Annotated in this window: 55 protein-coding genes and 2 pseudogenes (2 of these 57 only partly in view); 35 read left to right on the top strand and 22 right to left on the bottom strand. The window is 70.1% G+C overall.

Annotated features, from left to right (window positions below; translation table 11 throughout):
* The 3 genes in view from ACIQMV_RS30970 to ACIQMV_RS30960 are tightly spaced (at most 12 nt apart) and all read left to right on the top strand, a layout consistent with a single transcriptional unit that may run on beyond the window.
* Positions 1-93: the final stretch of an RNA polymerase subunit sigma-70 gene (locus ACIQMV_RS30970; RefSeq protein WP_402596536.1), read on the top strand. It extends 906 nt beyond the left edge of the window; 93 of the gene's 999 nt are visible here — the last part of the coding sequence; its start codon lies off the left edge, out of view; it ends in the stop codon at positions 91-93.
* Positions 94-98: 5 nt separating this feature from the next.
* The gene (locus tag ACIQMV_RS30965; RefSeq protein WP_402596535.1) at positions 99-377 is read left to right on the top strand and encodes a hypothetical protein; all 279 of its coding nucleotides are present in this window, start codon (positions 99-101) and stop codon (positions 375-377) included.
* Positions 378-389: 12 nt separating this feature from the next.
* A complete protein-coding gene (locus tag ACIQMV_RS30960) occupies positions 390-845 on the top strand; it encodes a DUF6069 family protein (protein ID WP_402596534.1) in 456 nt (151 codons plus the stop codon).
* 645 nt (positions 846-1,490) lie between these two features.
* Here ACIQMV_RS30960 and ACIQMV_RS30955 read toward each other — a convergent pair.
* Positions 1,491-1,835 (bottom strand): hypothetical protein, encoded by a 345-nt coding sequence (locus ACIQMV_RS30955; protein WP_402596533.1) that lies wholly within the window; start codon positions 1,833-1,835, stop codon positions 1,491-1,493.
* Between the two features lie 312 nt (positions 1,836-2,147).
* Here ACIQMV_RS30955 and ACIQMV_RS30950 point away from each other — a divergent pair, with 312 nt between their 5' ends.
* Together ACIQMV_RS30950 and ACIQMV_RS30945 are read left to right on the top strand one after the other, a co-directional pair.
* Positions 2,148-3,050 (top strand): lysozyme, encoded by a 903-nt coding sequence (locus tag ACIQMV_RS30950; RefSeq protein ID WP_402596532.1) that lies wholly within the window; start codon positions 2,148-2,150, stop codon positions 3,048-3,050.
* Positions 3,051-3,347: 297 nt separating this feature from the next.
* Positions 3,348-3,644 (top strand): annotated as a pseudogene (locus ACIQMV_RS30945) (hypothetical protein); the annotation flags it as partial.
* Between the two features lie 12 nt (positions 3,645-3,656).
* Here the strand turns inward: ACIQMV_RS30945 and ACIQMV_RS30940 are convergent.
* Entirely contained in the window at positions 3,657-6,080 is a 2,424-nt protein-coding gene (locus ACIQMV_RS30940) for a SpoIIE family protein phosphatase (protein ID WP_402596531.1), read from the bottom strand.
* Positions 6,081-6,583: 503 nt separating this feature from the next.
* Positions 6,584-6,940: a hypothetical protein gene (locus tag ACIQMV_RS30935; RefSeq protein WP_402596530.1), complete on the bottom strand. Its 357-nt coding sequence runs from the start codon at positions 6,938-6,940 to the stop codon at positions 6,584-6,586.
* 797 nt (positions 6,941-7,737) lie between these two features.
* Between ACIQMV_RS30935 and ACIQMV_RS30930 the strand changes: the two genes are divergently transcribed.
* The 3 genes from ACIQMV_RS30930 to ACIQMV_RS30920 all read left to right on the top strand — a co-directional run bounded on the left by ACIQMV_RS30930 (position 7,738) and on the right by ACIQMV_RS30920 (position 8,882).
* Complete coding sequence (locus tag ACIQMV_RS30930; protein ID WP_402596529.1) at positions 7,738-8,157, top strand: integrase core domain-containing protein; 420 nt, start codon at positions 7,738-7,740, stop codon at positions 8,155-8,157.
* Positions 8,158-8,188: 31 nt separating this feature from the next.
* On the top strand, positions 8,189-8,518 hold the full coding sequence (locus tag ACIQMV_RS30925; RefSeq protein ID WP_402596528.1) for a hypothetical protein: 330 nt from the start codon (positions 8,189-8,191) through the stop codon (positions 8,516-8,518).
* A 130-nt stretch (positions 8,519-8,648) separates the two neighbouring features.
* Positions 8,649-8,882 (top strand): transposase, encoded by a 234-nt coding sequence (locus tag ACIQMV_RS30920; protein ID WP_402596565.1) that lies wholly within the window; start codon positions 8,649-8,651, stop codon positions 8,880-8,882.
* On the opposite strand, the gene ACIQMV_RS30915 is transcribed toward ACIQMV_RS30920, so the two are convergent.
* Both ACIQMV_RS30915 and ACIQMV_RS30910 read right to left on the bottom strand, forming a co-directional pair.
* Entirely contained in the window at positions 8,850-9,257 is a 408-nt protein-coding gene (locus ACIQMV_RS30915; RefSeq protein ID WP_402596527.1) for a hypothetical protein, read from the bottom strand. The genes ACIQMV_RS30920 and ACIQMV_RS30915 overlap by 33 nt on opposite strands.
* A 28-nt stretch (positions 9,258-9,285) precedes the next feature.
* Entirely contained in the window at positions 9,286-9,750 is a 465-nt protein-coding gene (locus tag ACIQMV_RS30910; protein ID WP_402596526.1) for a hypothetical protein, read from the bottom strand.
* Here ACIQMV_RS30910 and ACIQMV_RS30905 point away from each other — a divergent pair.
* On the top strand, positions 9,749-9,874 hold the full coding sequence (locus ACIQMV_RS30905; protein ID WP_402596525.1) for a hypothetical protein: 126 nt from the start codon (positions 9,749-9,751) through the stop codon (positions 9,872-9,874). The genes ACIQMV_RS30910 and ACIQMV_RS30905 overlap by 2 nt on opposite strands.
* A gap of 117 nt (positions 9,875-9,991) precedes the next feature.
* Here ACIQMV_RS30905 and ACIQMV_RS30900 read toward each other — a convergent pair.
* A pseudogene (locus ACIQMV_RS30900) lies at positions 9,992-10,174 on the bottom strand (Pycsar system effector family protein); the annotation flags it as partial.
* 120 nt (positions 10,175-10,294) lie between these two features.
* On the opposite strand from ACIQMV_RS30900, the gene ACIQMV_RS30895 reads away from it, so the two are divergent.
* The gene (locus ACIQMV_RS30895; RefSeq protein ID WP_402596524.1) at positions 10,295-10,711 is read left to right on the top strand and encodes a VOC family protein; all 417 of its coding nucleotides are present in this window, start codon (positions 10,295-10,297) and stop codon (positions 10,709-10,711) included.
* On the opposite strand, the gene ACIQMV_RS30890 is transcribed toward ACIQMV_RS30895, so the two are convergent.
* From ACIQMV_RS30890 to ACIQMV_RS30860, 7 genes are all read right to left on the bottom strand, one after another.
* Positions 10,708-11,622: an IS982 family transposase gene (locus ACIQMV_RS30890; RefSeq protein ID WP_402596523.1), complete on the bottom strand. Its 915-nt coding sequence runs from the start codon at positions 11,620-11,622 to the stop codon at positions 10,708-10,710. The genes ACIQMV_RS30895 and ACIQMV_RS30890 overlap by 4 nt on opposite strands.
* Positions 11,623-12,536: 914 nt before the next feature.
* Positions 12,537-13,964, bottom strand: a complete 1,428-nt coding sequence (locus ACIQMV_RS30885; protein WP_402596522.1) for an amidase — start codon at positions 13,962-13,964, stop codon at positions 12,537-12,539.
* A 30-nt stretch (positions 13,965-13,994) separates the two neighbouring features.
* Entirely contained in the window at positions 13,995-14,822 is an 828-nt protein-coding gene (locus tag ACIQMV_RS30880; RefSeq protein WP_402596521.1) for an ABC transporter ATP-binding protein, read from the bottom strand.
* Complete coding sequence (locus ACIQMV_RS30875) at positions 14,819-15,799, bottom strand: ABC transporter ATP-binding protein (RefSeq protein ID WP_402596520.1); 981 nt, start codon at positions 15,797-15,799, stop codon at positions 14,819-14,821. Before ACIQMV_RS30875 ends, ACIQMV_RS30880 begins: the two co-directional genes overlap by 4 nt.
* Before the next feature lie 5 nt (positions 15,800-15,804).
* Positions 15,805-16,677 carry an ABC transporter permease gene (locus tag ACIQMV_RS30870; RefSeq protein ID WP_402596519.1) on the bottom strand — a complete coding sequence of 291 codons (873 nt, stop codon included), beginning with the start codon at positions 16,675-16,677 and terminating at the stop codon, positions 15,805-15,807.
* Entirely contained in the window at positions 16,674-17,627 is a 954-nt protein-coding gene (locus ACIQMV_RS30865) for an ABC transporter permease (RefSeq protein ID WP_402596518.1), read from the bottom strand. Before ACIQMV_RS30865 ends, ACIQMV_RS30870 begins: the two co-directional genes overlap by 4 nt.
* On the bottom strand, positions 17,627-19,267 hold the full coding sequence (locus ACIQMV_RS30860; protein WP_402596517.1) for an ABC transporter substrate-binding protein: 1,641 nt from the start codon (positions 19,265-19,267) through the stop codon (positions 17,627-17,629). Before ACIQMV_RS30860 ends, ACIQMV_RS30865 begins: the two co-directional genes overlap by 1 nt.
* Positions 19,268-19,425: 158 nt before the next feature.
* On the opposite strand from ACIQMV_RS30860, the gene ACIQMV_RS30855 reads away from it, so the two are divergent.
* Positions 19,426-20,547, top strand: a complete 1,122-nt coding sequence (locus tag ACIQMV_RS30855; RefSeq protein WP_402596516.1) for a LacI family DNA-binding transcriptional regulator — start codon at positions 19,426-19,428, stop codon at positions 20,545-20,547.
* Here the strand turns inward: ACIQMV_RS30855 and ACIQMV_RS30850 are convergent.
* Complete coding sequence (locus ACIQMV_RS30850; protein ID WP_402596515.1) at positions 20,511-22,148, bottom strand: amidohydrolase; 1,638 nt, start codon at positions 22,146-22,148, stop codon at positions 20,511-20,513. The two genes, ACIQMV_RS30855 and ACIQMV_RS30850, sit on opposite strands and share 37 nt — an antisense overlap.
* Positions 22,149-22,241: 93 nt before the next feature.
* On the bottom strand, positions 22,242-23,693 hold the full coding sequence (locus tag ACIQMV_RS30845) for an APC family permease (protein WP_402596564.1): 1,452 nt from the start codon (positions 23,691-23,693) through the stop codon (positions 22,242-22,244).
* 173 nt (positions 23,694-23,866) lie between these two features.
* Here ACIQMV_RS30845 and ACIQMV_RS30840 point away from each other — a divergent pair, with 173 nt between their 5' ends.
* Positions 23,867-24,583: a TetR/AcrR family transcriptional regulator gene (locus ACIQMV_RS30840; protein WP_401778696.1), complete on the top strand. Its 717-nt coding sequence runs from the start codon at positions 23,867-23,869 to the stop codon at positions 24,581-24,583.
* A 194-nt stretch (positions 24,584-24,777) separates the two neighbouring features.
* Positions 24,778-26,172 carry an NAD(P)/FAD-dependent oxidoreductase gene (locus tag ACIQMV_RS30835; RefSeq protein ID WP_402596514.1) on the top strand — a complete coding sequence of 465 codons (1,395 nt, stop codon included), beginning with the start codon at positions 24,778-24,780 and terminating at the stop codon, positions 26,170-26,172.
* A 51-nt stretch (positions 26,173-26,223) separates the two neighbouring features.
* Here the strand turns inward: ACIQMV_RS30835 and ACIQMV_RS30830 are convergent, their stop codons facing one another.
* On the bottom strand, positions 26,224-27,207 hold the full coding sequence (locus tag ACIQMV_RS30830) for a LuxR family transcriptional regulator (protein ID WP_402596513.1): 984 nt from the start codon (positions 27,205-27,207) through the stop codon (positions 26,224-26,226).
* Positions 27,208-27,352: 145 nt separating this feature from the next.
* Here ACIQMV_RS30830 and ACIQMV_RS30825 point away from each other — a divergent pair, with 145 nt between their 5' ends.
* Positions 27,353-28,765, top strand: coding sequence for an aminopeptidase P family protein (locus ACIQMV_RS30825; RefSeq protein WP_402596512.1), 1,413 nt, complete (start codon positions 27,353-27,355; stop codon positions 28,763-28,765).
* 158 nt (positions 28,766-28,923) lie between these two features.
* Here ACIQMV_RS30825 and ACIQMV_RS30820 read toward each other — a convergent pair whose 3' ends face one another.
* The 4 genes from ACIQMV_RS30820 to ACIQMV_RS30805 all read right to left on the bottom strand — a co-directional run bounded on the left by ACIQMV_RS30820 (position 28,924) and on the right by ACIQMV_RS30805 (position 32,300).
* Positions 28,924-29,802, bottom strand: coding sequence for an ABC transporter substrate-binding protein (locus ACIQMV_RS30820; RefSeq protein ID WP_402596511.1), 879 nt, complete (start codon positions 29,800-29,802; stop codon positions 28,924-28,926).
* Positions 29,803-29,957: 155 nt separating this feature from the next.
* On the bottom strand, positions 29,958-30,713 hold the full coding sequence (locus ACIQMV_RS30815) for an SDR family NAD(P)-dependent oxidoreductase (protein WP_402596510.1): 756 nt from the start codon (positions 30,711-30,713) through the stop codon (positions 29,958-29,960).
* On the bottom strand, positions 30,710-31,138 hold the full coding sequence (locus ACIQMV_RS30810; protein ID WP_402596509.1) for a Ku protein: 429 nt from the start codon (positions 31,136-31,138) through the stop codon (positions 30,710-30,712). Before ACIQMV_RS30810 ends, ACIQMV_RS30815 begins: the two co-directional genes overlap by 4 nt.
* Positions 31,139-31,526: 388 nt before the next feature.
* Positions 31,527-32,300, bottom strand: a complete 774-nt coding sequence (locus ACIQMV_RS30805; RefSeq protein ID WP_402596508.1) for a polysaccharide deacetylase family protein — start codon at positions 32,298-32,300, stop codon at positions 31,527-31,529.
* Positions 32,301-32,759: 459 nt separating this feature from the next.
* Between ACIQMV_RS30805 and ACIQMV_RS30800 the strand changes: the two genes are divergently transcribed.
* Positions 32,760-33,038, top strand: coding sequence for a hypothetical protein (locus tag ACIQMV_RS30800; RefSeq protein WP_402596507.1), 279 nt, complete (start codon positions 32,760-32,762; stop codon positions 33,036-33,038).
* Between the two features lie 81 nt (positions 33,039-33,119).
* Here the strand turns inward: ACIQMV_RS30800 and ACIQMV_RS30795 are convergent, their stop codons facing one another.
* Positions 33,120-33,725, bottom strand: coding sequence for a DUF4240 domain-containing protein (locus ACIQMV_RS30795; RefSeq protein ID WP_402596506.1), 606 nt, complete (start codon positions 33,723-33,725; stop codon positions 33,120-33,122).
* Between the two features lie 401 nt (positions 33,726-34,126).
* Between ACIQMV_RS30795 and ACIQMV_RS30790 the strand changes: the two genes are divergently transcribed.
* Positions 34,127-34,963 (top strand): alpha/beta fold hydrolase, encoded by an 837-nt coding sequence (locus ACIQMV_RS30790; protein WP_402596505.1) that lies wholly within the window; start codon positions 34,127-34,129, stop codon positions 34,961-34,963.
* A gap of 22 nt (positions 34,964-34,985) precedes the next feature.
* Positions 34,986-35,519: a TetR/AcrR family transcriptional regulator gene (locus ACIQMV_RS30785; RefSeq protein WP_402596563.1), complete on the top strand. Its 534-nt coding sequence runs from the start codon at positions 34,986-34,988 to the stop codon at positions 35,517-35,519.
* Positions 35,520-35,559: 40 nt separating this feature from the next.
* On the opposite strand, the gene ACIQMV_RS30780 is transcribed toward ACIQMV_RS30785, so the two are convergent.
* Entirely contained in the window at positions 35,560-35,859 is a 300-nt protein-coding gene (locus ACIQMV_RS30780; RefSeq protein ID WP_402596504.1) for a hypothetical protein, read from the bottom strand.
* Between the two features lie 778 nt (positions 35,860-36,637).
* On the opposite strand from ACIQMV_RS30780, the gene ACIQMV_RS30775 reads away from it, so the two are divergent.
* The 18 genes from ACIQMV_RS30775 to ACIQMV_RS30690 all read left to right on the top strand — a co-directional run.
* On the top strand, positions 36,638-37,093 hold the full coding sequence (locus tag ACIQMV_RS30775; protein WP_402596503.1) for a lipocalin-like domain-containing protein: 456 nt from the start codon (positions 36,638-36,640) through the stop codon (positions 37,091-37,093).
* A gap of 76 nt (positions 37,094-37,169) precedes the next feature.
* On the top strand, positions 37,170-37,937 hold the full coding sequence (locus ACIQMV_RS30770; protein ID WP_402596502.1) for an SDR family oxidoreductase: 768 nt from the start codon (positions 37,170-37,172) through the stop codon (positions 37,935-37,937).
* 641 nt (positions 37,938-38,578) lie between these two features.
* On the top strand, positions 38,579-39,142 hold the full coding sequence (locus tag ACIQMV_RS30765; protein WP_402596501.1) for an amino acid synthesis family protein: 564 nt from the start codon (positions 38,579-38,581) through the stop codon (positions 39,140-39,142).
* Between the two features lie 46 nt (positions 39,143-39,188).
* Complete coding sequence (locus tag ACIQMV_RS30760) at positions 39,189-40,547, top strand: aminotransferase class III-fold pyridoxal phosphate-dependent enzyme (RefSeq protein ID WP_402596500.1); 1,359 nt, start codon at positions 39,189-39,191, stop codon at positions 40,545-40,547.
* A gap of 50 nt (positions 40,548-40,597) precedes the next feature.
* Entirely contained in the window at positions 40,598-42,019 is a 1,422-nt protein-coding gene (gene hydA, locus ACIQMV_RS30755) for a dihydropyrimidinase (protein ID WP_402596499.1), read from the top strand.
* A gap of 117 nt (positions 42,020-42,136) precedes the next feature.
* Entirely contained in the window at positions 42,137-43,144 is a 1,008-nt protein-coding gene (locus tag ACIQMV_RS30750) for an LLM class flavin-dependent oxidoreductase (protein WP_402596498.1), read from the top strand.
* Positions 43,145-43,149: 5 nt separating this feature from the next.
* Positions 43,150-43,851, top strand: a complete 702-nt coding sequence (gene npdG / locus ACIQMV_RS30745) for an NADPH-dependent F420 reductase (RefSeq protein ID WP_401782278.1) — start codon at positions 43,150-43,152, stop codon at positions 43,849-43,851.
* The gene (locus ACIQMV_RS30740) at positions 43,848-44,681 is read left to right on the top strand and encodes a nitrilase-related carbon-nitrogen hydrolase (RefSeq protein ID WP_402596497.1); all 834 of its coding nucleotides are present in this window, start codon (positions 43,848-43,850) and stop codon (positions 44,679-44,681) included. The genes npdG and ACIQMV_RS30740 overlap by 4 nt, the downstream gene beginning before the upstream one ends.
* A complete protein-coding gene (cofC, locus tag ACIQMV_RS30735; protein ID WP_402596496.1) occupies positions 44,678-45,361 on the top strand; it encodes a 2-phospho-L-lactate guanylyltransferase in 684 nt (227 codons plus the stop codon). Before ACIQMV_RS30740 ends, cofC begins: the two co-directional genes overlap by 4 nt.
* Positions 45,362-45,390: 29 nt before the next feature.
* Entirely contained in the window at positions 45,391-47,985 is a 2,595-nt protein-coding gene (locus ACIQMV_RS30730; RefSeq protein WP_402596562.1) for a bifunctional FO biosynthesis protein CofGH, read from the top strand.
* A 361-nt stretch (positions 47,986-48,346) separates the two neighbouring features.
* A complete protein-coding gene (locus ACIQMV_RS30725) occupies positions 48,347-49,288 on the top strand; it encodes an ABC transporter permease (protein ID WP_402596495.1) in 942 nt (313 codons plus the stop codon).
* A 29-nt stretch (positions 49,289-49,317) separates the two neighbouring features.
* A complete protein-coding gene (locus ACIQMV_RS30720) occupies positions 49,318-50,112 on the top strand; it encodes an ABC transporter ATP-binding protein (protein ID WP_402596494.1) in 795 nt (264 codons plus the stop codon).
* Positions 50,109-50,927: an ABC transporter permease gene (locus tag ACIQMV_RS30715; protein WP_401782271.1), complete on the top strand. Its 819-nt coding sequence runs from the start codon at positions 50,109-50,111 to the stop codon at positions 50,925-50,927. The genes ACIQMV_RS30720 and ACIQMV_RS30715 overlap by 4 nt, the downstream gene beginning before the upstream one ends.
* A gap of 212 nt (positions 50,928-51,139) precedes the next feature.
* Complete coding sequence (locus tag ACIQMV_RS30710) at positions 51,140-52,204, top strand: ABC transporter substrate-binding protein (RefSeq protein WP_216372813.1); 1,065 nt, start codon at positions 51,140-51,142, stop codon at positions 52,202-52,204.
* Between the two features lie 114 nt (positions 52,205-52,318).
* Positions 52,319-53,110 (top strand): IclR family transcriptional regulator, encoded by a 792-nt coding sequence (locus ACIQMV_RS30705; RefSeq protein ID WP_141364038.1) that lies wholly within the window; start codon positions 52,319-52,321, stop codon positions 53,108-53,110.
* Positions 53,111-53,285: 175 nt separating this feature from the next.
* Complete coding sequence (locus tag ACIQMV_RS30700; protein WP_402596493.1) at positions 53,286-54,770, top strand: NAD-dependent succinate-semialdehyde dehydrogenase; 1,485 nt, start codon at positions 53,286-53,288, stop codon at positions 54,768-54,770.
* Positions 54,767-55,630, top strand: a complete 864-nt coding sequence (locus tag ACIQMV_RS30695) for a nitrilase family protein (protein ID WP_402596492.1) — start codon at positions 54,767-54,769, stop codon at positions 55,628-55,630. Before ACIQMV_RS30700 ends, ACIQMV_RS30695 begins: the two co-directional genes overlap by 4 nt.
* 149 nt (positions 55,631-55,779) lie before the next feature.
* Positions 55,780-56,091 carry the 5' portion of an NCS1 family nucleobase:cation symporter-1 gene (locus tag ACIQMV_RS30690; RefSeq protein WP_402596491.1) on the top strand. The gene runs 1,224 nt beyond the window's last position, so 312 of the gene's 1,536 nt are visible here — the first part of the coding sequence; its start codon is at positions 55,780-55,782; its stop codon lies beyond the right edge, outside the window.

Raw genomic sequence — 56,091 nt, 5'->3', positions numbered from 1 at the left:
GGCGGGGCGATCACCGAGATCACCATCTTCCACGACGACCAGTTCCCGCGGCTCGGGCTGCCGGAGCGTCTGCCGGCGGACGGCACGGAGTAGACCCGGTGCGGACGCTCGCGCCGCGCGGTGGCGCGTGTGTCGCGGTGGTCGCGGGGGAGCGGTGCGACGCGTTCGGCGTCGTCACCCGCGGGCGGGTGCAGCTGGACCTGCGCGACGGCGAGTCCGGGCCGGTCCTCGGACGCGACGCCGGGTTCCGGCTCCGCGGCACCGGCGTCCGCGCCCTGCGGAACCCCGGCCGTCGCACGGCGAGGGTGCGCATCGTCACCCCCGGGGCCAGGACCGTCACATGCCAGTCAACACCCCGTACGCCAGTTACCGAATGATGGAGGAACGGCATGAACAGCATGAATGACACCGGGGTCGTCGCAGGCTCGGCATCGGGTCGGACCAGACACACCCACCGACTCCGCAGGCTCGCCGGCACCGGCTTCATTGCCACTCTCGCAGCAATGGCGGCCACCACCCTCGCCGCGGCGCTTGCCCAGACCGTTGGCGTCGACTTCCAGGTCCCCGATGGTGGCGAGACGATCCCGTTGCCCGGGTTCGCCGTGGTGACCGGCTTCTTCTCGGTCGTCGGCATCGTCATTGCCGTCGCTCTTCTTCGTTGGAGCGATCGTCCCGCCAAGCGATTCGTGTGGACGGCAGTGTCGCTGACCGCGATCTCGTTGGTCCCGCCCCTCCTCTCCGGGGCAAACACCGCCACCACCACCGCCCTTCTCGGGCTACACCTCGTCCCTGCGACGGTGATGATCCCCACCCTGGCCCGAAGCCTCCGCACCCGGACCGATTGACGATCCCGCAACGGAACAATGGGCGGCGCAAGGGCGTGCGCGAGCGCACTAACGTGGCCCGCGGTGCCACCCTCCATTCCAGGTTCCTTTTCTTGGTCAATTCGAAAGCTGAGTCGCGCGTGCGAAGAAGCACACGGCACCTTGCGGGATGAAGACCAAATGCCACCCGCGTCTGTCGCGGCGCACCGGGTACCCCGGTCGCGTTTCACCCTCGCCGACCCCGCCGTCGCGCCTCCCACGTGGATTCGGCTCCTGCGCGGCGGCTTGCGCCGGGATTTGCCCTCTCTCGGGTCGACGTCAGGCTCAAGCCGCGCCAGGACGCACTCGCAGCCGAGCCACTGACACCTACATCTGCTGGGGGCAACAGTCATGCCGGGCCCAGAGGCCAGCGGCCCTCTTGCAGGACCGCGAAAGAGATAATGGGAAGGGACGAGTAGACCACCGACCCTGGCCGACACACGTGATGCTCTTCAACAACTGATCAGCTGATGGACAGGGACTGTCCCGGCTCTACAGCTGGCCGGGCTCGGGGAGCTTGCGACCCTGCGCGAGCGAGAGCCAGTGGGGCCGCTGCCACGATGGCACCAGCTTGTAGTCCAGGGTCCGAAGCCCTGAACCTTCCGTCAGGTGGTGCCGGGCGATCATTTACATTCCGTCCCGCTCGGGGGCGGGGTGGACAGGGCAGCCGGTCCTCGGCGGATCCCAGCGGCCCGTGTTCCCGTTGTTGCGGTCGTCCTCGACGGTCACCGTGCCAACCACTCGGTGGGGCAGGTGGGCGCCAGCCTGCTTCGCCGTGAGGTTCTCCGAGAGCTCATTGATGGTGAAGTCGCGTTGAAGGTAGACCTTCTCGCTCTTCTCGCCGGGCTCCGGGACGATGACGCCGGCGGCATGGGGCCATCGGTCTTCGTTCCACACGACCAGGTCGCCGACGAACCGCGCTTCCACGCGCCGGTCGCTGAGGTTTTCGAGCACGAGGACCTGCTGCAGCACAGGCGATGCTCCTGGCCCCGGTCTCGGCGGAACTGCCAGCTGTGCCCTGGCGGCCACGGGTTGCGGGGCATGCCGTGCGGAGTCCATGCCAGCGGCTCCCACTCCGGGACCTCTATCGTGAGGGTGACCTTCGGGGCCTCGGAGTCGAGCCGGGCCCTGATCGCATCAAAAGCGGTGAGCCGGGCGACCTCCAACGCCTTGCGCGTGAGCCGCTCCCGGCGGGTCGACCTTGATCCGCTCTCCCTCCGTGCGACCGTGGGGCATGCGCGCATTTCCTCCCACCGAGCACCGCCCAATCAACGGAGGCACGTCATGCCCGTGCACAGATCCGGAACGGCCCGCGTAGGGCGACTGACCGTCACCGGAGCCCTGCTCGCAGCGTTCTCGGTCCTCTGCACCGCACCCTCCTCGGCCGACACCACCCCCGCCCGTGGCTCCGCCCACATGGGCATGGGTGTCCCGGCGCACGACGGCCGCAGCGGCACGCCCGCCACCAGCAACGCCACCCCCGCGCGTGGCTCCGCCCACATGGGCATGGGTGTCCTGGCGCACGACGGCCGCGGCGGCACGCCCGCCACCAGGAAGGCCACCCAGACCGAAGGCGTCGACGTCAGCTCCTACGAGGGCAACGTCGCCTGGCCGACGCTGTGGAGCAGCGGCGTGAGGTGGGCGTACACGAAGGCCAGCGAGGGGACGTACTACAGGAACTCCTACTTCAAGCAGCAGTACAACGGCTCGTACAACGTCGGCATGATCCGCGGCGCGTACCACTTCGCCACCCCGGACACCAGCAGCGGCGCCGTCCAGGCCAACTACTTCGTCGACCACGGCGGCGGCTGGTCCCGCGACGGCAAGACCCTGCCGGGCGTCCTCGACATCGAGTGGAACCCCTACGGCGCCACCTGCTACGGCAAGTCGGCGAGCTCGATGGTCAGCTGGATCTCCGACTTCCTCAAGACCTACAAGGCCCGCACGGGCCGGGACGCCGTGATCTACACGGCCACCAGCTGGTGGACCCAGTGCACCGGCAACTACGGCGGCTTCGCCACCAAGAATCCCCTGTGGATCGCCCGGTACGCCTCGACCGTCGGCACGTTGCCGGCCGGCTGGGGTTACTACACGCTGTGGCAGTACACCTCGTCCGGCCCGACCGTCGGTGACCACGACAGGTTCAACGGGGCGCTGGACCGGGTGAAGGCGCTCGCCAACGGCTGATACGTGCCCGAAGCATGCAGAGTGAAAGCCCCGGGCCGCTCTCACGGGCCCGGGGCCTTCCCTCATCCCGGCCGGGAGCACTCTGTCAGCCGTGACGGCGTCCTCAGCGTCATCCGCTTGGAGCTGACGCCGTATCTCACGTACAGCCCGAGCGTCCGTTCGCGAGGGGCAGGGCCGCACGGATGAGGCGGTCGAGGTGCTGCGCACGTACGGCTCCACGTCGGTCAACAACCGTGACCCGCTGGCCGAACTGCTGGTGCGGCATGGCCGGATCGACGCGCTGCGCACTTACGCGGCCGACGAGGACCGGCCGGAAGCCGTCCGCCACCTGGCGGAGCTGCTGGAGGCCCGCGATTGGAACGGCCGCGGACCGTGCGCCAGGTTCGCACCTTGGTGCTGCGCCTGGCGCGAATAAATCCCAACTGGGGCTACGGGCGCTTGCACGGCGAGCTGCTCATGCTGGGGGTGAAGGTGGCCGCCTCCACGGTATGGGAAATCCTCAAGGAGGCTGGCATCGACCCCGCGCCCGAACGAGCCTCCAGCACCAGGGCCGGCTTCCTGCGCTCCCAGGCCGAAGCCCTGCTGGTCTGTGACTTGGAAGGTCGGTCAGGCGACATCGCGCTGCGGTGGCTCGGCGCGGGCCAGGTCCTGCTCGGTCCAGATGGTCTTGCCGGCGGAGGTGTAGCGGGTGCCCCACCGCTGAGTCGTCTGGGCCACCAGGAACAGGCCGCGGCCGCCCTCCTCGTCGTTGGCGGCGTGCCGCAGGTGCGGTGAGGTGTGCCCGCTGTCTGAGACCTCGCACAGCAGAGCCCGGTCCCGGATGAGCCTCAGGCGGATCGGACCCGAGGCATACCGGATGGCGTTGGTGACCAGCTCGCTCACGACCAGTTCTGTGGTGAACTCCAGTTCCGGCAGCCCCCACTCATTCAGTTGCGCGGCGGCCACCGCGCGGGCGTGCGACACCACACTGGGGTCGGCCGGCAGATTCCAGCAGGCCACCTGATGGGCGTCCAGCACGCGGGTGCGCACCAGCAGCAACGCTGCGTCATCGTTCACCGGCCCGATGGGGAGCACCGCCATCGCCCGGTCGCACAGCTTCTCCACAGGGAGCCGGTGCTGTGTGAGAACCTGAGCCAACCGACTCAACCCGACGTCGACACCTCCGGGACGGGAATCCACGAGGCCGTTGGTGAACAGGGCCAGCACGCTGCCCGGGGCAAGCTCGACCTCCGCACTCTCGTAGGTCGGACCGCCCAGTCCCAGCGGCGAGCCCGAAGGCAGCTCGGCGAAGCCGACGCGGCCGGTGTCAGGGTCGACCACCGCTGGTGGCGGATGCCCCGCGCAGCACCAGTTGCATCGCCGAGAGATCGGGTCGTAGACGGCGTACAGACAGGTTGCGCCGATGATGCCCTTGTCCTCAACAACTTCAGGGGTGTCGTCGTTCTGGAGGCGCCAGTCGTTCTGACCGGCGACGTCTGCCAGCCGCGTCAGCAGTTCGTCGGGGTCCAAGTCCAGTTGGGCCAGGGCCCGTACGGTTGTGCGCAGCCGCCCCATGGTGGCCGCGGCGGGCAATCCATGGCCCACCACGTCACCGACAACCAGCGCGACGCGTGTACCCGACAGGGGGATGACATCGAACCAGTCGCCGCCCACGCCGACGTGGCGGTCGGCCGGCAAGTAGCGGTACGCCGCTTCGAGCGCGCTCTGCGGCGGCAGGCGCTGCGGCAGCAGACTGCGCTGCAGTGTCACGGCCGCCGCGTACTCGCGGGCGTAGCGGCGGGCGTTGTCGACGCACACAGCGCTGCGCGCGACCAACTCGTCGGCCAGCTCCTGCTCGTCCGTGTCGAAGGGCATCGCCGTGCGGCTTCGCAGAAAGGTGACCAGCCCCATCACGGCGCCGCGGGCCTGCAAGGGCACGAACAGGCGTGCGTGGACACCGGTTCCGCTCCGCGGGGCCGGCATGCCTGGTGTGTTCTCCGTGATGGATCGCCCCGAGGCTATGCTGCGGGCTTGGGGGGAGGCGAAGGCGTACTCGATCGGCTCCCCGGCTGCCACGGCTGTGCCACCCGGTGCGAGGGCCGTGTCCTGCGGGTCCCATGCTCCGCACACCCGCATCAACCGTTGTCCGGGGGCGGTCTCGTCGGCGGGCTCCGTCCCTTCCAAAACTTCCGGCAGCAGGTCGACGGTGACGGCATCGGCGAACTGCGGCACAGCCACCTCCACGAGCTCCGCTGCCGTACGGACCACATCCAGGGACGTGCCGATACAGGATCCGGCACGCACGAGCAGCGCCAGCCGCTGCTCCGCCCGGTGGCGCTCGGTGATGTCGACGGCCTCCTCGCACACTCCGAGCGGTTCACCGCGCGCGTCGAGCAGCCGGAAGTAGGAACAGGACCAGACCCGCTCGTACTCCGGGGCGGCGGGTACCTGCCCGAGGTAGTGCAGGTCGATGACGGGGATGCCGTCGGCGAGTACCTTCCGCATCGTCTCCGCAAGTGTCGGAGGGTGATGCTCGGACAGCATCCGGCCCTGCCCCTGTGGAAAGAGCTCGTCCACAGTGCGGCCGGCGTAGGGTGTGAGCGGCCCTCCCAGTTCCCGGTCGACGGCGGCGTTCGCCCACACTATTCGCAGCTCGGTGTCGTAGATGGTGAGCCAGACGGGCGACTGGGTGACCAGGCCGCGCAGCATTGCCTGGTGCGACTCCCAGCTGCGCAGCTCCTCCAGGTCCGCCGCGAGCAGTACAAGGGCCGGACCATCAGGGCCGTGGGCCACCGTGCACATGGTGGTGGCCATGCGCAAGGTGTGACCGTCCCGATGGCGGAGGTTGAGTGCCGCACTGCGGATGGATCCGGGGTCGCCGACCGTGTTCATCCATGGTGCGGGCTGCGTACCGGCCTTGCGTGCCACCAGCGCGGTGGCAGGGCGCCTGAGTACCTCTTGGGGCGTGTAGCCGAGGAGTCTCTCTGCGGCAGGGCTCCAGCCGATGACGATGCCGCATGCATCCAGGACCACTGCGGCCGCTCTTGTCACGTGGAGCGGACCAAGGAATTCATCGGCAGGGGTCTCAGGTTTTGGACTCGTCACGGCCGCTCATCCTCCAATGGCCTCAGGATCCGCCCGGCGGTTGGGGTGACGCAACCGCGTGGCGGCTGTGGCGGACGGGTCGGATGACATGGCCCAAGCCCTTCTGTCGCCGAGGGCAGGCTGCTGGGTCGGTTCGCCCTGATGCTGCTTGCCCCAGCCGTCGGGGCGCGGTCCAGGAAGCCGGCGCGGCGCTGCGGAGCGCCACCGAGTACCCGCCCGGGTACGGGAGCTCGCCATCCTCGTGGCCGCTGCCCACTGCCGGTCCCGGCTCGAGTGGCAGGCCCACGAGCGGGCTGCCCTCGACACCGGGGCTCGTCCAGGAGCCTTTGCAAGGGATCCGTTGGGGCAGCGGGACCAGGGGGCCACTGTTTCGGCAGGGGCCGCCCGGGTTGGGTTCAGGTGTGGCATGCCGCTTGCGGAGTAGTAGGCGGCTTGGGGCGTATGCCGTGTCACGCTGTGTGATCTTGTTTGATCACGGTCGTGTCAGGAGACCGGGGTGTACCGCTCGCGTGAGTGGCGGATGGGGGATCAAAGCGGCCGCGCGGTTGTGACCTGCTGGGGCGGCTGGACGCCGAGCCGGCCGGATTGACGGGCAGCTGCGCGCCCTGAGCGCCGCCAAGGCCCGGGTTCAGGGCTTGCTGGATGCCCTGGTGGCGGCCATCATCCAGGACGTGGAGTTGCCCGCGGTGCTGCGTCGCATCGTGAATACTGCCATGGACCTGGGTGGCGCCCGTTACGAGGCCCTGGGGGTGTTTGACGAGTCCGGCGATCACCTGGCGCAGTTCGCCTGTCAGCCACGACAGCACGCCAACAATGTCACTAGTGGCCAACTCCTCCCTCGAACAGTAGCTATGACGATTCGGAAGCGAGCCTCGACCTCACGGTCGCGGTCCTCGTTGTGTTGTCGTAGGTACTGGTGATGCCGAGGGCTTCGTAGAGGGGCCCTTTCTTGCCGGCGTCGGGCGGCTTGGATGCGATGCGCGATGTCTCCGAGACTCTCAGTGATCGCCTGGATCTGGTCGGCGGTGAGCCGTGATTCCTTTCCTCCGGGTGGCGGCGGGCAGTGCATCGAGCTTCTTCTGCGCCGCGCCCTTGTCGAGCTGCGCCTCGTTGATCCACTGGGTGACGACGGCCGGATCGGCTCCGGCGTCGAGAGTGCCCTGATAGCGGGCGGGCCGCCGCTCGCATTCCTTGATCGCCTGGCGAGTCTGGGCCTGCTCGGGGAGTGGATCTGTGCGGTACTCGCTGCGATGCTCGCCCCTGCGGCTCCCGAAAATTCATCCGACCAGGTCAGGTGGCGTGCCGGTACTCATGGATCACTCCGGAGAGTCGGTCTCGGTGGCGTATGTCCAGACGGGAGATTTGCCCGGGAATCGGTGATCGGTTCGGGGGCTGTGCGCAGTGGTGCTGCCTGGTTCATCGCTTGATCTGGCCGGTGGGCGTCGTGGTGTAGCTCGAACTGGCGGAGGAGGCGGCTCAGGTGGTCGGGGGCTGGCTGTCACAACCATCCGTTGCGTTGGGCCTGCAGGGCCAGCTGGAAGCGGTTCGTGGCGCAGCCGGGCCATCAGGACCGGCAGGCGGCGGAACAGTGTGCGGCGGTTGATTGCCACCCTTCGACGCCGTCCTCGAGGCCGAAGACATGAAGGTGCTGCTCAGCGTGCCCCAGGCGCCGCGCATGCACGCCCACTGCGAGCGAGTGATCGGCACGATCCGGCGCGAGGTCCTCAACCGCATCCTGATCGTGAACGAAGCCCACGCCCACCAGGTCCACGCCGAGTACCAGGAGCACTACAACACGGATCGGCCACACCGATCACGAGACCAACGGCCGCCCGAAGCCCAGGAACATCGCCTGGTGCTCGGCACGGACGACGTCCTCGGGCACGCGCCGACTGCCCGGCCGCGGGCCCTGCCGCTCCAGGCACACGGAGCCTTTGCCGGTCCGGACGGCGCGCACGGCGCCCGACCAGGCGTCCGCGTTGACAGCTCCCGCCTCGTCCTACTGCCAGGCGGCCGGCACTAAGCGGATTCAAGCCAGCCGTACGATTCCCGCCATGAGCGATCGTGTTCGTCCCAGACTTCTGATAGCCGCGCTTCTCGGCGGCCTCCTTGGCTCGGCCATCACCATTGCGGCGGCCTACTTCCTGCTTCCACTGCATGGCGAGCCCGGGCCCGCGGGTCCGCAGGGCCCAGCAGGAGCCTCCGCGCCGCTGGATACCTCGGACCTGCGAGACGCGATTCCCGACCTGACCGGCTCTTACGTCATCGAAGGCGTCAGCTGTCCCAAGGGCACCATCCCGAGCCGCACCGTGAAGATCCCAGGTGACCAGTTCACCGTCGGAGAGACACTCCAGCTGTGCTACTTCGGGCCTTCGGCCCGATAGTCGGCCCCTGGACCGCCTGGGCCGCTCCGTCCAAGCCCTGATTCCCGTCGTCTCCGGCTTCGTAAGCGCGGGTATCGGCTTCCAGCCGGTGCACGAGTACTGCAATCCGGCACAGTGAAACCAGCTTGATCTGGGCCGTCAGCTCTGCCGCAAGATCAGAGCTGGTGTCGAGAGCACCATCGCCCAAGGCGTCCAACGCTGTGGCCTGCGCAGATCCCGCTACCGCGGCCTGGCCAAGACCAGCCTCCAGCACCAACTCACTGGCGCCGCGATCAACCTCGCCCGTATCAACGCCCACATCATCCAAACGCCCTGGGCCCGTACCCGCGTCTCACACTTCGCGGCACTCCTGCCGAGCAAGTAGCGAAGCAAGCTCCTGTGCAGTGACCGGCCCGCCGTCGCGAACGGGCTGGCCGATATCGGACGACCAACTGGGCCTGACACGTGCAGTGAAGTCCGCGAAATCCTTCCGCAAGTACTGCGGATCGGACGGCTTGAGCCGGAGCTGTTGACGGCTGTCCGCCCACCAAACCTCGAAGTCAGTGATGGTGCCTTCGGCAGGCCACCGTTCTGCCTGCTCCGGCAACAGCAGGACGTCGACAAAACCCCCGACTTCCAATCCGATGTCTACGAAGATCCCGATCGCTCCAGGTCTGGGCACCTTCACGACAGTGCCCCGCAAGACCTGCCCGAAGCGCAGATTCCCGCGAAACCGCTCCCACTCCGCATCTGTAACCACACAGCGCATCCTCGCAGCCCCGCCGCACTCAGTCAGCCCGATCTCGTGGCGAGCGCGGGCTCGCCACGAGATCGGGCTGACTTTGCCAACAGCATCCGAGGGAGCGGCGCTCGCGATGCAGGTGCCCCCACACGATCTCGCGGGCGGTGTCGTCGTCGGGACGGTTCGGCAGATCCCGGGGCAATGCGTGGCACTGCGCGGCGTAGGTGTTGGCGATCTCCCCGGCGGTCTGCTCGGAAGAGATGTAGTGGTCGCCGCCCTTGGAGCGGGTGAGGTACGTGCAGCCCAGGCAGGCGATGGCGTAGTGGGTGCCGTTGACTCCGGCGTCGGCGGTGTAGACGAGGACGACGGTGCCGGCCAGTCCGAGGAAGCGCTGGGAGACGATCACGCCCTCGGGCTTCCAGGTCTCGCCGAACTCCGGCCACGGCTCGGGGGTGTGCTCCGGCTCGGTGGCTGCGGTCTCGGCGGCGCGGGAGAAGAGAGTGAATGCCATGGGCTACTGCTCCTTGTCGGTGTCGGTGTCGGTGCGGGAGAAGGCGCGCTGGGCGGTGACGGCCGCCACGGCGATGAGCATCAGGGCGAGCGCGTACAGCCAGCTGGTCGTCCGACGACCGTGAGGGCGGCGGCGACCAGGAGGAGGGCCAAGGCGGCGAGGATGGTGTCGACCGCGCGGGCCAGGCGTTCGAATTTGGCGACGGCGAGGTTGGACAGCGACTTGACCCGGGTCGCTCCGTGTCCTCGCGCATCGCGGCGAGCAGGTCGTCTTCGCTCAGCTGCGCCCAGCGCGGGAAGCCTTCGCGGACGAGGCGCCCTTTGCCTCCGAGGTTGGGCCGCACGACCAGGAGCAGCAGCACGGCGGCGGCCCCGAGGGCGAGGACGGCGGTGCCGCCGACGAGCTGAGCGGCCAGCGGCAGCATCTTGTCGGCGACGCCTAGATGATCGATTCCAAGGGTTGGTGGTCGTAGTGATCCCGGACTTGCCGGACGGGTGGCGCGGCCCCATAGGCTGAGCCCCCGTCCGTACTGTCTGGGGGAGTAATGACTAGTAGGTTCACTGAGTTGGTTGTCGACTGCCACGATCCGGAGCGGCTCGCGGCCTTCTGGTGCGCGGTCCTGGGCTTCAAGGTGATCGACCGCAGCGAGGGCAAGGTCGAGATCGGCTCCTGGGAGCCGACCGTCGAGGAGGTTCGGGCCCGCCAGATGCCGCCCACCCTGCTCTTTATCCGGGTGCCCGAGGGCAAGGCTGTGAAGAACCGGCTCCACCTCGACGTCAGCCCGATCGACGGAAGTACTGACGACGAGGTGGCCAGGCTGCTCGGCCTCGGTGGCGCCAAGGTGGACGTGGGCCAGGACCCCGGCCGGAGCTGGGTGGTCATGGCCGATCCCGAGGGCAACGAGTTCGACGTCCTGCGCACACTGGTACCGTCCAACTACGTCAATGGTCCCAAGGGTTAGTGGTCGTAGGCGGTCAGCGAGCGCAGGACGGGCTGTCCGCTCTGGTCGTTGCGCCAGATGGCGGTGGTCAGCGTGAGGATGCGTTGCATGACGCGGGTGACGACGCCGGCGGGTGTGCGACCGTGGTGCCGTTCCAGGTCGAGCTGGCCCTTGAAGCTCTCGTTGACCGACTCGACGACCTGTCGCAGTGGTTTGAACAGCTCGGCTCCGGGCCGCTCCGGTTCGCCCTTGCGGGTTGGCCGCAGCAGCCGGATGCCGTGCTCGGCCAGCTGGTGCTCGAAGTCGCGGCCGAAGTAGTTCTTGTCGCCGATCAAGGTCTGTCCCGGCCGGGTGGCGAGGAGTTCCGGTTCGGCGTCGAGCAGGTCCAGCAGCGTCTCGCGCTCGTCGGCTTTCGCTCCGGTCAGGGCGAAGGCGACGGGCAGTCCCTGGAGCGTGCACACCAGGTGCAGGCGCAGGCCCCAAAAGAAGCGGCTGTGGCTGGCGCAGTAGCCGTACTCGGTCCATCCGGCCAGCTCGGAGCGTTTGACGGTCTCGCGGGAGCGGCCGCATTCCACGGGCGTGGAGTCCACGATCCATACGTCGTCGCTCCACACGGATGTGTCGGTGGCCAGCAGCCGGGTGATCCGGCGGAGCAGCTCGACGGCCTTGCGCAGGCGCTTGTTGTAGCCGGGTTGCTGGGGCAGGTACGGGAACAGATGCCGCAGGTGAGCGCGGGCGTGGCAGAGCCACTTCGCCTCGGAGGTGAACCCGAGCAGGGCCTGCATCACCGCGAGGGTGACCAGCTCGGCATCGGTGAGTTTCAGGGTGATCCCGACAGGCGGTCGCCACGGCGCGAGATGCGGCGATGCCTTCAGCGCGTCGTCGGTCTTCACGTACAGCGCGGTGGCGAGGGAGTCCAAGTCTGGGGTCACAACCGCACCTTGAGCTCCTCGCCTCATGCGCGCAGCCGACCCCTTGGAATCGATCATCTAGTGGCCGTTGCCACCAAGGAACTCGTAGAGCCCCTCAACCCGGTACTTGCGGTGAAGACCATTCTGAGCGGGACGGCGATCCGAGCCGGTCAGAGACCCGAGGGATGACTGGAAAGCAATCGAAGTCCTCGAATGGGACACAGACACGGTCCAGTTGGGCGAGGGACGGCGGCCCGGAGAACTCGATCTCCGCGAGCCTGCGCAGCGCGTACACGATCGCCTCCGCCCACGCTCCGTCCGCTCCCGTGTCCCGCAGCACCCCGTTCCTTGCCAGGACGCAGCAGCCATGGCAGTAGAAGAGTCCCTGGCGTGCCGACTGGGAGGAGCGCCCGCAGAGCCGGCACGGCCCCGCGCCCCGCCAGGTCCACGGGGGCACCAAAGAGCGCCTCCAGGGCTCGCCGGTAATACGGGTTCTCCGCCGCGTCGTCGATGAGCGGCGGTAGCAGGCTCCCTGTCTTCGCGGCAAGCGCCTCCCCGTCGTCGGGCTTCGCGTTGAGCCAGCGGCGGTGGGGCTCCGGGACCAGTCGCTGCGCGGCGGCCGTCACCCGGCTGGTGCGACTGACCGGGCTGATCCCGGTCGGCGCGACCGCGGCACGGAGGTTGTGCCGCTCCACCTCCTCGCGCGGCGTGCCCCAGACGGTGCCGTGCTGACTCCGGTGCTGGTTTGGTGCTGGCTACGCTCCGTTGAACTCGGACATCTGACGGCTGAGCGGCCCGGAGCCGTTGCGGGGTAGTGACCGGGCTGACCAAGCCCGGCCTTGCTCTTCAGCTTCTGTGTGTTGGGCGGGGCGCTGGGCTGGATTCGGCCCACGTCCGCACAATTCGGGGAGTTGCCAGGCCCGTCGGACGGCGGGTCAGAGGACCGGGACCCTGTTCCATGGCCGGACGGCCTCGATCGCCGCCGCGGCGCGGAACACCGTGGTGTCGTCGTAGGTGCGCCCGACGACCTGCACCCCCGTTGGCACTCCGGTCGAGGCGAAACCTGACGGCACGCTCAGCACCGGGCAGCGGCTGGCGATGTTGAACACCGTGGTCATCGCGGCTTCCAGGTAGAAGTCCAGCTCGACTCCGTTGATCACGACCTTGGTCGAGAGGTAGTCGTCGTCCGCCTTGAGCGCCGGGACGGCCGTGGTCGGGCACAGCAGGACGTCGTAGCGGTCCAGCAGGGCGCCGAGCGTCGTCTGCACCGCGGCCTCGATCTCAAGGCCCTGCAGGAAGCTGCCCGGCTCGCGGACGGCCTCGGCGGCCCGCCGGGCGAAGTCGAGGGCGTACGTGGTGAGCCGGTCACCGTGCTCGGCGGCGACCGACCCGATGTAGGGGCCGAAGACGGAACCGAAGTGGATCATCGCTGCCCGCATCACCTCCGCCCGCATGATGGGGACCTCGACCTCCTCGACGACGGCCCCGGCCGCGCGCAGCGCCTGGGCGACCGCGCGGGTGTTGGCCTCGACCTCGGGATCGACCGGCCAGTCACCGAGGGTGACCGACAGCGCCACCCGCAGGCCCTCGGCGCTCTCGAACCGCTCGGGCAGCACGAGTTCGGGCCGCAGCGAGACCGCGTCCAGGGGGTGGGGTCCCGCGATGACGTTCTCCAGCAGGGCGCAGTCGGCGACGGTGCGCGCCATCGGACCGTCGTGGCAGTACGTGTCGAGGTTGAACGGCGTCATCGCCGGCACGCGCCCGTACGGCGGTTTGAAGCCGACCGTGCCCGTGTACGAAGCGGGGATGCGGATCGAGCCGCCGATGTCGGAGCCGGTCGCGAGCGTCGTCTCACCCGCCGCGAGCGCGGCACCCGCGCCGCCGGAGGAGCCGCCCGGGGTGTATTCCAGGTTCCACGGGTTGCGGGTGACGCCCCACAGTCGTGACTGCGTGTACCCCGCACAGCTGAACTCCGGAGTCGTGGTCCGCGCGTGCACGATGCCGCCGGCAGCCTGGACCCGCTCGATGACCGGGTGCGTCTGCTCGGCGATCTCGTCCTGGAACGCCAGGGAGCCGTCCGAACTGTGGCGGCCCGCGATCGGCTGTTCCTCCTTCGTCGCGACGGCGAGACCCTCCAGCGCGCGGGGCGACCCGCCCTTGCCCATGTACCGTGCCTCGGCCTCGCGGGCGGCGGCGAGGGCCTCCTCGAAGATCCGCTCGGCGAGGGCGTTGACTTTTGATTCGACGGCTTCGGCGCGCGCGATGACGGCGGTCATCAGCTCGACCGGTGACAGGGAGCGGTCGCGGAACCGACGCAGGGCCTCGGTGGCCGGCAGATGGGCGAGGTCGGTGAGATCGGTCATGTGATGGTCCTTCGGGATGAGTCGGAAGGGTCAGGCAAGCGCGCGGCGGCCTGCGGAGATGCGGTCCGGATCCCATCCGGGCCGCGGTACGGAGTCGAGTAGGAGGCGGGTGTAGGGATGCTCGGGGGTGGTCAGGACAGTTGTCGTGGGGCCGGATTCGACGATCTTTCCGGCCCTGAGCACGACCACCTCGTCGGTGATGTGCCGGACGACCGCGAGGTCGTGGCTGACGAAGAGGAAGCCGATGCCCTCGTCGCGGCGGATGCCGGCGAGCAGGTCGAGGATCTGCGCCTGGATGGAGACATCGAGGGCGGCGACCGCCTCGTCGAGGATGAGCACCTGCGGTCGGGCCGCCAACGCCCGGGCGATCGCCACGCGTTGACGCTGCCCTCCGGACAACCGGCGGGGCAGGGCCGTGGCCTCGCGCTCTCCCAGCCCCACCTGGTCGAGGAGTTCGGCGACGCGCCTGCGCCGCGTCGGCGCGTCCAGCGGGAAGTACAGGCGCAGGACCTCTTCGATGCACGCGCTCACGCTGATGCGGGGGTCGAGGGAGAGGTACGGGTCCTGGAACACCATCTGGATCTCGCGGGCGCGGGCCAGCCGTTCGGCCCGGCCGCGGGTGCGTGCCGAACGGTCGCGTCCGCCCAGGTGGACCGTGCCGGCATCGGGTGTCTCAAGGCCGACGAGTATGCGTGCCGTGGTGGTCTTGCCGCAGCCGGACTCGCCGACGATGCCGAGTGAGCCTCCCGGCCGCAGGGTGAAGGAGACGCCGTCGACCGCCGCGTGGCCGCCGAACTCCTTGCGCAGTCCGTCCACCACGAGACCGGACGCGCCGGTGCTCTCTGTCACGGCAGTCACAGCAGGATCCCTTCTTCGGCGCGCAGGCAGGCGACCAGGCCCTGGCCGCCGTACTGCCGCAGGGCGGGCTTCTCGACCGGGCAGCGCTCCCGCGCGTGCGCGCAGCGCGCGGCGAACGCGCACCCGGCCGGCGACTCGGCGAGCGAGACCGGGCGGCCGGGGATGGGCCGTGGCGGCGCCGCGTCGGGTTCGACGCGGGGTGTGCAGGCGAGGAGGCCGGCCGTGTACGGGTGGCGCGGGCGCTCGAACAGGTCGCCTGCGGCTTGCGTCTCGACGATCCGTCCCGCGTACATGACGTAGACGCGGTCGCAGATGGCCGAGGCCAGTTCCAGGTCGTGGGTGACGAAGAGCATCCCCGTGCCGCGCTCGGCCTGCAGGCGGGTGAGGATCGAGATGACCTCGGCCTGGGTCGTGACGTCCAGTGCGGTCGTCGGCTCGTCGGCGACGAGCAGTGAGGGCCGGTTCGCGAGTGCCGCCGCGATGACGACCCGCTGGAGCATGCCGCCGGAGAACTGGTGCGGGTGGCGTCGCAGCGCGCCTCGCGGGTCGCGGATGCCCACTGCGTCGAGGAGTTCCTCGGCACGGTCCGTCGCCGCCGCCGCAGGTACGCCGGCGGCACGCATTCCCTCGGTGAGGAAGTCGCCCACGCGCCGCATCGGATTCACCGAGGCACGCGGGTCCTGGAAGATCATCGAGACCTGACGGGTTCTCAGTTCTTTCAACTCGTTGCGGTTCAAATTCAGTACGTCGCGACCCGCCACACGGACCTCGCCGTCCGTCCGCGCCTTTTCGGGCAGCAGCCCGAGCACGCTGCGGCACGCGACCGACTTGCCCGAACCGGATTCGCCGACCAGGCCGACGGTCTCGCCCGCCGCGACGCGCAGGGACACGCCGTCCAGGATCGGCCGGGCCGCGCGCCCCTCGGGCAGCCGCACGGTGAGGTTGTCGATCTCAAGAAAAGTCTGCTGCACAGTCATTCGCCTCACCGTTCCCGCTTCGCGACCCGGTCGGCGATGCCCTCGCCGACGATGCTGAACGCCACGACGGCGAGCACGATGCACACGGACGGCGCGAGCGCGGGAAGCATCGCGCCCTGCAACAGCGCGCCCTCACCCTCGTTGATCATCGCGCCCCAGTCGGCGGTCGGCGGCTGTACCCCGAAGCCGAGGAAGGAGAGAGCCGCAAGGTCCATCAGGGCGTACCCGAAGTTGATCGCCGACTGGGCGAGCACCGTCGGCGCGATGTTGGGCAACAGGTGCCGGACGCAGATCGTCCAGCCCGACCAGCCCTGGACGAGGTACGACTCGATGTACGGACGGGCCTTCTCCTGCCGGGCGATGCTGCGCACCAGGCGGCCCACGTACGGCGTGTACGCGACCGCCATGGCGATGACCGGTGCGGTCATGCCCGGTCCGGTGACCGCCACGAACATGATCGCCACAAGCAGGCCGGGGAAGGAGAACACCAGGTCCATCGACCGGGAGAGGACCGCGTCCACCCAGCCTCCGCGCCAGGCGGCGGCGACGCCCACCAGGATGCCCAGCAGCGTCGACAACGCGACGACCACGAGCGGTCCGAGCAGCCCGGAGCGCGCGCCGTACAGCAGCCGCGACAGCACGTCGCGGCCCGACTGGTCGGCTCCCAGGAGGTGGTCGGTGCCGCTCCCGGCCAGGGTGGCCTGCAGATCGAGGGCGTCGGGGTCGTACGGCGCGAGCTGCGGTGCGAACACGGCGACGGCCACCAGCACGGCCAGCAGCAGGACAGCCGCAGTGAACAGCGGCCCCTGCCCGAACACCCGCAGGCGGCGCAGACCGGGACGCTGGCGCAGCTCGGTGACGTCGACTGCGGTGGTCATGAGGCACCTCGCCGGGTGAGGGTCAGCCGGGGGTCGATGAGCGGCGCGAGGAGGTCCACGACCAGGTTCACCAGCACGAACGCCGCCACGGTGATCAGCGTGATCGCCTGCACCACGGGGAAGTCCTTGACCGTCACCGACTGCACGAGCAGTGAGCCGACCCCGGACACATTGAAGGCGGTCTCCACGATCGAGGTGCTTACCAGGAGTCCGGCGAGCATCGTGCCGCCGACGGTGACGATCGGGCCGAGCGCGTTGCGCAGCACGTGCCGGCGCACCACGTCGCCCTCGGCGACCCCGCGGGAGCGCGCCACCTCCACGTGCTCCCGCCCCAGTTGGTCGAGCATCGAGGAGCGGGTCACCCGGGCCAGCAGCCCGGCGAGGGTGACCGCGAGGGCGAAAGCGGGCAGCGTCAGGTGGTAGAGCCGGTCCGTGAAACCGGTGCCGCCGGCGCCGGGCCCGGGGAACCAGCCCAGCTGCACCGAGAACAGCGAGACCAGCACGATGGCGCTGACGAACGGCGGGGTCGCCGTGGCCACGCCGGTGCACAGGAGCACCACGCGGTCGATCGCCCCGGGGCGCAGCGCGGCGAGGACGCCCGCGAGTACGCCGCCGAGACAGACCAGCACCGCCGAGTACCCGATGAGCAGGGCCGTACTCGACAGGCGCGAGCCGATCAGGGACCCGACGTCGTGCCGGAACTGGACGGAGCGCCCGAAGTCGCCGTGCAGCACATTGCCGACCCACTTCAGGTACTGGGTGAAGAACGGGTCGTCGAGGTGATACTGGGCGCGGATCGCGGCCTTGGTCTCCGGCGACACCGGGTGGGCCTTGAGAAGGAAGGACACCGGATCCCCCGGAGCCAGGTGCACCGCGCTGAAGACCAGGAACGAGGTGATCAGCAGCACGGTCACCAGCCCCAGGAGCCGGCCGAGGAGGTAACGGGTCATCAGTTCGCCGAGCCGATCTTCGCGGCCCACGGGTAGTACAGCTGGGCGATGCCGGCCGGGGCACCGGTGATCCGGCTGCCCAGGAACACCGAGTGGGGAGCCTCGTACAGCGGGATGGCGGGCAGGTCGCGCAGCGCGATCTTCTGCAGCTCGGCGGTCAGGTCGGCACGTGCGGCCGGGTCGGCGACCGCCGTCGCCCGGTCGTAGAGCGCATCGAACTCAGGGTTCGAGTACTTGCCGTAGTTGCCGAAGTCGCCGGTGCGGAACGACTGGTAGAACTCGAGCGGGTCGGGTGAGTTGATGTAGCCGTTGGTGAACACCAGGTCGATCCCGGCACTGGCGTGCGGGTCGGTGAAGAGCGCGGTGTACGCGTCGGGCGCGATCGGCTTGATCTGCACGTCGAGGCCGATCTGCTTGCCGGCCGCCTGCACGGCGTTGGCGACGACGGTTATCTCCGGGGTGAGCGTGCTGCTCGCGATGACGACCTTCTTGCCGGCCGCACCGGCCTCCTTGATCAGCTTCTTGGCGCCGTCGATGTCGTACACCAGGTCGGGGAGGTCGGAGAAGTAGCGTTCCGTTCGGTCCGGGGCGGTTTGCCAGGCGCCCCGCGCGGCCGGGGCCTTGGCCGGGACGGCCACTCCCGCGACGGCGGCCTTGATGATGCTCTGCCGGTCCAGCGCCATGGACAGGGCCTTACGGACCTTCAGATCGCCGAGCGTGCCCTTGAGGTTGAACACGGCGAGGTCGGAGGCCGCGGTGTTCGGGCCGAAGTACAGCTTGCCCCGCGCGGTCGACTTGAGCTGCCCGATCGAGGTGGCCGGCACCAGGTACCCGCCGTCGACCGATCCGGAGAGCCAGGCGTTGGTGCGCGCGGCCGGGTCCTGGATGAAGACGAACTTGACGCTCTCCGCCCTGGGGGTCAGCGTGCTGTCCCAGTACGTGGGGTTCCTCTTCAGGACGATGCTGTCGCCCTGGGCCCAGGTGCCGAGCGCGTAGGGGCCGGTGCAGTCGACGCCGGCCTTCGGGTTGCCGTAGTCCCGGCCGGTCCTGGCGAGGAACGCGGCGCTCTCGACGGTGCCGGGGGAGGCCGCCATCAGTTCGTCGAGCAGGACGTCGGGCTTGTTGAGCTTGATCGTCACTTCGAGCGGGCCGGTCTTGGTGACCGAGGCGACGTTCTTGAACGCGCTGCCCCACGCCGATCCCACGGCCGGGTCGAGATGGCGCTTCAGTGAGGCGACGACGTCGTCCGCGGTCATGGTCGAACCGGAGTTGAACTTCACGCCGCTGCGCAGGGTGTACACCCAGGTCAGCGGGTCGGGATTGGCCGACTTCACGGCCAGGGCCGGCACGATCTTCATGTCCGGCGTGATGCGGAACAGCTGCTCGCAGACGTTCGCCAGGACGGTGTTGGGCGGGTAGTCCCAGGCCTGCGTGTAGTCGAGGGAGTACGGCTCGGCGTACAGCGACCAGGAGAACGACGAGATCGAGCCCTTGGCCGCGGGTGTGTCCGCGGAGACCTGGTAAGCGGTGCCGCCCTTGGCGGATCCGGCGCCGATGGACGAGGCGCCGGAGCAGCCGGAGACGGTCGCAGCCAGCGCTACGGCTCCGGCGAGCAGGGCGGTGGATCTGGAGGTACGCAAGGCACGCAACGAACCGGCCCCTTTCCGGGGGGTCGAGGGTTCTGGGGGTTGCAGCGAGTATTGGTGCGGGAACGTTCCCGCACAAGGGTTTGCGGGAACGGTTTTTTAAAGGTCAGAGACGCGTGGACGGTGGCGCGCGGGACTGGCAGCATCAGCGCATGACCGAAACTCCGCGCCGCACTGGCCACGGCGTCCCGGCCGCCGTCCCCCGGGTCCGCCTCGTCGACGTCGCCCGCGAGGCGGGTCTGTCCAAGACCACCGTCTCCGCGGCGCTCAACGGCACCGGGCGCCTCTCGCCGGCCGTGCGCGAGCACGCCCGCGAGGTCGCACGCCGCCTCGGCTACCGGCCCAACCCGACGGCACGGCTGCTGCGCGCCGGGCACGCCAGGCTCATCGGCTACGCCGTGGGGGAGTACCCCACGGGCCCCGGGTCCTACATGGACTCCTCCTACTTCACCAAACTGACCAGCGCCGTCGCGACCGCGGCCCTGCGCCACGGCTACGGCCTGGTGCTGCTGCCCACCGGCTCCTCGCCCGATGAGTGGGCCGACCTGCCGCTCGACGCCGCGATCGTCGCCGACCCGCTCGTGGACGATCCCCTGGTGGAGGACTTCATCGCCGCCCGCATTCTGCTGTCCACCGACCGCTCGGTGGAGGGCCGTCCCGGCACGCACTGGGTGGACGTCGACGCCGACGCCGCCGTGCGCGAGGTGCTGGACCATCTGCACGCACAGGGCGCACGGCGCATCGCGGTCGTGGCGCCCGACACCCCGACCCGCTTCTACACGGCGGCCCTGGACGCCTACCGGCGCTGGTGCGCCGAGCAGGGTGCCACGCCTCGTGTCACCCCTTCGGCCCGGCCGGGGAACGGCCCTGCCATCGAGGCGGTCGAGCGGTCCCTCACCACGCCCGACCGGCCGGACGCCCTGTTCGTGCTGACCGAGGCCAATCCGCCGCTGGTGCTCGACGCCGCACGCCGCCTGGGCCTGTCGGTCCCCGGCGACCTGCTCGTGGTGTGCGCGAGCGAGGACACCTCGGCCGCCCACGCCGACCCGCCCGTCACCACCCTGAGCCTCCAGCCGGTGAACGTGGCCGAGAAGGGCGTCGAACTGCTCGTCGCGGCCTTGGAGAGCGGGAGCCAGGAGCCGACGGGCGCGCTGGTGCGGACGAAACTGGAGATCAGGACGTCGTCGGAGCGCGGCGGCGATTCCACGGCCGCGGCCGCGCTTCGACGGCGCGGCCGTCAGGAGGCGGAGTGCACCAGCGCTGCCCCCACGTAGGTCCGCAGAACCCGGGCCGTGTGGATCTCCTCGGCCGGGGCGGTGAAGATGTCCCGGTCGACGACCACCAGGTCGGCGAGATGGCCCGGCCGCAGGGTGCCGGTGTCGTCCAGGCCGTTGACGTGGGCCGAACCCGCCGTGTAGGCCGCGACCGCGGTGGCGAGGTCGAGGCGCTGTTCGGGCAGGAAGACTCGGCCGTCGGTTGCCCCGGGCTGCATCCGGTTGACGGCGACGTGGATTCCGGCGAGGGGATCGGGGCTGCTCACGGACCAGTCGCTGCCCGCCGCCAGGGTCGCGCCGGCCCGCAGCAGGGAGCCGAAGGGGTACTGCCGGGCGGCGCGTTCGGGACCCAGGAAGGGAATGGTCAGCTCGTCCATCTGCGGCTCGTGGGCGGCCCACAGCGGCTGGATGTTGGCGATCGCCCCGAGACGCGCGAAGCGCGGGACGTCGTCGGGATGGACCACCTGCAGGTGGGCGAGGTGGTGCCGGGTGGCGCGGCGGCCGTTGGCGGTGCGGGCCGCCTCGATCGCGTCCAGCGCCTCGCGCACCGCGCGGTCGCCGAGGGCGTGGAAGTGCACCTGGAAGTCGAGCGCGTCGAGTTCGGTGACGTACGAACGCAGCGCGACCGGGTCGACGAAGCTCAGGCCGTTGTTGGCGGTGGCGCAGCCGCAGCCGTCCAGGTAGGGGCTGGTCATCGCGGCGGTGAAGTTCTCCGCGATGCCGTCCTGCATGATCTTCACCGAGCCGGCCCGGAACCTGCCGTGGCTCAGTTCCGCGCGGCGGGAGACCAGTTCCGGGATCTGGTCGGAGCCTCGGCCGCGGTCCCACCAGAGCGCGCCGTTGACCCGGGCGGTGAGGGTTCCCTCGCGGGCGGCGGTGAGGTAGGCGTCGGAGGGGTCGGGCTGGCCGTTGAACTCGCCGAGCAGGGCGTCCTGCCAGCCGGTGATGCCGAGCGAGTGCAGCAGCCGCTGAGCGCGCAGTAGGCCGTCGAGGCGGTCGGCGGCGGTCTTCGCGGGCACCAGCCGGGCCACCAGGCCGGTGGCTCCCTCCTGGAGGACGCCGCTCGGTGTGCCGTCGCCTTCTCGTTCGATCCGGCCGTCGTCGGGGTCCGGGGTGTCCCGGGTGACGCCGGCGAGTTCGAGCGCGCGGGTGTTGGCCCAGGCGCCGTGGTGGTCCCGGTTGACCAGGTACACCGGCCGGTCCGGCACCACGGAGTCGAGCAGCTGCCGGGTCGGAAGGCCGCCCTCGAAGCTCTCCATGGACCAGCCGCCGCCGGTGATCCAGCCGCTGTCGGGGTGGGCGTCGGCGAACTCACGGATGCGGCGCAGGTATTCGTCGACTCCCACGGTGCCGCTGAGGTCGCACTCGGCGAGCTCCATGCCGCCGTAGACGGCGTGGATGTGGGAGTCCTGGAAGCCGGGAAGCAGCAGCTTGCCGCTGAGGTCGACGACTTCGGTCCTCGGGCCGATCAGCTCCCGTACCTCGTCGTGGCCGACGGCCGTGATCCGGTCCCCGGTGACGGCGAGGCTGCTCGCCCGGGTGCGGGCGGGGTCCCCGGTGTGCACGGGGCCTCGGGTGAAGACCAGATCGGCCTTGGTCATGGGAGATGCTCCTGGTGGTGGGCGGCCCGTGCGTGGGCCGTGGGAGGGAAATGAGGTGTCGCGGTCCGCGTCGTGCGTCCGCGGGGGTGCTGGTCAGCCGGTGCCGGCCGGGGCGTCGCCGGAGGCGGTGTCGCGGGAACGTGAGAAGTAGGGCGACCGGCGGTGCCAGCGGGCCCACGCGGCGGCCAGCAGGCCGGAGCCGATCATCAGCACCGGGACGAGCAACGCGAACCAGCCGTTGTCGGCGGAGAGTTCGAAGTGATCGGTGGAGCGGTAGAAGGTCCAGGCGAGATACCCGCCGATGGTGAGCAGCGCGAGTGCGCCCAGTACCGGTCCGACGACCGCGCGCAGAGCCTCCGACGGTGAGGCGCGCAGCAGGTGGCGGAAGCGCACGGCGGCGGCCGCGGCGGTGAGTGCGTAGTAGAGGGCGACGACGATGCCGATCGCGTTGACCGCGGCGAAGATCAAGTCGTTGACGGTGGGGATGATCAGCGCCAGCGCGGCGAGGGCGAGGGCGATCGCGGTGATCAGCAGGGTGCCGGCGGCGGGGGTCCCGTGCCTGGGGTGCAGGCGCGTCCAGACGGAGCCGAGGACGCCGTCGCGGCCCATCGCGAACATCCCGCGGGCGGTGGGGATGACCGCGGCCTGGAGTGACGCCACCGCGGAGAACATGAGGGCGATGAGCGGCATCGCGGCCAGCGGCTGGTGGGCGAGCTTCGTGCCGAAGTAGGCGAGCCCCTGTGCGCCGTTGTCGGCCAGTTCGCCCAGCGGCAGCACCCGCTGGAAGGCGGTGCCGGCGAGCAGGAACAGCAGCAGCATGACGGTCAGCGCGATGAACCCGCCCCGGGAGGCGTCCCGCGGGTCACCGACTTCCTCACCGACGCTGAAGACGGACTCGAAGCCCCAGTAGCAGAAGACCGCGAGGACCATGCCCTGGGCGAGGGCTTCGGCCGAGGGGATGTCGAAGGGGTTGAACCACTGGAGCGAGAAGGGCTGGTCCCCGGCGAACAGGCCGTAGCCGCAGAAGACGAGCAGCACGCCGTATTCGAAGATCAGCAGGTACTTCTGGAGCCGCGCCGCGAGGTCGAGCCCGCGGACGGCGACCAGCGCGGCGGCGACCAGGACGGCCATGCCGAGGAGGGTGGACTGGAGGGTGGAGTCCGGATCGAGAGAGAGGCCGGCGATGCTCTGGACGGTGGCCTGGCCCAGGAGCTGGATGATCGCCGAGCCGGTCACCGTGGTGGTGTAGGCCATGAACACGATCGTGCCGACGACGTTGACCCATCCGGTCAGGAAGCCCAGCCAGGGGCTCAGAACGCGGCCGACCCACTGGTAGCTGCTGCCCGCGTTGGGTTCGACACGGTTGAGGCGCCCGTATCCGCCGGCGATGCCGAGCACGGGCAGAAAGGCCAGCAGCATGATCGCCGGCAGGTGCAGGCCGACGATGCTCGCCATCAGGCCGAGTCCGATGCCGATGCTGCTGGTGGCCGCGGTGCTCGACGCGGCGAGCACGATGCCGTCGACGACGCCTATGGACTTCCGCATCGCGGCCTCGGGGGTTGGGGCGCTTGTTCCCGGCGTGGTGCACGCGCCCTTCACTGGTACTGCCAACGATCTTCGCCTTGCTGGTAGGGGGAAGTGGCCGGAGGGGCCGGATGGCAGGTCATGAAATCCTCCTCCACTTCTCACGTCAATGGTGTTGTCATAAGCTCCGGTTCATGGCTGAGCGTGTGGTTCCGGAGCCGCAGAGGCGGCGCAGAAGGCCGACGAAGCAGGGCACGGTGCTGTCCGAGCAGATCATCGTGGAGACGGCCCTGCGGCTGGTCGGCCAGCACGGCGCGGAGGCGTTGACGGTCCGGCGGCTGGGGGGCGCACTGGGCGCCGATCCGAGCGCGCTCTACCGGTACTTCCGCAACACCGACGACTTGCTGCTGGCCATCGCCGACGAGCTCATCGGCCGTGCCCAGCACGGCTGGCGGCCCACCGGTGACTGGCGTACCGACCTGTGTGAGCTGGGCCTGCGCGTTCATGCCTCGTACCAGGCTCACCCGCAGGCCGCGCTGCTGGCGGCGCACCGTACGACCGGGCGGGACAACGAGATGCGGGCCGTGGAGATGATTCTCGGCGTGCTGCGGTCGGCGGGCTTCCACGACCGGGAAGCCGTGCGGATCTACCACGCCTTCGTGGACCAGGCGCTCGCCTTCGCGGCCCTGGACGCGGCCGCGCTGGCCATGCCGGCTCCCGCGCAGGCGGCAGACCGCCAGGTGTGGCTGGTCCGCTACGGCAGCCTGGACGCGGGCACCCACCCCAACATCGCCGCCACCGTGCGCCTGCTCGCCGCCGACATGCCGCTCAGCGGCTATCCGTTCGCGCTGGAACTGCTGCTCGAGGCCGTCGCCGCCCGGCTGCCCGCGACGGTTGAGGGAGTGGGCTGAGGGCGGATCACGCACTCCCGCCACGTGCCCCGCCAGGGGTCCGGCCGGACCGGGCGAATGAGGCGGAGGACATGGATCGCGTGGGTCCGGGTCCGGGGGACAGGCTTATGTCAACACCGTTGACACTATTCTCGGGTCGGAGATCTGATGGAGGGACCCGGAGGGAGTCCCTCCACGCACACAAGGAGTCCTCCATGGATCCCGTCCGCGCCCTCCAGGACGCCGACCCCACTCCGTTCTGGCTGGACGACCCGGGCCGCCCGCAGGCCGTATCGGCCCTGGTCGCCCACACCCGCTGCGATCTGCTCGTGGTCGGCGGCGGCTACAGCGGCTTGTGGACCGCTCTGATCGCCAAGGAACGCGACCCCTCCCGCGACGTCCTCCTGATCGAGGGGGAGGAGATCGGCTGGGCCGCTTCCGGCCGCAACGGCGGCTTCTGCGAGTCCAGCCTCACTCACGGTCTGAGCAACGGCCTCGACCGCTGGCCCGACGAACTCGCCGACCTGGAGCGGCTCGGCATGCGGAACCTCCAGGCGATCGAGGACACGATCAAGAGGTACGGCATCGACTGCGACTGGCGGCGCACCGGCTCGCTCAACGTGGCGACCGAGCCGTACCAGGTCGACGACCTGCACGAGTTCGCCGCGCTCGCCGCCCGCTACGGCTCCGAGCAGACGGTGCTGGACACCGACCAGGTCCGCGCCGAGATCGACTCACCGACCTTCCTGGGGGCGCTCTGGGACAAGGACGGCACGGCGATGCTCAACCCCGCCCGTCTCGCGTGGGGCCTCAAGCAGGCCTGTCTGGACCTCGGCGTACGCATCCATGAGCACACCTGGGCCACTGCCATCGAGGAGGCCGGCTCGGGAATCGCGGTGCGGACCCCGTACGGCCGCGTCCTCGCGGACCGGGTCGCCCTCGCGACCAACGCCTTCCCCTCCCTGGTCAAGCGGCACCGCCTCTACACCGTCCCCGTGTACGACTACGCGCTGATGACCGAGCCGCTGACGGACGGACAACTCGCCTCCGTCGGCTGGCACAACCGCCAGGGATTCTCCGACGCCGCCAACCAGTTCCACTACGTGCGGCTCTCCGCCGACAACCGCATCCTGTGGGGCGGCTACGACGCCGTGTACCACTACCGGGGCCGGGTGCGCGCCGAGCACGACACGCGGCCGGAGACGTTCGCCACCCTGGCCCGGCATTTCTTCCGGACCTTCCCGCAGTTGGAGGGGCTGAGCTTCACCCACGCCTGGGGCGGCGCGATCGACACCTGCACCCGCTTCTGCGCGTTCTTCGACACCACTCACCGGGGCCGGGTCGCCCATACGGCCGGCTTCACGGGCCTCGGCGTGGGAGCGACCCGCTTCGCCGCCGAGGTGATGCTCGACCTGCTGGCCGGCGAGCGCACTGAGCTCACCCGACTGGAGATGGTGCGGCGCAAGCCCCTTCCGTTCCCGCCGGAACCGGTCCGCTGGGCGGGAATCCAGGCCACCAGATGGTCCCTCGCCCGTGCGGACGAGAACTCCGGCCGACGCAACCTGTGGCTCAAGACCCTCGACCGGCTCGGCCTCGGCTTCGATTCCTGATCGGTACGTCAAGCGGTCGGGCGGCCGGGTCGCCACCGGTGGGGCCGGCCGTCACAACCATCCGTTGCGCTGGGCCTGCAGGGCCAGCTGGAAGCGGTTCGTGGCGCCCAGCCGGGCCATCAGGACCTCCAGGCGGCGGAACAGCGTGCGGCGGCTGATTCCCAGCTCGCGGGCGATGACGTCGTCGCTCGTGCCGCTGGCCAGCAGCCACAGCAGACGGCGGTCGGCGGGGGGCGGACCGCCTGGGCCGGTCGTGCCGCCGTGGAAGGGGAGAGCGTGCTGCCACGACTGCTCGAACAGCGCGATGAGGGCGGAGAGCAGACCGCACGGCTGGACGACCAGCATGGTGTTGTGCACGTCGACCTCTTTGATCGACAGTGACACCAGAGCGTACGCCTCGTCGATGATCAGGAGTTTGACGGGGACGGACGGCAGCACTCTGGCCTGCTCACCGGCGTTGATACACGGTTCGATGACGTGCTTGAGGTGGCCCGGGCGTTCCAGCGACTCGCGGGAGTACACGACGCGTTGCGTGACCCCGCGGGCCAGCGTGGCCAGTGCGTCGTCGGTGGCACTGGCCACCGGGAAGTAGGGGGGCGACTCGAACTGCCGGATCTGGTGGCGGGCGCTGGCCCAGGCTTGGCGCATCCTGGGGCCGATGGCGTCGCCGGTGACGATCTCGACGAGGTGGTCGTCGTGGGCCGCGAGCCGGTGGCGCCGGAACGCATCGAAGGCGCCCGCGACCGCGATGCGGGATTTCTCCACCTCGGCCGCACGGCGCCGGGCGAGGACCTCGAGACCGGCCGCCGGAACCACCGGCGCCACCACGTCCTCGTCCCTCTCGGCGGCACCGGCCAGACCGGCGTCGACGAGCTCGCCGTACGCCGTGGCCAGGCCCGGGCCGTCCAGACCGGCCGCGGCGGCGATCTCGCTCAGCGGCGCGGGGGCCAGCTCCAGCAGGGTGAGATAGACCCGGGCCGCCGTCCGGCCGATGCCCAGGAGCCGCAGTGCATCGCCGAGACTCGCGTTCGTCATGAGTCGCATTATCGACGGCCGTGGCCGGCCAGGCGTGGCCGATCTGTGCCAGTGGCACCACTGCGCACCATACGCGGGCATCGCGGGATACCGTCGCCGAGCCGTCGGCATGTGGCGGCGCGCGACTCCCAGGAAGGCGGACGCAGTGGCGAAAGGCCGCAAGAACGGTTTGTACTCAGGGATCTCCGAGGAACTGTCCGCGTTGATGCGGACGGGGTGGGCGGACACCGAGAGGCGCGAGCTGACGCTCGAGGAGCAGGCCCCGTACGCAGCCGCGCGCCGGGCCGCGCTCTCCGCGCGCTTCCCGGGTGAACGGCTCGTGATCCCTTCGGGAAACCTCAAGGTCCGCTCGAACGACGACACCTACCCGTTCCGGCCGTACTCGGGCTACGTACACATGACCGGCGACCAGGCCCGGGACGGTGCCCTCGTCCTCGAACCCCGTGCGGACGGCGGCCACGACGCCTACTGCTACCAACTCCCGCGGGACAGCAGGGACGACAACGAGTTCTGGACCGGTGCCACAGCAGAGCTGTGGATGGGCCGGCGCCGCTCCCTCGCCGAGGCGGAGCGCGTGCTCGGCCTGCCGTGCCGGGACGTCCGCACGGCGGCCGGCGACCTGGCAGCCGCCTCCGGCGCACCGACGCGCATCGTCCGCGGTATCGACCCGTCCCTGGAGGCCGCCGTCGCCACCGAGGCGGAGCGCGACGCGGAGCTGGAAGAGGCCCTCAGCGACCTGCGCGTCGTGAAGGACGAGTGGGAGATCAAGGAGATCCGCTCGGCCGTGGACTCCACGGTGCGCGGATTCACGGACGTCGTCAGTGAGCTGTCGCGGGCGATCGCCTCGTCCGAGCGGTGGATCGAGGGCACCTTTTTCCGACGCGCCCGCCTCGAGGGCAACGCCGTCGGCTACGGCACGATCTGCGCCGCGGGCGAGCACGCCACGATCATGCACTGGACCGACAACGACGGACCGGTGCGCCCCGGGGAGCTGCTCCTGCTCGACGCGGGCGTGGAGTCGCGCACCCTGTACACCGCCGACGTCACGCGCACCCTGCCGATCGGCGGCACCTTCACCCCCGTCCAGCGCAGGGTCTACGACGCGGTGTACGAGGCCCAGGAGGCGGGCATGGCGGCCGTCAAGCCGGGCGCCGCGTACCGGGACTTTCATGAGGCGGCCCAGCGTTCCCTGGCGGCGCGGCTGGTCGAGTGGGGTTTCATCGAAGGGCCTGCCGACCGCGCGTACGAGCTGGGCCTCCAGCGCCGTTTCACGATGGCCGGCACCGGTCACATGCTCGGCCTGGACGTCCACGACTGCGCGCGGGCCCGGACCGAGGAGTACGTCGACGGCGTACTGGAGCCGGGCATGGTGCTCACCGTCGAGCCCGGCCTGTACTTCCAGCCGGACGATCTGACCGTCCCTCAGGAGTGGCGCGGCATCGGCGTACGCATCGAGGACGACTTGCTCGTCACCGCCGATGGTCACGAGAACCTGTCGGCGGGCCTGCCGCGGTCTGCGGATGAGGTCGAGGCGTGGATGGCCCGTTTCGCGGGCTGAGCACATCGAGAACCGGGCCCAGGGCAGGTCCGCCCCCGGCGAGCCTGCCCGCGCACGACGGCGAGTTCGCCACCTCATGCAGGAGCGAGCGGACGAGTCGGCCGGTGTGAAGTGACGAGCCGAACCACGCGAGGCACACCTTGATTCTCTGCCAGCCCTCAGAGGGTGGTGGTTGCGGTGCGGTAGAACTCGGCTGCGGTGACGGTGGCGGGGACGCCGAGTTCAGCGGTGACCGCGGTGATCGCGGTGGCGCCGATGGCGAGGTCGGCTTGGCCGTCGGTGGTGAAATACGGGGCGATGAACGTCTCGTAGTGGGCTCGGGCTTCGTCTGCGGTGTGTCGGCCGAGGAACGTCTGGATGTGCCGCACCGTGGTGTCGGGTTCGTCGTGGATCACTTTCAGGGCGCGCCGGTGGGCTCGTACGACGGCCTGGACCGCGGGGTCGTCCGGCTGGATGTGGGTGGGGTCGACGGCCACGCCCACGGTGGGGATCTGGAGGTGGTCACCGACCCAGGCCGGCACCTGCCAGCCGTGCTCGGCGGCCACCGCCTCCGGTGCCATGGTGCTGCCGACCAGGGCGGCGTCGATGGTGCCGTCGTGCAGCCGGCGCAGGTCCATGTCGTAGTCGCCGGGCGGGCGGACGATGGTGTGGATGTCGCGGTCCGGGTCGAGGCCGGCCTGGCGCAGCACGATGCGGGCGAAGCACCCGGGTGCGGTATGGGGGGCGTGTACGGCCAGCCGCCGGCCGGCCAAATCGGCCAGGGAGGTCAGGCCGGGGCGGGCGAGGAACCAGAACAGCGGGCGGTGGGTGTTGACCGTGAGTGCGACCCAGGGGGTGTTCTGGGTCAGTCGGGACAGCAGTGCCCGGCCCAGCCCGATGGTGGCGCCGTGGCGGAGCCGCTCCTCGTCCCAGGAGCAGCCGTCGCGCAGCGCGACGTGGACGCCCTCGTCGGCGTAGTAGTCATGCTGGTCGGCGATGTAGGCGACCAGTTCCTCGTGCAGGCCCCGCCCGACGTAGGCGAGATCGATCGTGTACATGAACGTCTTTTCCTTGATCGTGTCACCGCCATGCACCGCGTCTCCCGCGAGCGCGGTGCTGTGGCCCGTGGTGCTGAGGTGGCGTGTGCCGGACGCGGTCCGGTCTTCGGCAGGACGGGGACGGTATGGCCTGGTGCGGGGCGGGCAGCGGGGCGTCAGTCCATGGACATCCCGCCGTCGACCGCGGCCGTGGTGCCGGTCATGAAGGCGTTGTCCTCGCCGGCGTAGAAGGCAACTGCTTGGGCGACGTCGCCCGGGCGTGCCAGGCGGCCCACGGGGGTGGCGGCCACCTGCCGCCGCCTGAGCTCGTCGTCGAGCGCCTCCGCCATGCGGGTGTCCTCCACCGGGCCGGGCTCGACCACGTTGACCGTGATGCCCCGCGGGCCCAGTTCCTGGGCGAGGTACCGGGCGAACTGCGCCAGTGCGGCCTTGGCCGTGCCCAGTGCGATCATGCCCGCCCTTGGTCGGCGGCTGAGACCGGTACCGAGATAGATGATGCGTCCCCAGCCCTGTTCGGTCATGGCGGGCAGGACGGCTTTGGTGACCGCGAACGCCGCACGCATCTCGCCGTCGACCTTGCCGCCCAGTTCTTCCCACGTCATGTCCTGGAACGGCTTGATCACATACGGGGTGAGCGCGTTGTGCACGAGCACGTCGATGCCACCCCACGCCGTCTGGACCTGCTCGATCATGCTCGCGACCGCCGCTGCCTCGCGCACGTCGGCCTGCACGGCCATGGCCTGGCCGCCTACGGCCTCGATGCCGGCCACGACCTCCTCGGCTGCCGTGCCGCTGCGGAGGTAGTTGACCACCACGCGCATCCCTCGCGCGGCCAGCAGGCGCGCTGTGGCCGCACCGATTCCGCTGCTGGCCCCTGTCACCAATGCCACCCTGCCGGTCGCCCCGGTCACGAGCCCACCTCCTGCACGTGATCGAACCGCTCCAGACCTCCTTGGGCGGCACGCTGCCCGGCCTGCACGTGCGGTGCGGCGTAGTAGGCGCGCGAGAACAGGATCGGGTCCAGGCCGTCGACGGGGACGAACCCGAGGACGTCGCTGACGTGCTTGCCGGGCAGTGGCAGGGCCCGGAGATCTGCTTCTTCGCGCACCACCGAGTGCCCGTCGGGGGTTTTGTGCCCTTTCGTGATCTCCCGGTTGTCGACCTCGCGCCCCTCGGCCTGGCATACGCGCCGGTGTTGGATGCGGGAGCCGTCCGCGACGTGCACCTCGTGCAGATCCACGCCGTGCCGTCGTGCGGCCGGGAACAACTGCACCGGCAGGCTGACCGGGCCGAACGTGATCCAGCCCGTCCACACCGCCCGCGTCGGCACATCCATGTCTCCAGCCTCCGCCGCGGCAGGCACCGGTGCACCTTGGAGCGGATCCACGCGTCGCCGGGCAAGGAAGGAGCACGTGAGGGGCACGAAAAGTGCGAGCACCTCCCGGCAACACCTGGCCGCAGAACCATGGCGCGGGCCGGTCTCCACGACATCACCCAGACCCTGCCGCCCGTCTACGCCGACCAGCCGTCACCGCACGGAAGCAGGGCGCCACCGAACGCCGGCTTCAGCAGATCGCGGCCGAGAGCCTCGCGCAGATGTACTTCCGGGCGAACAACCGCCGCGCGCACGGCCTGGGTGTGGAGGTCACTGACAGGGAGTGCGTCGAGATCACGTTGCAGTCGAGGGCCGGGACCTCGAACGCCGTGGCCGGCCAGGGCGGGGCTCAGCGCACCGGGAAGCCGAAGGAGTAGCCCTGCTCCTTGAGCGAGGGGAGGATCCGGCGCAGGGACTCGACGGTCTGGGAGCGGTCGCCGCCCGCGTCGTGGAAGAGGAGTGTCGGCCCGTTGGGCAGTTCCCGCTCGACGGTGGCGACGATGGCGTCCGTGCCCGGCCGCTCGAAGTCCTTGGAGTCCACGTTCCAGCCCAGCGGGCGCATGCCCCGTGAGGCCGCCAGGTTGCGGCTGTAGGGGGTGAAGGCCCCGCCGGGTGCCCGGTAGTACATCGGCCGTACGCCCCCGGACGCCTCGGTGATCATGCGTTCGGCGTCGAGTAGCTGCTGCGACTGGTAGGCCTGGGACTTGGTGTCCATGGTGGTGTCGTGCGACACCGTGTGGTCGCACAGCCGGTGTCCGGCCGCGACCACCTTCTTCACGAGGTCCGGGTGGGCCTGCGCCTGCGTTCCCACCATGCAGAACGTGGCCTTCACCCCGTACTCCCGCAGTACGTCGAGCACCTGAGGGGTCCACACGGGGTCGGGGCCGTCGTCGATGGTGATGTTGACTCCGCGTTCCCCCTTGTCCGAGGCGTGCGCGATGGTCACATCCACTGGCTTGACGTCACTGCCCGGCGTGGCCGACGCGGCTGCCTGAGGCGCCGAGCCGACCACGGAACCGGCCTGCGCCGTCCACACCGAGGCACCGGCGGCCAGTACCGTCACTCCGAGGGCCGCCCCGGCCACCTTGCCGTACCAGCCCCGCCCGCCGCCGTGCCGTGCCATGTCCGCCCCGCTTTCCCGCAGTTCCTCGCCGATCCTTGGTCGCTTTCCGACCACTTGGCAGGACGAGGGGCAACGGCCACGGGATGCGTCCGTTACCGATCGCGGACACTTCCGGGGGAGTTCGCGGACAACTGGGCGAGCAGCGGCCGGAACCGGGTCGGTTGGCCCGATCCCGCTCAGGGCTGGTCGGGCGGGGCGTCCTGCCGTCGATGAACAGCGAGAAGCCTGGCTGTGGGCTGTGGGCCGGCGCACCGTCGACCGCCTCACCTTCGAGGTCCACATCATCGAAACCGGCACCCAGTCCTTCCACCTCGCCCGCACCACCGCCAAGCGCAAGGCGGCAGCAGCCTGATCCTCCGTCGGCCCGGGACAAAGGCTCGCACTTCCCGGTCCCCGGGCCTCGACGGTCACAGGAGCTGAAGGCGCATTGCCTGAACCGCGCAGGTCTAGGCTGACGCCATGTCACCCTCAGACTGGACAGGGTTCACCACAGTGCGGGGAGTGCGGCGCCGACTGGTGATCCTGTGCAGCCACGTCATCAGGCGCCCGCTCCTGATCCTCGCCCTCGCGGGGCTGGCCTTCGTCATCACCAGGTTCGGCAAGGACGTTCCCATGCTCTATGGCATGACCCCCCTTGGAGCCGTTCTCATCTCCTGGAGCATGGGCCGCTACCGCTCGGTCAATCCCGCCGAAGAGATCGGCGATGAACCCCAAAACCGGGACGCAGAGACGACCTGACCGGCAGCGGCCCCTGGACGCCGGCGCCCCGGCCGCCTTCGGCGCGGGCAGTGTCCTCCTGACGCGGCGCCGCGTCACTGACTAAGCGCGTGCCTTCACCGGGAAGAGGGCGTCGAGCCGAGGTGTCCCCGCCCCCGCAGCGAGCCCTGGTATCCCACCCCTCGTCGCGGCCCTCACGGACTCGTCACCCTCTTCACGCTCCGCCCGCGCCTCCTGGACAGCGTCCAGGGCTTCGTAGAACGCGCCCCCGCAGTCGTCCTCCTGGCGGGTCAGCTCATCGAAGACGTCCTGCGCCACGTAGTCGAGCTCCTCCCATTCCGGCCACTCGTCGTCGTGCCACTCCCGCAGGTGCCGCCCGGCCAGGGCCCGCACCTCGGAAACGCCGGCGAGCGCGTCCGGATCAGCGAGCACCGCTTCGTACGTCCCTCGCCCCTGCGCCACCAGCCAGAGCGCGAAATAGTCGAAGCCGTCGTCGGAACACGAGCCGCCCTCGATCCGGCTCACCGCCCGCCACAGCGCTTCTGTGGCGACGGCCTCGCACGCGGCCTCCAGATGCGCCTGGAACTCGACGCCCGCCGCGGCCGGCCAGCGCAGCAACTCCCCGCGCAGCCACTCCAGCCGCTCGTTCCGGTCACCGGGGCGGCGGCTCAATTCGTCCATGAGTGCCCAGAAGGTCTTCTCGTCCATGCGGCACAGGATCGCAGCCGCCACTGACACTCCCGCGAGCTCCATGCGGAAACAGCAGCGGTGATGGTGCCCAGGGCCCGCAGGGTGTCCAGGGCAACACTGGCCGACAGGACGTCTCTGATGGGCGAGGGCGTCGGGGACATGGGCCAGCGGCCCGGGCGCGGTGGGTGACCGGCGGAAAGCCGTCCATGGTGAGGCCGGCTCTGCTGCGGGAGGCTGGAGCACTCCGCGGGTTGAGTGGCCCAGGGGGCGCTGCCGTGGACACCTGCAGCCGGTCCGGCGCCGGCCTCCTTCCGCAGCGCTTCGTCGCTTCTTCCAGCGTGCCGAGAATTTCGTCGTTGACAAGGTTGGCTAATGAGATTAGCTTTTAGCTAACGAGATTAGCCAAGCTGGAGGATGCCATGACCGAGTACCTTGCCGCCGACGGCGGCACGATCGCTTACGACGTGGCGGGGTCCGGCCCGCTGATCGTTCTCGCGCACGGCATGGGCGACAGCCGTGCCGCGTACGATGCCGTGATCCCGCAGCTGGTGGCGGCGGGCTATCGGGTCGCAGCGGTCGATCTGCGCGGCTGCGGCGAGTCCAGCGTCGGCTGGCCGGACTGGAGCCGCACCGCCATCGCCGACGACCTGCTCGCCGTGATCCGCCACCTGGACGGCCCGGCCGTGCTCGTCGGCCACTCGATCTCCGGCGGCGCCGCCACCATCGCCGCAGCGCAGGAGCCCTCGCTGATCACCGCGGTGGTCGAGTTGGCGCCGTTCACCCGCAAGCAGTCGATCCGCCTCGGCGACCTGCGGGTGAAGCGCTTCCGGCGGGGCATGCTGCGGCTGCTCGGCGCGGGCGTGTTCGGCAGCGTGCCGCTCTGGCGTTCGTACCTCGACGTGGCCCACCCCGGCGTGAAGCCGGTCGGCTGGGTCGAACGGCTCGGCCGCATCGACTCCCTGCTGCGCGAGCCGGGCCGGATGAAGGCCCTGCAGGGCATGGGCCGCAGCGCCCCGACCGACGCCGGCGCGCGACTCGGCAACGTCCGCTGCCCGGTCCTGGTCGTGATGGGCACGCTCGACCCCGACTGGGCCGACCCGCACGCCGAGGGGTCGGCGATCGTCGATGCTCTGCCGTCCGGCCTCGGCCGGCTTGAGATGATCGAGGGCGCCGGGCACTACCCGCACGACCAGTTCCCCGACCAGGTGGTTTCGCTCATGCTCTCCTTCCTCCGATCGGACGCCGCTCGTGCCTAGGGCCGGCCTGGACCCGGCGGCCGTGGTCGCGGCCGGTGCCGCCCTCGCCGACGAGGTTGGCTTCGCCAACCTGACGATGGGCTTGCTGGCCGAGCGGGTGGGCGTGCGCACCCCGTCCCTGTACAAGCACGTGGGCAGCCAGGAAGACCTCAACCGGCGCATCGCGGTCCTGGCATTGAACGAGGCCGCCGACGCCGTCGGCGGCGCGGTCCAGGGGTACGCGGGCCGCGACGCCCTGGCGGCCGCGGCGCGCGCCTTCCGCGCCTTCGTCCTGGAGCACCCCGGCCGGTACGGCGCGACGATCGGCGCGGAACCGTCCGGCCCGGACGATCCGCTGGCCACCGCAGGTCAGCGGCTGCTCGGCGCGTTCATGGCGGTCCTGCGCGGCTACGAGATCGCAGAGTCCGACGTGGACCACGCCCTGCGCACGCTCCGCAGCCTCTGCCACGGCTTCGCCACGCTGCAGGCGGACAACGGCTTCCAGTGGAGCGCCGACATCGACGAGAGCTTCGAGTGGCTGATCGCCTTCGCCGACCGGGGCCTGCGCGCCATGTGAGAAATGGACGAGCGCCTGTGGCCAACTGATCGTTTCAGAATCAGAGACTTGAGAGAGCCTCCAAGGCATCCCGCAGGCGCAGTTGGCCTGCCGCGCGGTAGAGGTAGGGCAGGGCACTGCCGTACAAGGCGGTGAAGCCACCGATCGTCGCCATGAGACCGGCCGCGGTGTCGCCGGCGGCCCAGCCGATCACGACCGGCACGCCCATGCACAGCCCCGCGCGAGCCGCGAACGGCCACCGCCGTCTCGCGTCACGCAGCGCGAACAGGGGACGGATCCCGATCGGGCCCGGCCCCGGCGCGGGCGGGATCGGCGCCGGGGCCGCCGGTCCTTGAGGCATGCTTCCAGAGCAGCACGGACAGCGTCCCGACGCTCGCCCTGCGCCCCGGGGCATGATGTCCTCCGCGAGAGCCACCGCCGGGGGCGACTGTCGCTCGTGCTGCCCAGGCTGCCGGCCGGCGCGATGCAGGAGGGTTGTGGCGAGGCCACCAGGCATATCTGTGGGCCGTCGCTGGACCGTACGAGGAGGACCAGGGGCAACTGGCTGGGGACAGGCCGCCGTTCGGGCCGAGCGATGGGGTGTTTCCGGCGGCGTTGGCACCGTCTCCCGCGCGACGTACTGCGTCGACTGCGGTTGCTTGTGCGCCCCCGGGACACGGCCTGGCATCGCGACCTGGTCGCGCGGCACCACGCGGCCCGTTCTCGGCCCGGCTGCCGCTTCTCGGCCCGGCTGTCGCCGGATCGGTCCCAGCATCGTCGGTCACCGGGACACGGCCGGCCAGTGCCCGTCCGCCGGAGCCGAACTGTCACGCTCGCTCTGGAGGGGCACTGAGGTGTCGATCTTCCTTGACCTCGCGGTCCCGGGACACCGGCTCGCCCCAGGCAACCCGGATGGCGTAGCGGGCCGGGCGCACCCCGGTCGGCCCTGAAATCATCTTCACGGGTGGGCCGAATCCGGCAGTCACTGGCGAGGTCGGCCGACATGTCGAAATCGACGCGGCACAACTCGACGGTGGAAGGCGCTTTCGTGGCGACAGGGGGAATGTTCGTCGATTGCCGGCGCACATCGCGCGTGCCGTGACGGCGACGGAGCAGCGCACTGATCGATGGAGGCAGTGATGACTGAGGGTCTGCGCGGTCGGCTGATCGGTGCGTGGAAGCTGGTGTCGTACCGGGAGATCCCGGTCGACGGTGCCGAGCCGTTCGAGCCGCTCGGTCATGAACCGCAGGGCATCATCATGTACACCCCGGACGGGTACATGTCCGCGCAGCTGTCCAGGCCCGAGCGTCCCGGCTTCGCCTCCGGGGACTGGTTCGACGGGACGACGGAGGAGTACACGGCGGAAGCGACCTCCTACATCGCCTACTCGGGACCGTTCCACGTGGATGAGGAGAAGCAGACCCTCACACACTCCATGTTCGTGTCCCTGTTTCCCAACTGGACCGGCCAGACGCAGCCGCGTGTGGTGAGAATCGAGGGCGACATGCTGCATCTGAGCACCGCATCACCCATCAGGTCGAGCGGCAGGACCGTCAACTCGGCCCTCACCTGGCGCCGGGCCGAACCCAACTGACCCCGCGCGAGCAAAGGTACGCAGCCGAGACCGCGGTGTCGGGCAGAGCGGTCGGCAGGAGTGGGAAGGGACCTGCATGAACACCGGACGACGCGTCGTCGTGACGGCGGGTGCCGCCGGCATCGGACTCGCGACAGCCAAGGCGTTCGCGGCCAACGGCGACCGTGTGCACATCTGCGACATCGACGAACGGGCCCTCGAACAGGTCACCGAGGCCAATCCGATGATCACCGCGACCGTCTGCGACGTGTCCGACCGGCGCTCGGTCGAGGCCTTCGTCGTGGAAGCGGTCCACGCCCTCGGCGGTATCGACGTGCTGGTCAACAACGCGGGCATCTCCGGCCCCACCAGCCCGGTGGAGGAGATGGACCCCGACCAGTGGGAAGCCGTCCTGGCCGTCAACCTCACCGGCACGTTCAACGTCACCAGGCTCTCCAACCCCTTCTTGAAGAAGTCCGACGCCGGCGTCATCCTCATCATGACCTCCGTCGGCGGACGCTACGGCTACCCGAACCGCAGCCCCTACGCGACCACCAAGCGAGGGCTGATCGGCCTCACGGAGACCCTCGCCATCGAACTGGGAGACGACGGAATCCGCGTCATCGCCATCGCCCCCGGCGCCGTCGCCGGCGAGCGCATCCAGCGGGTCCTGCGGGGCCGGGCCGATGCCAGTGCACGCAGCCTGGCCGATGTCACCGCCGACGCCCTGAGCATCCAGTCCCTCAAATACTTCACCGACCCCGAGGACATCGCCGCACTGGCCCTCTTCCTCGCCTCCGACAGCGCCAAGTCCATCACCGGACAGACCATCCCCATCGACGGCGGCTCGAAGGCCGCGCAGTGACGCGCGACGAGAATCAGTGCTGCAGCAGTGCGGGGCGCCGCTGGTAGCGCCGGTCAATCCCAGCACCGGCCTTGTCGCGTTGGCTGAGGGATGATCGTCCGAGGCTGTGTCAGGGTGCGGGTGGGCCGGTGCCGTTTCCGGGTCAGGCACCGGCGGGCTGTGCGGCGGTGCGTGATGTGGTCCCGGATGGCGAAGCAGACGATCATCTCGGTGCGGTGATCGGGAGCGGTTGTCCGGTGCCGTCGTGGCCGGAAGCGGGGTGAGATGCCGCTGAACGCGGCGCGGTGCCGCGGCCGGGGGGACGAACCGCCGCCGGTCGAACGGGGCAGGATCGCCGTCGAAGGCGAAGCTCCAACTGGTGGCAGCCGGGCCGACCTTCGTGAGAGCCCTGTGGTCGCAGGACGAGCCCATTCGCCGACCCGATACCGGCTTTTGCCGACGCTCCGTCACGCGTGATCGCGGCGACGACCTGCACCTCGTGCGTGGTGGAGGGTGCGTCCCCGGCGACCGTCGGAGAGCCGTCCAGCATCCGCGGGAAACGCACTCACTCACCACCCCTTGACACCCCAATCACCCCTCACGACTATATGAACCAACGGTTCGCTTACCGAACCAGCGAGCCAGATCTCTGGAGGAGAGCCGTGCCCATTCGGGTCCGCAAGATCATCAAGCAGCTCGATGAGACGAGGCTGGAGAACGGCCGCGCCGTGGAACCGGTCCACCGGGTCGCGTTCGTCGGAGCCGTCATCGAGAACCCGTATCCCAGCGAGTACGTCCAGGACCTCGTCACTCTCGCCGACGAGGTGGGCGAGGAGATCGGCAAGCTGGTCGGCCCCGCCTGCGTGGAGCTGCTGGGCTGCGAGGTCGAGGCGTTCGGCAAGGCCGCGCTCGTCGGTATCGGCGGAGAGGTCGAGCACGGCTCGGCGCTCATCCACAACCTGCGCTTCGGCAACGTCTTCCGCTCCGCCGCCGGCGGCACCGAGCTGCTGCCGGCCGCCGAGAAGGTCGGCCTCCCGGGCAGCCCGATCGACATCCCGCTCAAGCACAAGCTGGAGGCCAAGACGCGCTCGCACCACCAGACGGTCACCCTTCAGGTCGCCGATGTCCCCCGGCCGCGCGAGATCTTCGTCGTGTGCGCCGCCGCGAACGCCGGCCGCCCGCTGGCCCGTCTCGCCGCCTTCGGTGCCGAGACCCGGAACCAGTGACGAGGTCCGTACCGCAGCAGCCGACGAACGACGAGGAGGCAGTCCGTTGACCATCACCGAGACCGATGCGTGGACCGGGCAGCGCGTCAAGGAAGCCGACAGCGAATACGTCATCCACTCCTGGTCCGTCCAGGGCGCGCTCAACCCCATCCCGGTGGCCGGGGGTTCCGGGTCCTGGTTCTGGGACTACGAGGGGAACAGATACCTCGACTTCCAGTCCCAGCTCGTCAACCTCAACCTGGGCCACCAGCACCCCAAGCTGGTCGAGGCGATTCGCGAACAGGCCGACCGCCTCTGCTACATAGGCCCCGGCTTCGCCGAGCGCTCCCGCGCCGAACTGGCCGAGATGCTGGCCTCACTCACTCCCGGCGACCTGAAGATGAGCTTCTTCACCACCGGCGGAGCGGCGGCCAACGAGAACGCGATCCGGCTCGCCCGCCACGTGACCGGACGCCACAAGGTGATCGCCCGCTACCGCTCGTACCACGGCGCCACCAACGGGGCGATGTCGCTGACCGGCGACCCTCGCCGCTGGGCCGCGGAACCGGGCGGGATGCCAGGGGTGGTGCGGATGTTCGACCCGTACACCTACCGCTGCCCGGCCGGACATCCGGACCCCTGCCCCGTGTGCTCCGGGGGGCCGCACCTGGAGGAGATCCTCCAGTACGAGAACCCGGACACGGTCGCCGCGGTGATCGTCGAGCCCGTCACCGGCACCAACGGTCTGATCTACCCGCCCGACGGCTATCTGCGGTCGCTGCGCGAGGTGTGCGACCGGCACGGCATCCTGCTCATCTTCGACGAGGTCATGGCGGGCTTTGGCCGCACCGGTGAGTGGTTCGCCTGCAATCACTGGGACGTCACCCCCGACATCCTCGTCACCGCCAAGGGCCTGAACTCGGGTTACGTCCCGCTGGGCGCGATGACCGTCTCGGCCCGCGTCTCCGAGTGGCTCGGGGACCACATGTTCTGGGGCGGCCTCACCTACGCCGGACACCCGCTGGCCTGCGCCTCCGGTGTCGCCTCACTCCGCATCATGCAGGAGGAGAACATCGTGGAGAACGCGAGGTTGCGCGGCGAACGCCTTGGCGCCGGACTGGCCAAGCTCGCCGAGAGCCACCCGAGCATCGGTGAGATCCGCGGCCGCGGCCTGTTCCACGGCGTCGAACTGGTGAAGAACCGGGAGAGCCGCGAACCGCTGGTGCCGTTCAACGCCAAGGGGCCCGGCGCGGCACCGGTCACCCGGATCGTGAAGGAGGCCATGGCCCGCGGCCTGTACCTGACGGCCAACTTCAACGTGCTCCGGCTGACACCTCCGCTCGTCATCGAGGACTCCGAGATCGACCTCGCTCTCGACGTACTGGACGACGTCCTGAACCTCGCCGACGAGCAGTACGTAGGGTGAGGCGCAATGGCGGGCAAGGCGCGGGCGCGCCACATGAGAGAGGGTGCAGCATGGCATCGACGTTGATCAGAGGCGGTACGGTCGTCAACGCCGATGCCGCCGTCAGGGCCGACGTACTGATACGCGACGGTGTGGTCGTGGCGCTCGGCGCCGGCACGGACGACTGGAGCGCCGACCATGTGGTCGACGCCGAGGGAATGCTCGTGATGCCCGGTGGCATCGATGCGCACACCCACCTCGAATATCCCATCGACGGCTTCACCACCCGCACCGCGGACGACTTCCACAGTGGGACGGTGGCGGCCGCCCACGGCGGTACGACCACGGTCCTGGACTTCGTGAAGAAGGAGCCGAAGCGGAGCCTGCTCGACACCTACCGGTCCCGGCGCGACGTCGCGGCGGCCAAGTCGGTGATCGACTTCGGGCTGCACGCGATCGTCCCGCCCCGCGAGCAGCAGCCGGACGTCCTGGACGACCTGCGGCGGCTGGCCGGGGAGGGGGCCACGAGCTGGAAGTTCTTCATGGCCTACCCCGGCACGCAGATGGTCGACGACGGGGAACTGCTGGAGGGCTTCGAGCTCGCCCTGGAGCACGGCGTCCTGCCGATGGTGCACGCCGAGAACGGCCACATGATCGCCCGGGAGACCCAGCGGCTGCTGGCCGACGGCCGGACGGCCGAGGTCTTCCACGCCAGCGCCCACGGGCACGACTCCGAGGCCGAGGCCGTGCACCGCGCCGTGGTCCTCGCCGAGTCCGTCGGCACCCCGCTCTACGTCGTGCACGTCTCCAGCGCCGCCGCGGCCGACGAGATCAGCAGGGCCAGGGCCGCCGGAGCGCGGGTGTGGGGCGAGACGTGTCCCCAGTACCTCGCCGTCGCCTACGAGGACTACGCCGACCTGGGGGAGAAGGCCGCCGCCTACCTGTGCTCGCCCCCTATCCGGGAGCGGGGCAACCAGGAGGGGCTGTGGCGGTCCCTGGTCACCGGGGCGATGTCCACGGTGGCCACCGATCACGCCGGTTTCTGCCTCCACCAGCCCGAGGATCTGCCGCCGCAGAAGCTGCGCAGCCCCGGATACTTCCCGAAGGTCCCCAACGGTGTCCCCGGTATCGAGGACAGGCTCATGGTGCTGTGGGAGACGGGGGTCGCGGGCGGCCGGTTCGACGCCTGCAGGTTCGTGGACCTGGTCTCCACCCGCCCGGCGAAACTGTTCGGGATGTTCCCGCACAAGGGCGCCGTCGCCGTGGGCGCGGACGCCGACCTGCTGGTGTGGGACCCGGCGGCCGACCATGTGATCAGCGCGGCCGGCAGCCACATGCGCACCGACTACAACCTCTACGAGGGAATGCGCGTGACCGGCCGTCCGGTCCGCGTCTTCTCCCGGGGCGAGCAACTCGTCGGCCCTGACGGGTCCTTCGACGGGGCCGCGGGCCGAGGGCGTTTCCTCACCCGGGGCAAGCCCCAGCTGCACTGAGATCCCCCCACGTCCTTGACGCGTCACACCAGCTGACACGTGTCCGTGGTGCGGAACCCCGGGTGGGTTCCGTGCCACCGGGCCCGCGTCTCGCAACACGAACGGAGCGGTGTCTCGATGAAACTCCCCCTGGGCATCCATGTCGGTGAACGGCTGAGCCTGGAGCAGACGTACTGGCAGGCCGAGCTGGCCGACCAGAACGGGTTCGAATCCGTGTGGGTCGCGGAGGGGCGGCTGGCGCGCGACGGCATCGTCCCGGCCGCCGTCATCGCGAGCAGGACCCGCAACGTCAAGATCGGCACGGGCGTCGTCAACAACAAGAGCCGGAACGCGGCCCTGATGGCCGTCACCTTCAAGACCCTGGACGAGCTGGCCCCCGGCCGGGCCATTCTCGGCATCGGCGCCTGGTGGGAGCCGCTGGCCACCAAGGTCGGCCAGCCGCTGCGCAAGCCCATCGCCTCGATGCGCGAGTACATCACCGTGCTGCAGAGCTTCTTCCGCAACGAAGTCGTGTCCTTCGAGGGCGAGTTCGTGCAGATGCGCGACGTGCGCTTCGACAGCATGTACCGGGAGAACAAGCCGGTCGACATCCCCATCTACATCGGCGCCGTCGGCCCCCGGATGCTGGAGCTGGCCGGTGAGATCAGCGACGGCGTGCACATGGACTTCCTGCTCCCGCCCTCGTACCTGGTGGGCGCCAAGGAGGCGATCGCCCGGGGACTCGCCAAGCGGACCGACGGCAAGGACTCGATCGACCTCACCCAGATCGTCGCGTGCAGCGTCAACGACGACGATCCGCAGGAGGCCATCGACGCCTGCAAGGCGTTCCTCACCCTCTACCTGGCGCAGCAGCCGCACATCGCCGAGCACTGCGGTGTGGAACGCGAACTGGTGGACCGCATCCAGGAGCGGGCCGGCTGGCCCGCCACCCCCGAGGCGATCAAGAAGGCCATGCCACTGGTCCCCAACAGCCTGGTGCAGAATGTCACCGCCTGCGGCTCCACCGACGAGGTGTTCGCCAAGCTGATGGAGTACCACGAGGCCGGGGTCCGCTGCCCGATCGTCTCCACCCTGGGTGACAAGGAGCAGACGCTGACCCGCCTCGCCCAGGCCGCGAAGGGCTGACGGCGATGAGCGATTTCCCGGCCGACCCGATCGCCGTGGTCGGCGGCACCGGCCCCCAGGGCCGGGGCCTGGCCTACCGGCTCGCCCGAGCCGGCCACCCGGTGGTGCTCGGCTCACGCGACGCCGGCCGGGCCGCCGACGCGGCCGGGCAACTGCGCACGCTGCCGGGCGTGGCCGCGCCCGTCGACGGGGCCTCCAACGAGGACGCCGCCCGGTGCGCCGCGATCGTCCTGCTGGCCGTGCCCTACCAGGGCCACGCCGAACTGGTGGCCTCGATGGCCGACGTCCTCGCGGGCAAGCTGATCATCTCCTGCGTCAACCCGCTGGGATTCGACAAGGGCGGCCCGTACGGTCTGTCCGTCGCGGCAGGGAGCGCCGCCGAGGAGGCGGCCGGGCTCGTGCCGTCCGCCGCGGTCGTCGGAGCCTTCCACCACCTGGCCGCCCCGCTGCTGCTCGACCCCGAGGCCGACCTGAGCCATGAGGACGTCCTCGTCTGCGGGGACGACGCAGAGGCCAAGGCCCGGGTCCTGGCCCTGGCCGCCGACGTCACCGGAGGCCGCGCGGTGGACGCGGGCCGGCTGCGGCTGGCCGCCCAGCTCGAGCCGCTCACCGCGGTGCTGATCTCCGTCAACAAGCGCTACAGGACCAGGTCCGGAGTGGCACTCACCGGCCTGTCCACCGCCGCCGCCAAGGAGGAAGTGGCATGAGACTCGCCGCGGTCCAGCTCCGGGCCACCGACGACCGGGCCGAGACCATCGAACGCGCCGGCGACCTGGTGGACGCCGCCGCCGACCAGGGAGCCGGGATCGTCCTGCTGCCCGAGCTGTTCGCCGTCCCCTTCGTCCAGCCCGACCCCGACCCGGACTACTTCCGGCTCGCGGAGAGCCTCGACGGGCCCTCCAACACCATGGCGGCGGAACGATCCCGCAGGGCCGGCATCACGGTCGTCTCCTCCGTCTTCGAGGAGGGCGAGGTGCCCGGCGTCTACTACAACACCGCCTGCACCTATGTGCGCGGCGAACTGAAGTCGGTCTACCGCAAGTCCCACCTGCCGTTCTCCAACGGCTTCCCCGAGAAGTTCTACTTCCGTCCCGGCGGCACCGAGCCCGAGGTCGTGGACACCGGCGAGACCGGTGTCGGAACGATCATCTGCTACGAGCGGCACTTCCCGGAGCTGAGCCGGATCGTCGCCCTGCGCGGAGGCTCCGTGCTCTGCGTACCGGTGGCCTCGGCGAGCGCGCCGATGCGCGAGGTGTTCCAGCTGGAACTGCGCGCCCACGCCGTTTTCAACGGGCTGTTCGTCATCTGCTCCAACCGCGTCGGCAGAGAAGGCGTCAAGGAGTACTTCGGGCTCAGCGCCGTCTACGGCCCCGACGGCGACATCCTCGCCCAGGCCGCCGACGACCGTGACGACGTCGCCGTCGCCGAGGTGGACCTGGAGCGCGTGGCCGCCACCCGGCGCAGCCGCCCGTTCCTGCGCGACCGCCGCCCGGAGCTGTACGACCGGCTCACTGGAAGAGGACCGGCGACGCCATGACCACGCCGTGGATCGTGCTGGTACCGGCCAAGCCCCTCGCGCGGGCCAAGAGCCGGTGTGCCGGGCTCATGCCGGACGCCAGGCGCTCCCTGGCCAAGGCCATGCTGACCGATCTGGTGGGGCGGCTTCGAGACGTGCCCGCCGTCCACTCGGTCGTCGTGGTGACGACGGATCCCGAGGTGACGGGCCTGACCCTCGCCTCGGGGGCCGCCGTCTCGGGCTCGGGGCGCACTCCCGGCCTCAACGGCGAGGTCGGGGAAGCCCTCGAGATGGTCGGCGGTGCCGCCCCCGCTGCCGCACTCGCCCTGATCATGGGCGACCTCGCGGGGGCGGGCACCGCCGACTGTGCGACGGCGCTCGCCCTGGCCGCACGTCACCGGCGCGCGGTCGTCGGGGACGCCGACGGCACCGGGACCACCCTGCTCACCCTGCACGACGCGGCCGACTTCCGGCCGTTCCTCGGCCCCGGTTCCCTGAGGCGGTTCCACGCGGCCGGATACCACGATCTCGGCGTGGGGCCCTCGTCCCCGCTGCGCCGGGACGTCGACACCGTCGACCACCTGCTGTCACTGCCCCCGCACACGCTCGGTCTCGCCACCCGTCAGTGGCTCGCCGCCTTCCCGCCCGGTGGGCCCCGGTCAGACCCGAGCACGCACGAGAGAAGGGTCGGAGCACTGTGAACGGCCTTACCCGCCCCACCCGCTCGGCCATGAACCGGGCGCTGCGCCGGGCCACCGACGCCAGGACACTCGACGCAGCCGAGGCCGAGGTCCTGCTGCACGCGCGCGGCGCCGACCTCGACCGGCTCTGCGAGGCGGCGGGCCGGGTCCGCGACGCCGGCCTCCGGGCCGCCGGGCGGCCGGGCGTGATCACCTACTCCCGCAAGGTGTTCATCCCGCTCACCCGGCTGTGCCGTGACCGCTGCCACTACTGCACCTTCGCCACCGTCCCGGGGCGGCTCCCCGCCCCCTACCTCAGCCCCGACGAGGTGCTGGACATCGCCCGCGCGGGAGCGGCGGCGGGATGCAAGGAGGCGCTGTTCACCCTGGGCGACCGGCCCGAGGAGCGCTGGCCCGCGGCCCGCGCCTGGCTGGACGCGCACGGCTACGACGACACACTCAGCTATGTACGGGCCATGGCGATCCGGGTACTGGAGGAGACCGGCCTGCTGCCTCACCTCAACCCCGGAGTGCTGTCCTGGACCGGCCTCCAGCGGCTGAAGCCCGTGGCACCGAGCATGGGCATGATGCTGGAGACCACAGCGAGGCGGCTGTGGTCCGAGCCCGGCGGCCCGCACTTCGGCTCACCCGACAAGGAGCCCGCGGTACGGCTGCGGGTGCTGGAGGACGCGGGCCGCAGCAACGTGCCGTTCACCACCGGGATCCTCATCGGCATCGGGGAGACGCCCGCCGAACGAATCGACGCCCTGCGGGAGATCCGCCGGATCTCCCGGGCGTACGGGGGGATCCAGGAGGTGATCGTGCAGAACTTCCGGGCCAAGCCGGACACGGCGATGCGTGACGCGCCCGACGCCGGACCGGCCGAACTGGCCGCCACCATCGCGGTGGCGCGGCTGCTGCTCGGCCCCGGGGCCCGCGTCCAGGCCCCGCCCAACCTGGTCGGCGAGGAGTTCGCGCTGATGCTGCGGGCCGGCATCGACGACTGGGGCGGGGTGTCCCCGGTGACCGGCGACCATGTCAACCCCGAGCGGCCCTGGCCGGTGATCGAGGAACTGGCCGCGAACACCGCGGCCGCGGGCTTCACCCTCCGCGAGCGGCTGACGGTCTACCCCGAGCACCTGCGGCGCGGTGAGCCGTGGCTGGATCCCCGGCTGGCCTCCCATGTGGCGGCGCTCGCCGATCCCGCGACCGGCCTGGCGGCCGAGGGAGGGCGGCCCCGTGGCCTGCCCTGGCAGGAACCGGAGACGCCGCTCGCCGCCACCGGCCGCACCGACCTGTTCGCCGCCATCGACACCGACGGCCGCGCCACCGACCGGCGGGCGGACTTCGACTCGGTGTACGGGGACTGGGCGGCGGTCGCTCAAGCGGTACCGGAGTCGGCCCGCGCGTCCGGGCGGCGGAGCGAGGAGGAACCCGTGCCTCCCAAGGGCGCACGGCCGGAGCGGCTGCGACCCGAGTTCGCGGAAGCGCTGCGGGCGGCGGAGGCCGGTCCCGCGCGGCTCCCATCCGCGTCCGCGCTGACGCTGCTGGGCGCCGCACCCGGGGCGGAGATCGAGGCGCTGGCCGCGCTCGCCGACAGCCTGCGCGCCGCAGCCGCCGGGGACGAGATCACCTACGTGGTCACCCGCAACATCAACTTCACCAACGTCTGCTACACCGGCTGCCGCTTCTGCGCCTTCGCCCAGCGGCGTACCGACGCCGACGCCTACACCCTGTCGCTGGAGCAGATCGGCACGCGGGCCGAGGAGGCGTGGGGGGTGGGGGCGAGCGAGGTCTGCCTCCAGGGCGGGATCCACCCGGACCTGCCGGGCAGCGCGTACTTCGACATCGCCGCCGAGATCAAGCGGCGTACTCCGGACATGCACGTGCACGCCTTCTCGCCCATGGAGGTCGTCAACGGTGCGACCAGGATGGACCTGTCGGTACGGGAGTGGCTCCAGGGGGCCCGGGAGGCGGGCGTCGACTCGTTGCCCGGCACGGCCGCCGAGATCCTCGACGACGAGGTCCGCTGGGTCCTCACCAAGGGGAAACTCCCCGCGGCCCAGTGGATCGACGTGGTCACCACCGCCCACTCGCTGGGCATTCCGACCACGGCGACCATGATGTACGGCCACGTGGACACCCCGCGCCACTGGGTGGACCACATCAAGCTGATCGGACGCCTCCAGGAAGAGACGGGAGGCTTCACCGAGTTCGTCCTCCTGCCGTTCGTCCATACCAACTCCCCGGTCTACCTGGCCGGAATCGCCAGGTCCGGGCCGACCGTCCTGGAGAACCGGGCCGTACACGCCCTGGCGCGGATCCTGCTGCACGGCAGGATCCGCAACATCCAGACGAGCTGGGTGAAGCTGGCGCGGAGCAACGTCCTCGACGTCCTGCGAGGCGGTGTCAACGACATCGGCGGAACGCTGATGGAGGAGACCATCAGCAGGATGGCGGGCTCCGAGCAGGGCAGTCACAAGAGCGTGAGCGATCTGGAGGCGCTGGCCCACGACGCGGGCCGCCCGGCCCGCATGAGGACCACCACCTACGGCACCGTCAGTGCGGAGCGGGAGGCCGTGGCCCGCTGGCACGGAGGAGTGTGGCGGCCGTCGAGGCCGTCGCTGACGATTCTCAATTCTTAGCGGAGCGGCTGTCACGCCCGTCGCCCGGACAACCCTCCTCTTCGGGACGCGAGGGATATCGGGTGCCCCCTGGGAATTCCGTGTGGGTCGTTTGCCCATTCTCCGGCTCGGGCGGTTGAACCATATTGCCGTGCGGTGATTCGCCGCCGTTCCGGCCCTCTCCGAATCCGGGATTGAGGCGCCTTGCGGGATCGTGCCAAGCATTTCGGCCAAACCGTTGACGAGAACTGAACCTCCCCTCTAGCGTGAACCATCAGTTCACTCAGCGATCCAGTTGCGCTGGGTGGCTCGACAGGCCGGCAGAGGCGACCAGATTCCCTCCCCGGACGACACATCCGAAGGATTCGGAGAGTGCCTGAGCATGACCGCGACCAACATCTCTGCATCACCCCGACCGCCCGCGGCCCGTAAGGGACAGGCGGATCCCGCGCCCCGCGAGCCGGGCCGAGGCGGCGCCTTCCTTCGCCGGCTCACCGATCCGCTCGGCGCCCTCCTCATCATGGTCGTCCTCGCCTGTCTGTGGGAGGGCTACAAGGCACTCGGCCAGGCCGTCGACGACCGGATTCTCGGGATCGGCCTGCCGGTCGCCACCGACGACCTGTCGATGCCGCACCTGTGGACGATCGCCGGCTCGCTCACGGCGCCGGCACGCGCGGGCGACCCGACCTCACTGGCGGTGTACCTCATCGGCGAGACCACCGTGACGCTCCGCGAAGCCCTCTACGGTCTGGCGGCCGGATCGCTGCTCGGTCTCGCACTGGCGGTGCTCTTCCTCCATGTGGCACCGGTGAGCAAGGGCCTGATGCCCTGGCTGGTCGCCTCCCAGACGGTGCCACTGGTCGCCATCGCCCCGATGATCGTGATCTGGGGCGGCAAGGCGGGTCTGCCGCCGTGGGCCGCGGTCACGGGCATCGCCGCCTATCTCGCGTTCTTCCCCGTCACCATCAACTCCCTGCGCGGGCTGAAGTCCCCGCCCAAGGTGCAGCTCGACTTCATGCGCAGTGTCGGCGCCGGACGCGCCCGGGTGCTGTGGTCGCTGCGGTTCCCAGCGGCCCTCCCGTACGTCTTCGCCGGACTGCGGCTCGCCGCCACCGCGAGTGTGGTGGGCGCCATCGTGGGCGAGTTGTCGGCCGGCACCGGCCGCGGCATCGGCCGCGCGATCCTCACCTCCGCCTACTACTACTCGAACGGGCCGGAGAAGCTGTACGCCGCCGTCCTCGTCGCCGCGATCGCCGGAATCCTCTTCGTGCAGGTCCTCGCTCTGCTGGAGCGGTTCGCCCTCCGCCACCGGCACGCCCGTTAGTCGAGAACCCACAACCCTTGGAGCCACTGATGGCCGAGCCCGCAATCATCTCCGTGCGCGGAGTCAACAAAGTGTTCAACGGCGGTTCCGACCGTGCGGTCACCGCTCTGGAGGACATCGACCTGACCATCGGGCGGGGCGAGTTCATCTCCCTGCTCGGGCCCAGCGGCTGCGGCAAGTCCACCCTGCTGCGGGTGATGGCGGACCTCACCACACCCACGAGCGGCACCGTCATCGTCAACGGCAAGGCGCCGAGTGCGGCACGCGCCGACCGCGACTACGGCATGGTCTTCCAGCAGGCCGGCCTGTTCGAGTGGCGCAGTGTCCTGCGCAACGTCGAACTCCCGCTCCAGGTGGCAGGGGCGAAGAAGGAGGCACACCGGGCCAAGGCCATGGAGATGCTGGAACTGGTCCGCCTCAGCGAGTTCGCCGGGCACTACCCCTGGCAGCTCTCCGGCGGCATGCAGCAGCGCGTGGCGATCGCCCGCGCTCTCTCCGCCGATCCCGAGATCCTCTTCATGGACGAACCGCTGGGCGCCCTCGACGAGATGAACCGCGAACGGCTCCAGGGCGAGCTGCTGCGCATCTGGGGCGACACCCGCACCACCGTCGTGTTCGTCACGCACAGCATCTCCGAGGCGGTGTTCCTCTCCTCGCGGGTGGTGGTGATGTCCGCGCGGCCCGGCCGCGTCGCGGCCTGCATCGACGTGGACCTGCCCCATCCCAGGACCGCCGAGACGCGCACCACGCCGGAGTTCTTCGAGAAGGTCAAGGAAGTCCGCCAGGCCCTGCACGAGGCCCCCAGCGAGCGGGCGGCGGCATGAGCACCCTCCGGCTCTCCCGGCCCGCCGGTGCCTCCGCTCTCAAGGCACGCGCCCTGCGGTTCACGCCGGTCGCGCTGACCGCCGTGATTCTGCTCGGCCTGTGGCAGTCGGCCGTGACCCTGTTCGACGTGCCCGTGTTCATCATGCCGACCCCGGTCATGATCGCGGAGGCGTTCCGGCACGATTTCGGGACGATCATGTCCGCGTCCCTGTCCACCGTCGAGCCCGTCCTGCTGGGCCTGGTCATGGGGTCGCTCGGGGGGATCTGCGTGGCCCTCGCCGTCAGCCGCTTCCCCCGGCTGTCGGGCCCGGTGCTCAACGCCGCCGTGCTGATCAACTGCGCGCCGATCGTCGCCCTGGCCCCGATCTTCAACAACTGGTTCGGTGTGACCAGCCTGCTCTCCAAGGCCGGCGTCGCCGCCGTCATGGTGTTCTTCCCGGTCTTCGTCAACACCACCCGGGGCCTGCTCCAGATCGAGCCCCTGCACCTGGAGATCATGGAGTCCCTCGCGGCCCGTCCGCGCCAGGTGGCCCTCCTGCTGCGGCTGCCCAACGCGCTCCCGTTCGTCTTCACCGCGCTGAAACTCGGCACCACCCTCGCCGTCATCGGCGTGATCGTCAGCGAGTACTTCGGTGGCAGCACCGAGGCGCTCGGCGTGTACATCGCCTATCAGGCGGCCCTTCCCCGATTCGACTACGCCTGGGCCGGAATTCTCGTATCCGGTGCGCTCGGACTCGGTCTGTTCGGAGCCGTGACTCTTCTGGAGAGATTCCTCATGCCCTGGCACGAGTCGCTGCACGAGGAAAGAGCCTGACGGCAGCGGTCCGCCGGCCCGGCCTTTCCCGCATTCACTTCCCGCCTGCTTTCCGTCTTCCATTCCTCGGTTCTTTCCACCCGCCCTCTTTCCTTCCCCGCGGAGGTAACGTGTCCAGAAACCGAGCACCACTCCCCAGATCCGGCCGCCGCCCCGTCCGGGTGGCCGCAGGTCTCTCGGCCGCCGTGATGCTGCTCTCCGCCTGCGGAGGCATGTCCGACTCGACCAGCCAGGCCGCCGCCGAGGCCGGCAAGGACTGCAAGTCCAGAACGAAGGTCCGCGTCGTCCTCCAGTGGGTCGCCCAGGCCCAGTTCGCCGGGTACTACGCGGCGAAGGAGAAGGGCTTCTACGACAAGGCGTGCCTCGACGTGACGATCCAGGAAGGCGGGGTGAACATCGTGCCTCAGCAGGTCCTGTCGGCGGGCAACGCCGAGTTCGCCGTCTCCCATGTCACCAAGACCATGGTCACCCGCGAGCAGGGCGCGGACCTGGTCAACATCGGCCAGGAGTTCCAGCGCGGCGCCTACCTCCAGGTCGCCTGGGCCGACTCCGGCATCAAGACCCTTGCCGACCTCAAGGGCAAGCGGGTCGGGAGCTGGGGTTACGGCAACGAGCTGACCCTCTTCGCGGCGATGCGCGGATCCGGGGTCGACCCCAAGAAGGACGCCAAGATCATCCAGCAGCCGTTCGACATGTCGCTGCTGCTCAAGCACGAGGTCGACGCAGCCCAGGCCAAGACCTTCAACGAGTACGCACAGCTCCTGGAGACCACGAACCCCAAGACCGGAAAGCTCTACCAGCCCTCGGACTTCGTCGCGATCAACCTCCAGGACGCCGGATACCAGACACTGGAGGACGGCGTCTACGCCCAGGAGAGCTGGCTGGCGAAGAAGGAGAACCAGGAGACCGCGGTCAAGTTCCTCAAGGCCACGTACGAGGGCTGGGGGTACTGCCGCGACGAGCTCGAGGGCTGTGTCGACATCGTCCTGAAGAACGGCAGCGCGCTCGGCAAGGGCCACCAGACGTGGATGCTCAACGAGGTCAACAAGCTGGTCTGGCCTGCCGAGAAGGGCATCGGCACGATGGACAAGGCCGCCTGGGACCAGACCATCGACATCGCCGTGAAGGCCGGCTTGCTCAAGGCACGGCCCACGGCCGGGGCATACCGCACCGACCTGACCGAGCGGGCGCTCAAGGAACTGAAGGCCGAGGGATTCGACGTCACCGGTGAGTCCTACCGGCCGGAAACGGTCACGGTCACGGCCGGCGGCAAATAGTGGGAACACCCCCGCCGTCCGCCGGGTCGGGCGGTACGGCGCAGCCGGGCCGGGCTCGCCTGCCAGGATGGTCGTACCGCCCGCAGTGATCTCGACGTTACAGACGGAGGAACAATGGCACCCAGTGAAGCAGGGCTCGTCCGCAGGACGATCTGGCTGCTGCGCACGGTCGCGGCGCACCCGGAGGGGGTCGGACTCAGCGAAATCGCCCGGGAGTCCGGTATTCCCAAGGCCACCTGCTACAGGGTCCTCACCGTCCTCGAACGTGAGAGCTGGCTGAACCTCGACCCGGTCACCCGCCGCTACCGCGTCTCGCTGGGGCTGCTGTCCATCGTCGGCGGGCTGCTGGACGGCGGCGGCGCCTACGGGCACATGCGGGACGTGCTGCGGGACCTGGCCAAGGAGACCAAGGAGACCGCCGGCTTCGACGTCCTGCTCGCGCCCAAGGTCATGGTCGTCGCGCAGGTTCCCGGCCCGTCCCTGATCGGGCAGACGCTCAAACCCGTACCGAGGACCCAGCCCGTCTGGGCCACCTCCACCGGCAAGGTCCTGCTCAGCGCCCTCGACCCGGAGACCGTCCGCGCCGAGTTCGGTGAGGAGTTCGAGACCAACGCGCCGGAGCAGCTGGGCGGGCTCGACGCGTTCATCGACTCCATGGCCGAGGTGCGGACCCGAGGCTATGCCGTCGCCTACGACGAACTGGAGCTGGGCGCGGCCTCCGTCGCTGCCCCGGTCCGTGTCGGTCAGGCCACCACCTATGCCGTCTGGATCGGCGGTCCCACCTACCGGCTGACCCGCTCGCGTATCGACGAGGTCGCCGAGTCCGTGATGAAGGCGGCTCGCCAGCTCGGCGACCTGCTGAGCGTCACCGGCATCGAACTGCCCACGACACTCACCGAGTTCTAGGACCGCTCGTTTGGATCACGCCGGGCTCGCGGGCCCTTGGCACCCTGATCCGTCCTGATCCAAACGCAAGACCCCAGCTCCGGTGCCTTTGCCGGAGTCCGCTCGTCCGCGTGTACGACGACCACCCCAGCCACCACCGCCCGGCGCGGCGGCGGCACGATCGAGGAGGAAGCGAATGGCTGCACTTCAGGCGCGGCTCCAAGCCGCTCGTGAGGTTGCGGATCGGATACCCAAGGGCCTGTACATCAACGGCGAATGGCGTGCGCCCCGCAGCGGTGCGACCGTCGCCGTGGAGGACCCGGGCACCGGCACGGTGATCGCCGAGGTCGCCGACGCGGGCGCGGCGGACGCCACGGACGCCCTCGACGCCGCCGTGCGGGCCCAGGCGTCCTGGGCGGCGACGCCTCCACGCGAGCGCGGCGAGGTGCTGCGCCGGGCCTTCGAGACGATCACCGCCCGCAAGGACGACCTGGCCGCGCTGATGACCCTGGAGATGGGCAAGCCGTTCGCGGAGTCCCAGGCGGAGGTGGTCTACGCCGCCGAGTTCCTGCGCTGGTTCTCCGAGGAGGCCGTGCGTATCGACGGCGGGTACATGACCGCCCCGGGCGGCGGATCCCGAGTGGTGACGATGCGTCAGCCGGTGGGTCCCTGCCTACTCGTCACCCCGTGGAACTTCCCCATGGCGATGGGCACCCGGAAGATCGGTCCGGCGCTCGCGGCCGGATGCACCGTCGTCGTCAAACCGGCCAAGCAGACGCCGCTGTCGATGCTGGCCCTGGTGGACATCCTGCGGGAGGCCGGAGCACCGGCCGGTGTGGTGAACGTCTTCACCACCAACCGCTCGGGTGAGGTCACCGACCACCTGCTGAACGACCCCCGGCTGCGGAAGCTCTCCTTCACCGGGTCCACCGAGGTCGGCCGCGCGTTGCTCGCCAAGTCGTCGCGGAACGTGCTGCGCACCTCCATGGAACTCGGCGGCAACGCCCCCTTCCTGGTCTTCGCCGACGCCGACCTCGACGCTGCGGTGGAAGGCGCCTTCCAGGCGAAGATGCGCAACACCGGTGAGGCGTGTACGGCCGCCAACCGGTTCTACGCGCACTCCTCGGTCGCCGACGAGTTCGGCCGCCGGCTGGCCGACCGGCTGTCCGCCCTGCCCGTCGGACACGGACTGGACCCGGCCACTCAGGTCGGTCCGCTGATCGACGCGAACGCGGTGAAGAACGTCACCGCCCTGATCGCCGATGCCACCTCGGCCGGCGCCGGGGTACTCACCGGGGGCGGACCCGTTCCGTCGGACGGCCACTTCCTCGCACCGACCGTGCTGGGCGGCGTGCCGCTCGGGGCTCGCGCCCTCACGGAGGAGATCTTCGGCCCGGTCGCGCCGATCGTCGCCTTCGACGACGAGGACACGGCGGTGGCCCTGGCGAACGACTCCGAGTACGGGCTGGCGGGCTATCTGTTCACCGAGAGCCTGAGCCGCGGCCTTCGGGTGAGCGAGCGGCTGGAGTGCGGCATGGTCGGGCTCAACCAGGGGATCATCTCCAACCCTGCCGCGCCCTTCGGCGGAGTCAAGCAGTCCGGGCTCGGCCGGGAGGGCGGGACGGTGGGCATCGACGAATACCTGAGCATCAAGTACCTGGCGATCAAGGCGGCACCGTGACGGGCTTCATTCTGGCGGGCATCCAGTTCGAACCCGTCCTCGGCGACCCCGCGGCGAACATCGAGACGTCCTCACGGCTCATCCGCGAGGCGGCGGCCGGCGGGGCGCGGCTGGTCGTCCTGCCTGAGGCGGCCTCGGCCGGATACATGTTCACCGACCGGGCGGACGCCCGCAGGAACGCCGAGCCCGTCCCGGGTGGGCCGGTCTCCTCCGCCTGGGCCGCGCTCGCCGCCGAACTGGATCTGTGGATCGTCGCCGGGATCACCGAGCTGGCGGGCGAGAAGGTGTACAACTCGGCGGTCCTGATCGGCCCCGAAGGACACGCGGGGACGTTCCGCAAGGCGCACCTGTGGAACTTCGAGAAGGAACTGTACGACCGTCAGGAGGACGGCTTCCCCGTCTTCCGCACCCCGCTCGGCAACATCGGCATCGGCATCTGCTACGACGCCTGGTTCCCGGAGACCTTCCGCAGCGCCGCGCTCGGCGGCGCCGACCTGCTGGCCCTCCCCTCGAACTGGGTGCCCGTACCCGGGCAGCCGAAGGACACCCCGGTGATGGCCAACCTGATGTGCATCACCGGGGCGCACAGCAACCAGTTCTTCGTCGCCGGGGTCAGCCGCATCGGCAGCGAACGCGACCAGCCCTTCATCGGCCGGTCGCTGATCGTGGGCCCGGACGGCTGGCTGCTCGCCGGGCCGGCCGACGAGGGCCAAGAGGCCGTCCTCCTCGCGGAGGTGGACCTGATCGGCTCCCGCAAGGAGCGGCTAGGAAATCCCTTCAACCAGCCGCTCGCCGACCGGCGCACCGACGTCTACCGCACCGGCGACTTCACCCCCGTCCCACCCGACGACACCGTCTGAGTGCCTCCCCGGGCCCTCCGGCGGGGCCCGGCAAACCCTCCCAGGTGCCTCCTGGCGGACAACATCCGCATCCATTGACACATGGACAGCCTTCACCGGAGACTTCTTCCCACTGCATGAACCTCTGGTTCACTGAATGGACCCTGGCTATGCGAGCGATCGAGCGCACCAACGAACAAGTGGAGCTCACCGACCCGAGCAGCATCGAGGCGAGCCCGCTCAGCAACGAGGACCTGGCGCCCGTACCCCTGTCCCGCAGGACCTGGACCACGTACAACTACGCGGCGCTGTGGATGGGCATCGCCCACGGAATCCCCACGTACTACCTGGCCAGTGGCCTCATCAACCTGGGGATGAGCTGGTATCAGGCGGTCATGACCATCGCCCTGGGCAACCTGATCGTCCTGGTTCCCATCCTGCTCAACAGCCATGGCGGCGCCAAGTACGGCATCCCCTATCCC

Origin of the sequence: Streptomyces sp. NPDC091412, assembly GCF_044756885.1 — a bacterium.
Lineage (GTDB): Bacteria > Actinomycetota > Actinomycetes > Streptomycetales > Streptomycetaceae > Streptomyces.
Note: the sequence above shows the minus strand (reverse complement) of the source record. Positions and strands in the feature narration are given on the sequence as shown.

Excerpts from the sequence above, each read along its gene's own strand:
- ACIQMV_RS30960 (WP_402596534.1), top strand. The coding sequence starts at position 390 with ATGAACAGCATGAATGACACCGGGGTCGTCGCAGGCTCGGCATCGGGT.
- ACIQMV_RS30950 (WP_402596532.1), top strand. The coding sequence starts at position 2,148 with ATGCCCGTGCACAGATCCGGAACGGCCCGCGTAGGGCGACTGACCGTC.
- ACIQMV_RS30925 (WP_402596528.1), top strand. The coding sequence starts at position 8,189 with ATGAGCGATCGTGTTCGTCCCAGACTTCTGATAGCCGCGCTTCTCGGC.
- ACIQMV_RS30905 (WP_402596525.1), top strand. The coding sequence starts at position 9,749 with ATGGGCTACTGCTCCTTGTCGGTGTCGGTGTCGGTGCGGGAGAAGGCG.
- ACIQMV_RS30910 (WP_402596526.1), bottom strand. The coding sequence starts at position 9,750 with ATGGCATTCACTCTCTTCTCCCGCGCCGCCGAGACCGCAGCCACCGAG.
- ACIQMV_RS30895 (WP_402596524.1), top strand. The coding sequence starts at position 10,295 with ATGACTAGTAGGTTCACTGAGTTGGTTGTCGACTGCCACGATCCGGAG.
- ACIQMV_RS30885 (WP_402596522.1), bottom strand. The coding sequence starts at position 13,964 with ATGACCGATCTCACCGACCTCGCCCATCTGCCGGCCACCGAGGCCCTG.
- ACIQMV_RS30875 (WP_402596520.1), bottom strand. The coding sequence starts at position 15,799 with ATGACTGTGCAGCAGACTTTTCTTGAGATCGACAACCTCACCGTGCGG.
- ACIQMV_RS30870 (WP_402596519.1), bottom strand. The coding sequence starts at position 16,677 with ATGACCACCGCAGTCGACGTCACCGAGCTGCGCCAGCGTCCCGGTCTG.
- ACIQMV_RS30865 (WP_402596518.1), bottom strand. The coding sequence starts at position 17,627 with ATGACCCGTTACCTCCTCGGCCGGCTCCTGGGGCTGGTGACCGTGCTG.
- ACIQMV_RS30855 (WP_402596516.1), top strand. The coding sequence starts at position 19,426 with ATGACCGAAACTCCGCGCCGCACTGGCCACGGCGTCCCGGCCGCCGTC.
- ACIQMV_RS30850 (WP_402596515.1), bottom strand. The coding sequence starts at position 22,148 with ATGACCAAGGCCGATCTGGTCTTCACCCGAGGCCCCGTGCACACCGGG.
- ACIQMV_RS30845 (WP_402596564.1), bottom strand. The coding sequence starts at position 23,693 with ATGCGGAAGTCCATAGGCGTCGTCGACGGCATCGTGCTCGCCGCGTCG.
- ACIQMV_RS30840 (WP_401778696.1), top strand. The coding sequence starts at position 23,867 with ATGGCTGAGCGTGTGGTTCCGGAGCCGCAGAGGCGGCGCAGAAGGCCG.
- ACIQMV_RS30835 (WP_402596514.1), top strand. The coding sequence starts at position 24,778 with ATGGATCCCGTCCGCGCCCTCCAGGACGCCGACCCCACTCCGTTCTGG.
- ACIQMV_RS30830 (WP_402596513.1), bottom strand. The coding sequence starts at position 27,207 with ATGACGAACGCGAGTCTCGGCGATGCACTGCGGCTCCTGGGCATCGGC.
- ACIQMV_RS30820 (WP_402596511.1), bottom strand. The coding sequence starts at position 29,802 with ATGTACACGATCGATCTCGCCTACGTCGGGCGGGGCCTGCACGAGGAA.
- ACIQMV_RS30810 (WP_402596509.1), bottom strand. The coding sequence starts at position 31,138 with ATGGATGTGCCGACGCGGGCGGTGTGGACGGGCTGGATCACGTTCGGC.
- ACIQMV_RS30805 (WP_402596508.1), bottom strand. The coding sequence starts at position 32,300 with ATGGCACGGCACGGCGGCGGGCGGGGCTGGTACGGCAAGGTGGCCGGG.
- ACIQMV_RS30800 (WP_402596507.1), top strand. The coding sequence starts at position 32,760 with ATGTCACCCTCAGACTGGACAGGGTTCACCACAGTGCGGGGAGTGCGG.
- ACIQMV_RS30795 (WP_402596506.1), bottom strand. The coding sequence starts at position 33,725 with ATGGACGAGAAGACCTTCTGGGCACTCATGGACGAATTGAGCCGCCGC.
- ACIQMV_RS30790 (WP_402596505.1), top strand. The coding sequence starts at position 34,127 with ATGACCGAGTACCTTGCCGCCGACGGCGGCACGATCGCTTACGACGTG.
- ACIQMV_RS30780 (WP_402596504.1), bottom strand. The coding sequence starts at position 35,859 with ATGCCTCAAGGACCGGCGGCCCCGGCGCCGATCCCGCCCGCGCCGGGG.
- ACIQMV_RS30775 (WP_402596503.1), top strand. The coding sequence starts at position 36,638 with ATGACTGAGGGTCTGCGCGGTCGGCTGATCGGTGCGTGGAAGCTGGTG.
- ACIQMV_RS30770 (WP_402596502.1), top strand. The coding sequence starts at position 37,170 with ATGAACACCGGACGACGCGTCGTCGTGACGGCGGGTGCCGCCGGCATC.
- hydA (WP_402596499.1), top strand. The coding sequence starts at position 40,598 with ATGGCATCGACGTTGATCAGAGGCGGTACGGTCGTCAACGCCGATGCC.
- ACIQMV_RS30750 (WP_402596498.1), top strand. The coding sequence starts at position 42,137 with ATGAAACTCCCCCTGGGCATCCATGTCGGTGAACGGCTGAGCCTGGAG.
- npdG (WP_401782278.1), top strand. The coding sequence starts at position 43,150 with ATGAGCGATTTCCCGGCCGACCCGATCGCCGTGGTCGGCGGCACCGGC.
- ACIQMV_RS30740 (WP_402596497.1), top strand. The coding sequence starts at position 43,848 with ATGAGACTCGCCGCGGTCCAGCTCCGGGCCACCGACGACCGGGCCGAG.
- cofC (WP_402596496.1), top strand. The coding sequence starts at position 44,678 with ATGACCACGCCGTGGATCGTGCTGGTACCGGCCAAGCCCCTCGCGCGG.
- ACIQMV_RS30730 (WP_402596562.1), top strand. The coding sequence starts at position 45,391 with ATGAACCGGGCGCTGCGCCGGGCCACCGACGCCAGGACACTCGACGCA.
- ACIQMV_RS30725 (WP_402596495.1), top strand. The coding sequence starts at position 48,347 with ATGACCGCGACCAACATCTCTGCATCACCCCGACCGCCCGCGGCCCGT.
- ACIQMV_RS30720 (WP_402596494.1), top strand. The coding sequence starts at position 49,318 with ATGGCCGAGCCCGCAATCATCTCCGTGCGCGGAGTCAACAAAGTGTTC.
- ACIQMV_RS30715 (WP_401782271.1), top strand. The coding sequence starts at position 50,109 with ATGAGCACCCTCCGGCTCTCCCGGCCCGCCGGTGCCTCCGCTCTCAAG.
- ACIQMV_RS30710 (WP_216372813.1), top strand. The coding sequence starts at position 51,140 with ATGTCCGACTCGACCAGCCAGGCCGCCGCCGAGGCCGGCAAGGACTGC.
- ACIQMV_RS30705 (WP_141364038.1), top strand. The coding sequence starts at position 52,319 with ATGGCACCCAGTGAAGCAGGGCTCGTCCGCAGGACGATCTGGCTGCTG.
- ACIQMV_RS30700 (WP_402596493.1), top strand. The coding sequence starts at position 53,286 with ATGGCTGCACTTCAGGCGCGGCTCCAAGCCGCTCGTGAGGTTGCGGAT.